This window comes from Dickeya sp. MK7, from assembly GCF_000406305.1.
Classification (GTDB): Bacteria; Pseudomonadota; Gammaproteobacteria; order Enterobacterales; family Enterobacteriaceae; genus Dickeya; species Dickeya fangzhongdai.
The window spans coordinates 4,329,321-4,385,692 of record NZ_CM001984.1 but is presented as its reverse complement, the minus strand read 5'-3'; the positions used below and the strand labels follow the sequence as shown (position 1 = coordinate 4,385,692).

The window sequence follows — 56,372 nt, the reverse complement described above, 5'->3', positions numbered from 1 at the left end:
ACATAAGGAACCCCCGGTTATGCCGGGGGTTTTTTGCTTTGGGGGGTGCGGTGGCAGAACCGAGTGCCAGGGCGGAGATGGCCGGCGGCCCGATGTTTTTTACTACCCTACCGCCTTGTCCTTTTACTGATCTTTTGAACGCTGTCCGATATTTTTTTCACTTTTCTGCAATACCTTCTCTCCTATCTCTCCTTTACCGTGGTTCCCATTACTTTGCATCAGCAGAGGAACTGTCTCGCTTTGCGCCATACTGTGTAATTCTTATGCTAAAAATGGATATATAAATCTGATTTCTGATGAAAGATTTTCAACCAGACGGTTATGTACTCGACATTGCTCTGGAAAGTCGTTATCTTCGGCAGCCTAGAAGGCTAAACGTATAAACGTATAAACGTATGCAGTGAGGTGTAAGGTTATGCCAATCCGGGTTCCTGATGAGTTGCCAGCTGTCAGCTTCTTGCGCAATGAAAACGTCTTTGTAATGCCGTCTTCCCGAGCCAGAACGCAGGAAATTCGTCCGTTGAAGGTGTTGGTGCTTAACCTGATGCCAAAGAAAATCGAAACGGAGAATCAGTTCCTGCGGCTCTTGTCGAATTCGCCACTGCAGGTGGATATTCAGTTGTTGCGCATTGATAGCCGGGAATCGAAGAACACGCCTACGGAGCACCTCAATAACTTCTACTGCGACTTTGAAGATATCGAGCACGAGAACTTTGACGGTTTGATCGTGACCGGCGCGCCGCTGGGGCTGGTGGATTTTTGCGATGTGGTGTACTGGCCGCAGATCGAGCGGGTGGTGAACTGGGCCAAAGAGCATGTCACTTCTACACTGTTTGTGTGTTGGGCGGTTCAGGCGGCGTTGAATGTGCTGTACGGCATCCCCAAGCTGACCCGCGACGTGAAATTATCCGGCGTGTATTCACACCATACGTTGCAACCGCATGCCCTGTTGACGCGCGGTTTTGACGAAACCTTTCTGGCACCACATTCCCGCTATGCGGATTTTCCTTCCGACGTGATTCGTGAGCACACCGATCTGGATATTCTGGTGGAGTCTGAGGAAGCCGGTGCCTACCTGTTTGCCAGTAAGGATAAGCGGCTGGCGTTTGTGACCGGGCACCCGGAGTACGATGCGCTGACATTATCGAGCGAGTATTTCCGTGACTACGATGCCGGCCTTAATCCAGTAATCCCGGTGAACTATTTTCCGGGGGATAACCCCCAGAAAACGCCGCGGGCGACCTGGCGTAGCCACGGCCATCTGCTGTTTTCCAACTGGCTGAATTACTACGTTTACCAGATCACGCCGTTCGATTTGCGTCATATGAATCCTACGCTGGATTGACGCTTTCCTCTCATTCTCTCCCGTCAGGCGCCTCATGGCGCCTTTTCTTTTTCCTGCTCAAGCGATCTCAGATTTCCTCCACTTACTATTCATGGAATGCATTTCTCTATTACGTATAACTTTAATTTTAAATTAATCATATGCTTGAATTGAATTTAAATTAAAAATGGAAATTGTTTTTGATTTTTAATTTTATTGAATTAGGCTTAGTTCTGTTGGCTGAAAAATGTTCGGAATGAGTTCGCAGATTGAACAGCCGATAAGGCGAGGACAACGGAATAGGAACGACGACATGACACAACAGACGATAAGCAGGGAACTGGTGTTCACCACCGCATTTGGTGAGGCAGAACGACAGATTCTGACGGCTGAGGCGGTGGATTTCCTCACCGCGTTGGTCAGCCGGTTCACTCCGCAGCGCAACCGTTTACTGGCTGAGCGCCAGGCGGTGCAGGCAAGAATTGATAACGGTGAATTACCCGGTTTCATTTCGGAAATGGATTCCATAAGGGAATCCGACTGGAAGATTCGTGGTATTCCTGCTGACCTGCTGGATCGCCGGGTAGAGATTACCGGCCCGGTGGAACGAAAAATGGTGATTAACGCCCTGAATGCCAACGTGAAAGTCTTTATGGCGGACTTTGAAGATTCGCTGGCGCCCAGTTGGCCGAAAGTGATTGAAGGGCAAATCAACTTGCGGGATGCGGTGCGCGGCGCCATCACCTACACCAGCGAGGCGGGAAAGATTTATCAGCTCAAGCCTGACCCGGCGGTGCTGATTTGTCGGGTGCGTGGCCTGCACCTGCCGGAAAAACACGTGTTGTGGAATGATGAACCCATCCCCGGCAGTCTGTTCGATTTTGCGCTCTATTTTTTCCATAACTACCGCCAGTTGCTGGCAAAAGGCAGCGGCCCCTATTTCTACCTGCCGAAAACCCAATCCTGGCAGGAGGCCGCCTGGTGGAGCGAGGTGTTCAGCTATACCGAAGAACGTTTTGGCCTGACGCGCGGCACTATCAAAGCCACCATCTTGATTGAAACCCTGCCTGCCGTGTTCCAGATGGACGAAATTCTCTATCACCTGCGCGACCACATTGTCGGGCTGAACTGCGGCCGTTGGGACTACATTTTCAGCTACATCAAGACGTTGAAAAATCACCCGGACCGGGTATTGCCGGACCGGCAATCAGTCACGATGGACAAACCGTTCCTGAACGCTTACTCGCGTTTGCTGATCAAAACCTGTCACCGGCGCGGCGCGTTTGCGATGGGCGGGATGGCCGCGTTCATTCCCAGCAAAGACGCGGAGCGCAACGCCTGGGTGCAGGAAAAAGTCAGGCAGGACAAGGAGCTGGAGGCTCGTAATGGTCATGACGGCACCTGGATCGCCCATCCCGGTCTTGCCGACACGGTGATGCCGGTATTCAATCGCCTGCTGGGCGATCGTCCCAATCAACTGGATGTGCTGCGTGAAGACGATGCGCCGGTGACCGCCGACGAACTGCTGGCGCCTTGTCCGGGGGAGCGTACCGAAGCCGGCATGCGCGCCAATATCCGCGTCGCGGTGCAATACATCGAAGCCTGGATTTCCGGCAACGGTTGTGTGCCGATTTACGGACTGATGGAGGATGCCGCCACCGCCGAGATCTCCCGTACCTCCATCTGGCAGTGGATTCACCACGGCAAAACCCTCAGTGACGGCAGGGTGGTGACCAAGTCGTTGTTTCGCCAGATGCTGGCGGAAGAGATGCAGGTTATCCGCGGCGAGCTGGGCGACGCCCGTTTCGACGACGGCCGTTTCGATGACGCCGGCCGTTTGATGGAACGCATCACCACGCAGGACGCATTAATCGATTTTCTCACCTTACCCGGTTACGACTTACTTGATTAATCCTGTTTAAAAAAGGAATCGCTATGAGCACCTCTCGTACCCAACAAATCGAGCAACTGGAACAAGAGTGGAACACGCCGCGCTGGAAAGGCATTACCCGCCCGTACCGCGCCGAGGATGTGGTGAATCTGCGCGGGTCGGTGAACCCCGCCTGTACGCTGGCGCAACTGGGCGCGGAAAAGCTGTGGAAGCTGTTGAACGGTAAGTCGCGTAAAGGCTACGTCAACTGCCTCGGCGCGTTGACCGGCGGGCAGGCGTTGCAGCAGGCGAAAGCCGGGCTGGAGGCGATATATCTGTCCGGCTGGCAGGTGGCGGCGGATGCCAACCTGGCCGCCAGCATGTACCCGGACCAGTCGCTCTACCCGTCCAACTCGGTGCCGTCGGTGGTGCAGCGTATCAACAACACCTTCCGGCGCGCGGATCAAATCCAGTGGGCCAACGGCATCGGGCAGGATGACCCGCGTTATACCGACTACTTTTTGCCGATCGTCGCCGATGCGGAAGCCGGTTTCGGCGGGGTGCTGAATGCGTTTGAACTGATGAAATCGATGATTGAAGCGGGCGCCGCCGCGGTCCATTTTGAAGACCAACTGGCGTCGGTGAAGAAGTGCGGCCATATGGGCGGCAAGGTGCTGGTGCCGACGCAGGAAGCGGTGCAGAAACTGGTGGCGGCCCGGCTGGCGGCGGATGTGCTGGGCGTGCCGACATTGCTGGTGGCGCGTACCGACGCCGACGCGGCCGATTTGCTGACCTCGGATTGTGATGATTACGACCGGGACTTCGTCACCGGCGAACGCACGGTGGAAGGGTTTTACCGCACCCGCGCCGGGGTGGAACAGGCGATCAGCCGCGGGCTGGCGTATGCCCCTTACGCCGACCTGGTGTGGTGTGAAACCTCAACGCCCGACCTGGCGCTGGCGCGGCGTTTCGCCGAGGCGATTCACACCCGTTTCCCCGGCAAACTGCTGGCCTACAACTGTTCGCCGTCGTTCAACTGGAAGAAGAATCTGGACGATCGCACCATCGCCCGTTTTCAGGATGAACTGTCGGAGATGGGGTACAAATACCAGTTCATCACGCTGGCGGGTATCCATAGCATGTGGTTCAACATGTTCGACCTGGCGCATGCCTATGCGCAGGGCGAAGGCATGAAGCACTACGTGGAGAAAGTACAGCAGCCGGAATTTGCGGCCATTAAACAAGGGTACACCTTCTCGTCTCACCAGCAGGAAGTGGGCACCGGTTATTTCGACAAAGTGACCACCCTGATTCAGGGCGGCGCGTCGTCCGTCACCGCGCTGACCGGTTCGACGGAAGAACAGCAGTTCTGAACCGGAAGATCGCACCATCGCGGCCAGCCTGATGCTGGCCGCGTGTCGTTACATCGATGGCGTCAGAGGAGAGGTGGATGAGTCGAGATCGGGAACAACTGGTGGCGCAGACCATTCTGCAAGGGTTCGATGCGCAGTATGGCCGGTTTCTGGAAGTGACTGCCGGCGCACAGCAGCGCTTCGAGCAGGCGGACTGGCATGCGGTGCAGCAGGCGATGAAGCAGCGTATCCAGCTCTATGACCATCATGTCGGGCTGGTGGTGGAGCAACTGGGCTGCATCACCGACCGGCAGTGTTACGACGCGGCGTTCGTCGCGCGGGTCAAACAGATTTATACCGCGCTGTTGCCGGACTATCCGCGCTTCGAAATCGCGGAGAGCTTTTTCAACTCAGTGTATTGCCGGCTGTTTCATCACCGTGAACTGACGCCGGACAAACTGTTCGTGTTCAGTTCGCAGCCGGCACGGCGTTTTCAGGAAATCCCGCGTCCGTTGGCTCGTACTTACCAGCCCGACAACGGCTGGCCCGCGATGCTGGAAGCGGTGCTGACCGCTTTGCCGCTGCGGTTGCAGTGGGAAGACCTGACGCGAGACATCGGCTATGTGGTGCGGTCGCTGAGGGAAGCGTTCCCGGCGGCGTCGCTGGCAAACGCTTCGCTACAGGTGGCGAACGAGCTGTTTTACCGCAACAAAGCGGCCTGGCTGGTGGGGAAACTGCGTTTGCCGGGCGGCGTGTTCCCGTTTTTGCTGCCGATTCACCACGACGAGCGCGGCGCGTTGTTCATCGATACCTGCCTGACCCGCCATGCGGACGCCAGTATTGTGTTTGGTTTCGCCCGTTCCTACTTTATGGTTTACGCACCGCTGCCGTCGGCGCTGGTGGCCTGGCTGCGGGAGATTTTGCCGGGTAAAACCACCGCGGAGTTGTATCTGGCGATCGGCTGTCAGAAACACAGCAAGACCGAATATTACCGCGAGTACCTCGATTTCATCGCCAGTACGCAGGAGCCGTTCATTACCGCGCCGGGGGTAAAAGGAATGGTGATGCTGGTGTTCACGCTGCCGACTTTCGACCGGGTGTTCAAGGTGATCAAAGATCGGTTTGCGCCGCAAAAAGAGGTCAGCGAAGCGCGGGTGCGGGAGTGTTACCGGCTGGTGAAGGAACACGACCGCGTCGGACGTATGGCGGACACTCAGGAGTATGAAAATTTCGTGCTGGAGAAAGCGCGCATCAGCCCGGAACTGCTGGCGGAATTATGGCGGGAAGTGCCGGACAAACTGGAAGACCTGGGCGACCGGCTGGTGATTCGCCATCTGTACATGGAGCGTCGCATGACGCCGCTGAATCTCTACCTGGAACAGGTCAACGGTCAGGCGCTGCGCGATGTGATTGAGGAGTACGGCAACGCCATCCGGCAACTGGCGGCGGCCAATATCTTTCCCGGCGATATGCTGTTCAAGAACTTCGGCGTCACCCGCCACGGCCGGGTAGTGTTTTATGACTACGACGAAATCTGCTACATGACCGAGGTAAATTTCCGCGACATTCCGCCGCCTCGCGATCCGGCGGACGAACTGGCGGCCGAACCCTGGTACAGCGTCGGGCCGAATGATGTGTTTCCGGAAGAGTTTCGCCAGTTTCTGTGCAGCGACCGCCGCTTGCTGCCGCTGTTTGAAGAGCTGCACGGCGATCTGTTTCGGGCTGAATACTGGCGGGCGTTGCAGCAGCGGATTCGCGACGGTCACATCGAAGATGTCTACGCTTACCGGCGCAGAAAACGCTTCAGCTTACGTTATGCCGACCCGGTAACGTCAGCGGACGCGCTGACGTTATAACGCCGGTCAGCGCGCGCCGCCGTACTGATAGGTGATCTCTTTCGCCGCCTTGATCACCAGCGCGCCCAGTTCGGTGATGCGATCATCGGTGATGCGGGATACCGGCCCGGAAATGGAGATAGCGGCAAACGCTTCGTGGTGTTCGTCGAGAATGCAGGCGGCGACACAGCGCAAGCCCAGCGCGTGTTCCTCATCGTCCAGCGCGTAGCCCTGCCGGCGAATGCTGGTCAGGTTCTCCTTCAGCGTCTGGGCGCTGAGGGTGTGCGGGGTATAGCTGTGCAGCCCTTTGCGGTGCAGCAACTGGGTGATTTTGTCGTCCGGCAGCATGGCGAGGAACGCTTTGCCGGCGCCGGACGCGTGCATCGGCAGTTTACCGCCGATCGGCGCGGACATGCGCATCAGCGCGGTACACTGCACCTGATCGATGATAATGGCCTGATAATCACTCTGATCCAGCACCGCCAGATTCACCGTTTCACCAGAACTCTCCATCAACTGACGCAACATCGGGTGCACCAGACTGAGCAGATTACGGCTTTGCAGAAAGCTGCTGCCGACGATAAACGCATGGGTACCGATGGTCCACAATCCCAAATCGCCGACCTGGCGCACAAATCCCTGCTGCTGCATGGTGGTCAACAACCGATGGGTCGTGGAGTTGGGCAGGCCCGCCTGCTGGGCCAGGTCGGTCAGCGCGATGCTGCCGTTGGCTTTGGCGATGTATTCCAGCAGCGTCAGACCACGGGTCAACGACTGCACCTGTCCGGCAGGTTGAGCGGGGCTGGCGGCGGCAGCGCGGGGTTTTTTGCCGCGTTTGGCGGGTTCGGGTGGCGTCATCGTCGATTTCCTTTTTCATATCATGGAATCGATTTTCGTTTTTTTAGCGCAGAATGCAACCGTCTTGTCAGGCGGTTTTATCAACCGCGTACTGCGCTGGTGCGACGGGCTGTTATGCTAGGATAAAGGTTCGCACAGACGAGGGTGATAACGAGAATAAAATGATGGCAAATCGGTTACAGGCATTACAGCAGCAGCTGGCGCAACGCATTATGATTCTGGACGGCGGCATGGGCACCATGATCCAGAGCTACCGCCTGCAGGAAGAAGATTACCGCGGCGAACGTTTTGCCGACTGGCAGTGCGACCTGAAAGGCAATAACGACTTGCTGGTGCTGAGTAAACCGGAGGTGATCACCGCCATTCATAACGATTATCTGGCGGCGGGCGCGGATATTCTGGAAACTAACACCTTCAACGCCACCCGCATCGCTATGGCCGACTACGAGATGGAAGCGCTGTCGGCGGAAATCAATACCGTCGCCGCCCGGCTGGCGCGGGCCTGTGCCGACGAGTGGACGGCGCGTACGCCGGAGCGCCCACGCTATGTCGCCGGGGTGCTGGGGCCGACCAACCGCACCGCGTCGATCTCGCCGGACGTCAATGACCCGGCGTACCGTAATGTTAGCTTCGACCAACTGGTGGAAGCATACCGCGAATCGACCCGCGCGCTGGTTGAAGGCGGCGTTGATATCATCCTGATCGAAACCATTTTCGACACCCTGAACGCCAAAGCCGCCATTTTTGCGGTAGAAACCGAATTCGAAGCGCTGGGCGTCACGCTGCCGGTGATGATCTCCGGCACCATTACCGATGCCTCCGGCCGTACTCTGTCCGGCCAGACTACCGAAGCGTTTTATAACTCGCTACGTCACGCCCGGCCGCTGTCGTTCGGTCTTAACTGTGCGCTGGGACCGGACGAACTGCGTCAGTACGTGGCGGAACTGTCGCGCATCGCCGAGTGCTATGTGACCGCACACCCCAACGCCGGCTTGCCGAATGCCTTCGGCGAATACGATCTGGATGCGGACGAGATGGCGCGCCAGATTGGCGAGTGGGCGCAGTCCGGCTTCCTGAACATTATCGGCGGATGCTGCGGCACCACGCCTGAGCATATCGCCGCGATGGTTAAGGCCGTCGACGGCGTGGCGCCGCGCGCGTTGCCGACGCTGCCGGTGGCCTGCCGCCTGTCCGGGCTGGAGCCGCTGAACATCGGCGACGACACGCTGTTCGTTAACGTCGGCGAACGCACCAACGTCACCGGTTCCGCTAAATTCAAGCGCCTGATTAAAGAAGAAAAGTACAACGAGGCGCTGGACGTAGCGCGTCAGCAGGTGGAAAGCGGCGCGCAGATCATCGACATCAACATGGACGAGGGCATGCTCAACGCCGAAGCGGCGATGGTGCGTTTCCTTAACCTGATCGCCGGCGAACCGGATATCGCCCGGGTGCCGATCATGATCGACTCCTCCAAGTGGGACGTGGTGGAAGCCGGGCTGAAGTGCATTCAGGGCAAAGGTATCGTCAACTCGATTTCGATGAAAGAAGGCGTGGAGGCCTTTGTGCATCACGCCCGGCTGGTGCGCCGTTACGGCGCCGCCGTGGTGGTGATGGCGTTTGATGAAGTGGGGCAGGCGGATACCCGCGCGCGCAAGATTGAGATTTGCCGCCGCGCCTACCAGATCCTGACCGAAGAAGTCGGTTTCCCGTCGGAAGACATCATTTTCGACCCGAACATTTTTGCCGTCGCTACCGGCATTGATGAGCACAACAATTATGCGGTGGACTTTATCGAGGCCTGCGCCGACATCAAAGCCCAACTGCCGCACGCGCTGATTTCCGGCGGCGTGTCCAACGTGTCGTTCTCGTTTCGCGGCAACGAGCCGGTGCGCGAGGCGATTCACGCCGTGTTCCTGTATTACGCCATCCGCAACGGCATGGACATGGGCATCGTCAACGCCGGTCAGTTGGCGATCTACGATGATTTACCCGCCGAGCTGCGCGATGCGGTGGAAGACGTGATTCTCAACCGGCGCGACGACGGCACCGAACGGCTGCTGGCGATTGCCGAGAAATATCGCGGTAGTAAGTCCGACGACGACAGCAACAAAGGCGAGGCCGAATGGCGCGGCTGGCCGGTGAGAAAACGGCTGGAATACGCGCTGGTCAAAGGCATCACCGAGTTTATCGAGCAGGACACCGAAGAGGCGCGGGCGCAGTCGACTCGCCCTATCGAAGTGATCGAGGGGCCGCTGATGGACGGCATGAACGTGGTCGGCGACCTGTTCGGCGCCGGCAAAATGTTCCTGCCGCAGGTGGTGAAGTCGGCGCGAGTGATGAAACAGGCGGTGGCGTATCTGGAACCGTTCATTCAGGCCAGCAAAGAGCAGGGCTCCAGCGCCGGCAAGATCCTGCTGGCGACGGTGAAGGGCGACGTACACGACATCGGCAAGAACATCGTCGGCGTGGTATTGCAGTGCAACAACTATGAAATTATCGATCTGGGCGTGATGGTGCCGACCGACAAGATCCTCAAGACCGCGCGCGAGGAGAACGTCGATATCATCGGCCTGTCGGGGCTGATTACGCCGTCGCTGGATGAAATGGTCAACGTCGCCAAAGAGATGGAGCGCCAGGGCTTTACGCTGCCGTTGCTGATCGGCGGCGCCACCACTTCCAAGGCGCACACCGCGGTGAAGATCGAACAGAACTACAGCGGCCCGACGGTATACGTGCAGAATGCGTCGCGCTCGGTGGGCGTGGTGTCGGCGCTGCTGTCGGACAGCCAGCGCGACGACTTTGTGGCGCGCATTCGTAAGGAATACGAAACGGTGCGCATTCAGCATGGTCGCAAAAAACCGCGCACGCCGCCGGTGGCGTTGGGCGTGGCGCGCGACAACGCCATGCCGATCGACTGGGAAAGCTATACGCCGCCGGTGGCGCATCGCCTCGGCGTACAGCCGGTTTCCGCCGGCATCGAGACATTGCGTAACTACATCGACTGGACGCCATTCTTTATGACCTGGTCGCTGGCGGGCAAATACCCCAACATTCTTGAAGACGAAGTGGTGGGTGAGGAGGCCAAACGCCTGTTTGCCGATGCCAACGCCATGCTGGATACCCTGTCGGCCAGCGGCACCTTGAACCCGCGCGGGGTGGTGGGGCTGTTCCCGGCCAACCGGGTGGGCGATGACATCGAAATCTATACCGACGAGCGTCGTACCGAGGTGCTGACCGTCAGCCATCATCTGCGCCAGCAAACCGAAAAGACCGATTTTCCCAACTACTGTCTGGCGGATTTTGTCGCGCCGAAAACCAGCGGCAAACCGGATTATTTCGGCGCGTTCGCGGTGACCGGCGGGTTGGAAGAAGACGAGCTGGCGGCGCAGTGGGAAGCGCAGCACGACGACTACAACAAGATCATGCTCAAAGCGCTGGCGGACCGGCTGGCGGAAGCGTTCGCCGAATACCTGCACGAGCGGGTGCGCAAGGTCCACTGGGGCTATGCGCCGAACGAGAACCTCGGCAATGACGAGCTGATCCGCGAGAACTATCAGGGCATCCGACCGGCGCCGGGTTACCCGGCCTGTCCGGACCACACCGAAAAAGCGACCATCTGGCAACTGCTGGACGTGGACAATACCGTCGGCATGAAACTCACCGAGTCCTACGCCATGTGGCCGGGCGCGTCGGTGTCCGGCTGGTACTTCAGCCACCCGGACAGCAAGTATTTCGCCGTGGCGCAAATTCAGCGCGACCAGGTGGAAGACTACGCCGCTCGTAAATCGTTGCCGATCGACGAGGTGGAGCGCTGGCTGGCGCCGAATCTGGGGTATGATGCGGATTGATATAAAAGTTATTCATGAAACGGAATAAGGTGGTGAGATGATCCATGAACTTAGCCTTGCCAATGTTGGGCCCGCCAGCACCATGCATCTCACATTTGGCAATCGGCTCAACCTGTTAACCGGCGATAATGGTCTGGGAAAGAGTTTTTTACTGGATATTATTTGGTGGGCGCTGACTCGCCGATGGCCCGCAGAGGTGAATCCTAAACTGGCCGCTGGCAAAAAAGCGCTCCCTGCGTTCGGCCTGGCAGGTGAAGAGGCAAGTATTGCTTTTTCATTTGCCGGTAAGGTCAAGACTGAACGTTATGAAAGCCATTACGAGAGTACCTATGCCCGACGTGAGCAGAGCTGGACTGGCCGTGCCGGTCGGCCGACCAACCCTGGACTGGTGCTGTATGCGATGGCGGATGGCAGCTTTGCGGTGTGGGATCCGCACCGTAATTACTGGCGCACGCAGGATGGCATTGATGTGCAGGAGCGGATTCCGGCCTATGTGTTAAACCCGACTGAAGTGTGGGATGGTTTGCCGGGTGACGAACGCTCCTGGCTCTGTAACGGGTTGATCCGTGATATTGCCAGTTGGCAAAAAGAGAAAGGCGCGGCGTTCAAACATCTTAATGCCGTGCTGAAGGTGCTTTCCCCCTCGATAACCGAAGTGCTCTCGCTGGGGGAACTGACTCGCATCAGTCTGGATGACGTACGTGAAATACCGACCCTCAGGATGCCTTACCAAAAAGATGTGCCTGTGCTCCATGCGTCCTCGGGAATGCGGCGTATTCTGGCGCTGGCTTATTTTTTGGTATGGGCCTGGGAGGAACACCAGCGAGCCGCCAGTATTGTGGGGGAAGACGTCAGCCCTCAGATTACGTTCCTGATTGATGAAGTTGAGTCTCATCTTCATCCCAGTTGGCAGCGCAGTATTGTTCCCGCTTTGCTGAAAGTGATGGGAAAGCTGAACGCCAAAGCACAGGTGCAGTTGATCACTACCACGCATTCTCCGCTGGTGATGACCTCGGTAGAGCCATTATTTGATGGCTCACGAGATGCATGGTTTGATCTGGATTTTCTAAACGGTGCGGTGGTGCTGGAGCGGCGTGAATTTGAAAAACACGGTGATGTGACCAACTGGCTGACGAGCGAGGCGTTCGATTTAAAAAGTGGCAGACCGCTGGAGTATGAGCGACTGGTTGAGGACGCGGCAAAGCTGCTGAATAAGTCTGATGCATCGGAAAAGGAGCTGGACGCGATGTATCAGCAGTTGCTGGCGGCTCTCGATGTTAAAGATGAGTTCCTGTTTCGCTGGCGGTTTATCCGTGGGAAAAAAGCAAACCCGGAGCAAAATAATAAGAAGATAAAAAAAGGACGCAAAGATGATTCCGGTGGTGTTACAGGCGGAGCCTGATGATTTTGATGTCGAGGTGCGTCAGAGAGGGCATAACTGGTTGAGTAAAAAGGGTATTGCTCTTAATGCACCACCGCCGAAGGCTTCGGATTTACCGAACTATTGGACGCACAGCAATTATTCGCTTTGGGAATCTTATTGCGGTGTCTGCGCCTATCTGGCGATTTATTTTGAGTGGGTGACAGGGGCATCTTCTACCGACCATTTCGTCGCTAAATCCCATAATGCCGGTGACGCCTATGAATGGAACAATTATCGCCTAAGCTCATTGGGGCCAAATCGCAACAAGAATGACTTCGATGACGTCTTGGATCCAATCAGTTTGCAGCCGGATACCTTTGTAATTAATTTCCTGTCGGGTGAGATTAGCCCTAATTATGCGTTATATCCTAACGGTTCGCCGTATGCCACGCAGGCAGAATCGACAATATCCCGGCTTAGGCTCGATAGTCAGGAGCATCGACGGATGCGTACACGCCATTTTGAGAAATATATCAACGGGGATTGGTCGCTTAATAGCCTGAAAGATGACTCCCCTTTCGTGTATGCCGAGATTGTGCGCCAGGGGCTGACTCGTTAATCATCGCCAGCCTGTCATATTCGTTTCGAGTCATCAGAGGCTAAAAAAAACCAGGCCGGGTTACCCCGGCCTGTGTTTTTTGATGCCTGCTTGGCTTAGTAAAGCCCGATCACCTTCCACCACAATAGACCGGCGGACATGAAGATCGCCTGATTGATCAGGCTGATGACAAAGCCGGTACGCCACCAGACGGCGGTGGGCACGTAGCCGGCGCCGAACAGAATCGGGCCGCGGGCGTGGGTGTACTGGGTCAGCGAGCAGTACAGGCTGCTGGTGAACGCCAGCATCAGCGCCATCGGCGCCGCCGGGATGTGCAGGTTAATGCCCACGCCGAGGAACACCGCGTACAACGCCGCGATTTGGGCGTTGCCGCTGGCGAAGAAGTAATGGGTGTAGAAGTAGGCGGCGTTGAGCAACAGCAACACCAGTACCCAACTGGTGTCCTGCATCAGGTGACCGATGCTGCTGCCGATCAGGTCGCCAAACCAGGTAGTGAAACCCAGTTTCTTCAACTGGTTAGCCATCATCAGCAGCGCGGCGAACCAGATCAGCGTATCCCATGCGCCTTTCTCGCTCTTGATGTCTTCCCAGCTTAATACGCCGGTCAACAGCAGGAAGGAGAGGCCGACAAAAGAGGCGGTGGTGGCGTCGACGCCCAGCAGATCGCCGAAAATCCACAGCACCAGCAGAATTACCACGGTGGCCGCCATCAGCCATTCGCCGCGCGACATGCGCCCCATTTTTTCCAGTTCGGTAATTGCCAGTTTCGGCGCGTCCGGCGTATGACGGATTTCCGGTTTCGCCAGCACATAAACGCACAGCGGCACCAGCAGCAGAGAAATCACGCAAGGTACGACCGCTGCGACAAACCAACTGCCCCAGGTGATGGTGACGCCGGCGTTGGCCGCCAGTTTCACCGCCAGCAGGTTACCGGTGTAGCCGGTCATGAACAGCGCGGCGGTGACGTCGTTGACGTTGCCGATACAGGTCACCAGAAAGGTGCCGATCTTGCTGCGGGAGGCATCTTCCGGCTTGGAGTCGAAACTGCGCGCCAGCGAGTCGGCAATCGGGTAAATCACCCCGCCGCAGCGGGCGGTGTTGCTGGGCATGGCGGGCGACAGCACCAGGTCGGCGAACGCCAGACCGTAAGCCAGCCCTAGCGTGCGTTTACCCAACAGGCGGATCATTTGTAAGGCGATGCGACGGCCCAACCCGGTTTTGATAAAACCGCGGGCAATCATGAATGCTACGACGATCAACCAGATCAGCGAACTGTTGAGGTCGCTCAACGCGGTCTGGATGGAGGCGCTGGCGCTGGTGTCGCCGGCGGCGTAGGTGAGGGCAAACAGCGTAATGCTGATGATACCGATGGCGCCGATCGGCAGCACGTTCGCCACGATGCTGATGATGGTGGCGACGAACAGTACGGCGGAGTGCCAGGCGGCGGGTTTCAGCCCGGCTGGGGGCGTCAGTTGCCAGAAAAAGGCGGCCACAATCATGATGATAAGCAGCGCCAGCCAGTTCAGGCCATATGCGGTTTTTGTCTTCATCCGTATATCCTTAGCTCAGGTCTGAAGAGGATGCCGTCGCCGGTGTCGGGCGAAGCGGCTGATGGAAGAAGCATAACGCCAGAAACGTGCCGCGTGGGGGGAAATACGCCCTGTTATTGATTTAGGCCGTGATTTTAAAAAAATTACGCTTATTTACACCCGTTGACCCACTCAAGAACGGATAAGATGTCAGTAAGATGTCAGAATTAAGACCGGGCGCAAGTGGGGAGTACACCGGGCTTGTGGGCGGGAATGCCATTTTTTTCCATAACTATTTTGACTAAGGGAGGCCCAGTTCCGTGTTGACGCTGCTGCATTTATTGTCCGCCATCGCGCTGCTGGTCTGGGGGACGCATATTGTTCGTACCGGGATTATGCGGGTGTACGGCGCCCGTCTGCGGCGAACGATCAGCGATAGCGTAAGCCGTAAGCCGCTGGCCTTTCTCGCCGGCATCGGTGTGACCGCGCTGGTGCAGAGCAGCAATGCCACCGCGCTGCTCACGATCTCTTTTGTCTCGCAAGGGTTGATTGCGCTGGCGCCGGCGCTGGTGATTATTCTGGGTGCGGATGTCGGCACCGCGCTGATGGTGCGAGTCCTGACGTTTGATCTCTCCTGGCTGTCGCCGTTACTGATTTTCCTCGGGGTTATCTTTTTCCTCAGTTGCAAGCAGACCCGAGTCGGACAGTTGGGGCGGATTGCCATCGGTCTGGGGCTGATTCTGCTGGCGCTGGAATTGATTGTGGAATCGGCGACGCCGATCACCCAGACCGCCGGGGTTAAGGTGCTGTTTTCCTCGCTGACTGGCGATGTGATGCTGGATGCGCTGGTTGGGGCGGTGTTCGCCATTGTGAGTTATTCCAGCCTGGCGGCGGTGCTGCTGACCGCCACCCTGACCGCCAGCCATGTGATTTCCCTGGATGTGGCGTTGTGTCTGGTGATCGGCGCCAATCTGGGCAGCGGCATTCTGGCGCTGGCGAACGCCAGCGCACAAGGCCCGGCGGCGCGGCAGGTGGCGCTGGGGAGCATGTTCTTCAAACTGATTGGCTGTATGCCGGCGCTGCCGGCGATCGGTTATCTGGCGGATTGGATGGAGGCGGTGCCGTTGCCGGATGAGGAACGGGTGATTTATTTCCACCTGTTTTACAACCTGGCGCGCTGTCTGCTGTTGTTGCCATTTGCCGGACGAATGGCGGAGCTGTGCGGCAATCTGGTGCGGGTTGAACCGGATCTCGATCCGCGGTTGCGACCCCGCCATCTGGATGTCAGCGCGTTGGATACACCGACGCTGGCGCTGGCTAACGCGGCGCGGGAGACGCTGCGCATCGGCGATGTGATCGAGCAGATGCTGAAAATGTTTCAGGGCGCGCTGCGGGGCGACCGCCAGCAGGTGCGAGAGATCCGTAGACTGGATGACGACGTGGACGTGCTCTACAACGCCATCAAGCTCTATCTGGCGCAGATTGAAAAGGCCGGGTTGCATGAACGTGATTCCCGGCGCTGGGCGGAGGTGATTGAGATGGCGCTCAATCTGGAACAGGCCGGCGATATCATCGAGCGGGTGGTTTGCGATCTTGACGCGCATGCGCCAGATGGGCTGCGCGGTTTTTCGACCGCCGGGCGCGACGAGCTTAATGCGTTGTACGAACAATTGTTGAACAACCTGCGACTGGGGATGTCGGTGTTCCTGTCGTCGGATGTGACCAGCGCCAGACGGCTGCGCCGCGCCAAACACCGTTTTCGTATTCTGAACCGGCGCTACTCCCACGCGCATGTCGACAGGTTACATCATCAGAATGTGCAGAGTCTGGAAACCAGTTCGCTGCATCTCGGGTTGCTGGGCGATATGAACCGACTGAATTCGTTGTTTTGCGCGGTCGCCTACAACGTGCTGATGGTGACGGAAGAAGAGGACGAAGGGCGGGAAGAGTCCTCGGTTTCCATGTAAGCCATGCTAAGAGCCGGGCGGCGGCGATGTGTTTCGCTGCTGCCCGGCGGTCCATGCCTACATGTCCGTTCGCTGTTCGATCACGCCGTACCAGCCCAGGCCCTGATAGCTTTCGTAACCCGGCGTCAGCGCGAAAGACAGGGTTCGGCCGTCGGTTTTATAGTACCCGGCCGCCTTTCCTTCAGTCCGTAACGGAAAGTGTTCTCCCAGCGGGGTCGCGTCATCGGAACTGGCGATGACGCGCGACGCGGAATCCACAATCAGACAGCGCGTATGCCGCCACTCCTGAGCCGTCAGGCGCACATTTCGAACCACCGTCGTGGCCTGCGGCGCCCAGTCGAAGAAAATCAGCAATACGCCAACCGGGCGGCCATGCTCGTCGCCGTTCTCACGAATCGCCGTGGCGTAGGTCGCTACCGCCGCATTACGTAGCAGCGCGATTTTCTGGATATCCGCCGCCACATAGTCCGTGCCGTTTTTCGTCGCTTTCGCCTGCCGGAAAATAGGCAGGTCGGAGACGTTGCGGCCGGTGACGTCGTAATCCTGCCCGCGTCCGTTCGCCAGCACCGTACCGTTCAGGTCGGTAATCCACAGGTCCAGATAAACGGTATAGCTCGACAGAATGACCGATAGCCGATGCGAAGCGTACTGCTTTTCGGCCTGCCCCGGATGAGCGGCGCAGGCGACCACCGCGGTGTCCGTCGCCCACCAGCGCACGTCGCAGGAGCGCTCGTACAGGTTGCGATCGATAATGTCGATCATGTTCAGCGCCTGATCGACGTGGCGCCCGCTTTCATGCTCGTGCAGCCGGGAAATCATGTTGTCGCCCAGTTCTGTCAGCTTTGACAGCGGTCCCGCCAGTTCCTGATTGAGGTCGGTGGTGATTTGGTTAATCAGCGACGCTACGTGTTTAACCTGGCTGGCGACCACCGCAAATCCTCTTCCCGCCTCTCCGGCGCGTGCCGCCTCAATCAAGGCATTCAGGGCAAGAAATGTGGTTTCTCGGTTGATGTGGTCGATATCGGCAATCTTGTTATTGGCGATTTTTCGTATGTGATGACTGAGCTCTACAATTTCACGAGGATTTGCCATGCGTTCACCGCGCTCCCTTTTCCATCCCGCCTTGATGTTTAAACATCGTGTTTTCCGCTGCGGCAGGCTCTGTCGTTTATCCTTTTTTATTGGCTGGGATCATGGAGGCGGCGGCGCTGGTGGACCGCAGGCATAAAAAAATCCGAAACCCGTCTGGGGTTTCGGATTTGCCTGCCGTGATGGCTTGCGGCCATTTATCTCGCGTTATTCGAACAGATTGCGGTGCAGCGTCTGGACCACCTGTTCGGCATCGCTGGACGGCACCAGGAAGCACAGGTTATGGCTGCTGGCGCCGTAACAGATGAGGCGGATGTTGAATGGTTCCAGCACCCCGAACACCTCTTTACCGACGCCGCAGGCTTGCGACAGCTTGTTGCCGATCAGCGCCACCAGCGACATGTTCTCTTCCACTTCCACCCGGCACAGCGAGGACAGTTCGGTCAGCAGCGCGCTGGACAGCAGGCTGTCGCCGGTCGAGGTAGAGCCGGTGGTGTCCAGCGTCAGCGCCACGTTGACTTCAGAGGTGGTGATCAGGTCCACCGAAATATTGTGGCGGGCCAGAATGCTGAACACTTCCGCCAGAAAACCGCGCGCGTGCAGCATGTTGAGGCTGTGCAGGGTCAGCAGCGTCTGCTTACGGCGCAGCGCCAGCGCGCGGAACAGCGGCGGATTGTCGGTCTTGTTGCACACCAACGTGCCGCCGGCCGCCGGGTCTTTGCTGGAGCCGACGAACACCGGAATGTCGCTGCGCACGGCGGGCAGCAGCGTGGCCGGGTGCAGCACCTTGGCGCCGAAAGTCGCCATTTCGGCCGCTTCTTCAAAGGTAATCTGGTCGATGCGGTGTGCGGACGGCACCACGCGCGGGTCGGTGGTGTAGATGCCGGGAACGTCGGTCCAGATGTCGATGCGGCCGGCGTTCAGCGCTTCGCCCAGCAGGGCGGCGGTGTAATCGCTACCGCCGCGGCCCAGCGTGGTGGTGCGGCCTTTGGCTTCGCTGCCGATGAAGCCCTGGGTGATGACTAGCCCCTGCGCCAGACGCGGCGCAAGCTGGCTGCGGGTCAGTTCGCCCAGCGCGTCGCAGTCTGGTTCGGCGCGGCCGAAGCGGTCGTTGGTGCGCATGATTTTACGCACGTCGAACCATTCGGCGGCGACGTTGCGCTCGCGCAAAATTTCCACAAACAGCAGGGTGGACATCAGTTCGCCGTGGCTGACCAGCTCATCGGTCAGGGCGTTGGACGTCGCCAGCGCCGCCGCCTCCGACAGGCGGGCCACGTTGTCCAGCATGCGGTCGATCTCTTCACGGATGACGGCCGGCTGGCCCAGCCGGTTGAGAATGGCGTGTTGGATCTGGCGGATTTTTTCCAGATGTTCGGCGCGTTCGACCGGCGGCAAACCTTCCGCCAGCGCCACCAGCAGGTTGGTCACGCCGGCGGAGGCGGACAGCACCACCACCCGGACCTGCGAGTCGGACAGCACGATGTCGGCGCTGCGGTTCATGGCGTCGAAATCAGCGACGCTGGTGCCGCCGAATTTGGCGATAATCAGTGAGTTCTCAGTGTTAGCGGACATTCAAAAACCTCGTGTCAGGGGCGTCATTGTCATCGTCGACAACAGCATTCCATCGTTAAGCCTTGGCACAAGGGAAGAGCGGTAAGCAGGGGGCAAGCGTAGGAACTGGCTACGGCACACCCAGAAGCGCTCCACCTTGCTGATCGTTCCGCCTTGCGGAGCGATGCGGGTGACAACCCAGGGGATTCAGCCCCTGCGGTCGACAGCGTAAACACCGTACGTTACGTCTGCCTCGGCGCTGCTCCCCCTCAGGTATCTTCGTCGGATACGGTTCCTCCGATACCTTGCCTGGGCGGCGCTCCTCTTCTGGCTTGCGCAACGGGTGCGCAAGTAGGCTTTTACAAATAGCGGGTAACGCGGCGGCTGTCAATCAACATTGGACCGGGGCGCGGCATTTCGCAAGAAAAGGGCTTCCCCGCACGGCGTTAAGGGATACAATCGGGAAAAAGCGGGCAGGATTTCCCGCCCGGCGACCGACTTGTTTTCAAACCTATTTGTTCTCAAACCGACTTGTTCTCAAACCGAAGAGTAGTGTGATGAAAAATATCAACCCGACGCAGACTGCCGCCTGGCAGGCATTGCAGCAGCATTTTGCCGCGATGAAAGAGGTGCAGATCAGCGATCTGTTCGCGCAGGATCCCGAGCGTTTCTCTCACTTTTCCGCCACGTTCGGCGACCTGATGCTGGTGGATTATTCCAAGAACCGCATCACCGCCGACACGCTGGAAAAACTGCAGGCGCTGGCGCGTGAAACCGATCTGTCCGCTGCCATCAAGTCGATGTTTTCCGGCGAGAAGATCAACCGCACCGAAGCGCGCGCCGTACTGCATGTCGCGTTGCGCAACCGTAGCAACACGCCGATCGTGGTCGACGGCAAGGATGTGATGCCGGAAGTGAACGCCGTGCTGCAAAAGATGAAGCAGTTCAGCGAACGCGTGATCGGCGGCGAGTGGAAAGGCTATACCGGCAAGGCGATCACCGACGTGGTGAACATTGGTATCGGCGGGTCCGACCTGGGGCCGTTCATGGTGACCGAGGCGCTGCGCCCGTATAAAAATCACCTTAATATGCACTTCGTTTCCAACGTTGACGGCACCCACATCGCCGAAACCCTCAAACGCGTCAACCCGGAAACCACGCTGTTCCTGGTGGCCTCCAAGACGTTCACCACGCAGGAAACCATGACCAACGCCCACAGCGCGCGCGACTGGTTCCTGAAGGCTGCCGGCGATGAAAAACATGTCGCCAAGCACTTCGCGGCGCTGTCCACCAACGCCAAAGCCGTCGGCGAATTCGGTATCGACACCGACAACATGTTCGAATTCTGGGACTGGGTCGGCGGCCGTTATTCGCTGTGGTCCGCCATCGGCCTGTCGATCGTGCTGTCCATCGGCTTCGACAACTTCGAACAGCTGCTGAGCGGCGCGCACGCCATGGACCAGCATTTCGCCACCACCCCGGCCGAGAAAAACCTGCCGGTGCTGTTGGCGCTGATCGGCATCTGGTACAACAACTTTTTTGGCGCGGAAACTGAAGCGATTCTGCCGTACGATCAGTACATGCATCGCTTTGCGGCCTACTTCCAGCAGGGCAACATGGAGTCCAACGGTAAGTACGTCGATCGCAACGGCAACCCGGTGGATTACCAGACCGGACCGATCATCTGGGGCGAACCGGGCACCAACGGTCAGCACGCGTTTTACCAGTTGATCCATCAGGGCACCAAGCTGGTGCCGTGCGACTTCATCGCGCCGGCGCTCACCCATAACGCACTGAGCGACCACCACAACAAGCTGCTGTCGAACTTCTTCGCTCAGACCGAGGCGCTGGCGTTCGGTAAATCCCGCGAGGTGGTGGAAGCGGAGTTTGCGGCGGCCGGCAAATCCGCCAAAGACGTCGAGCACGTGGCGCCGTTCAAAGTGTTTGAAGGCAACCGTCCGACCAACTCCATCCTGCTGCGGGAAATCACCCCGTACAGCCTGGGGGCGCTGATCGCGCTTTACGAGCACAAGATCTTCACCCAGGGCGCGATCCTGAACATCTTCACTTTCGACCAGTGGGGCGTGGAGCTGGGCAAACAGCTGGCTAACCGTATCCTGCCGGAACTGCAGGATGACAGCGCCGTCAGCAGCCACGACAGTTCTACCAACGGGCTGATCAACCGCTTCAAACAGTGGCGTGCGTAATGACGGCGCAGGCGCTCAATAAAAACAGGCCCCGATTTCGGGGCCTGTTTTTTATGGCATTGGTTTTTTATAGCATCAGTTGGCTTCAACGATCGGCGTCAACTGGCTGCCGTTCCAGATGCCGCCCCGGTTGACGACGCTACTGTCGTTGTAGGCGGCGGAGGCATTCAGATTTTTCACCGGACTCCAGACGTTATTCCAGGGCAGGAAGTAGACGGTTTTAGGGAAATTGCTTTTGATGATGCTGACCAGACGGGCGTAATCAAACTGCTGGTTGGTGGTGGACGGGCCGACCTCGGTTAAGGCGAACGGCTTGTTCAACCGCAACATCTCGTCGTAACCGCTGAGATTGGCCGGGTTGTCCAGATACATATCCAGCCCGGCGATATCCACGTAAGCGTCGCCGGGGTAGAACCCGGTCTTGTCCTGGCGGTTGGCGTCCGGCGCGTACACCCACAGCAGGTTGTTCAGCCCTTTGGTCCGGGTGAAATAGGTGTAGATGTCGCGGTACAGACGGATATACAGGTTCATACGCGTGGTGTCATGGGTGTTGTAGCCGGTGGCGCCCCACCAGAACCACTCGCCGTTCATTTCATGCAGCGGGCGGTACAGCACTACCACGCCTTGCTGTTGCAACTGCATGAGCCCGGCCGCCACCTTGTCCAGAATAGCCAACCAACGGGTGCGCTCCGGCGTTCCTGATTGCAGCACAGCGGCCAGTTGCTCGTTGCTGACCGCTTTTTTCAGCCCGCCTTCGCCGGTGCCGGGATCGTTGCCGGCAAATACCGGGTTGGGCAGATGATGGCTGATTTGCACCAGACCGCCTTTTTTCCAGTAATCGATCAGTGTGCTGTTGCAGCTGTAATCCACCAGATCCGCCTCGTTACCCGCGGAGGTTCGGTCCCAGCCGCGCGCGTAGTCGCAGGCGTAGATGGCCGGATACTGACCGGTACGGGCGGCGATGTTCTCCGCTTCGGCTAGCGAGAAGGCGTCATCGCCGCCGATATTGGCGTAGCCGCCAAATGCGCCGGAGAGCAGGCGGGAATCGCTGCGATTCGGCAGGTGCGCCATCCAGTTGTAGATGGCGCGGGTCGTCGCCATCGCGTTGGGAGTGACTGGTGACACGGTATGGGCGCCGACCTGGCTGATTGTGGCGGTCATCAGACAGGCGGCAAGTGATATCTGGCGAAATAGCTGATACGTCCTTTTCATGCGATATATCCTGTTGGTGAAGGGAAAAGCCTCGGTTGCAACGAATGCCCCGAGGCAGAGCGCGACAATGCTGTGCCCGCCGATGTGAAGCCGGGCGTGATCACAGTCATGGCAACAGAAATTGTTGTCGTTTATCCGGTAATTGCCACCCCGATGGTGGTAACATGAGCCTGTTTTGGCATAAGTTTTCGATTGTCGGGTCGGGGTAGCCCGGCTTCGACCAGTGTATCGACTATCACGGAGAGAAGCATGCGGACTCGTATTCTGATGGGATTGGCTGCTGTCGCCTTGCTGGCGGGATGCAGCACCACCAACGAACTCAGTGCTGCCGGTCAGGCGGTGCGTTTTACCGACAGTAAACCAGCGGCGCAATGCCAGTTGTTGGGCAATATTACTGGCACGCAATCCAACTGGTTGTCGGGCGGCGGTGATGAAGGCAGCTCAATGCGCGGCGCGGCGAATGACCTGCGCAACAGGGCGGCGGAGATGGGCGGCAACGTGATTTACGGCGCGACTACGCCGAGCCAGACGTTCCTGTCCAGCTTCGCGCCGCTGGACAGCAAGATGCAGGGTCAGGTTTATAAGTGCCCCTGATGTCGAAGGCCGCCAGCGTCGCGTGACGCTGGCGGTGTCTCAGTTCTGATTTTCCTGTTGTTGCGGCATACCGATATCCAGCAGCGTCTTGCTGGCTTCGCCGCCGATTTCCCGCGTCAGGCTCGGCACCAGATAGCCTGATACCCGCGTCATCAATTCCCTGATCAAGGTTCGCGCTTCGTCGTCCGGCACCAAAAAGTGCGCCGCGCCCTGTACTTTATCCAGCACATGCAGGTAATAGGGCAAAATACCGGCGTCGAACAACGCGTTGCTGAGTGCCGCCAGCGTGTCGGCGTTATCGTTGACGCTGCGCAGCAGTACGCTTTGATTGAGCAGCGTCACGCCCGCCCGGCGCAAACGTGCCATACTGTCGGTGAATTCCGCGTCGATTTCGTTGGCGTGGTTGATGTGGGTCACCAGCACCACGCGCAGCGACGAGCGCGCCAGCCGCTGGCAGAGTTCGTGGGTGATGCGCGCCGGAATCACCACCGGCAGGCGGGTGTGGATGCGTAACCGTTTCAGGTGGGGAATCTGTTCCAGTTCGGTCAGCAGCCAGTCCAGTTCGTGATCCTTGGCCATCAGCGGATCGCCGCCGGAAAAGATGATTTCGTCCAGTTGCGGGTGCCGGCGGATATACTCCAGCGCCTGGCGCCAGTTGGCTTTGTTGCCCTGATTATCCTGGTAGGGAAAATGGCGGCGGAAGCAGTAACGGCAGTTGACCGCACACCCGCCTTTCACCAGCAGCAGCGCGCGATTGCGGTATTTGTGCAGCAGTCCGGGCACCACGCTGTGCTGTTCGTCCAGCGGGTCGTGGCTGAAGCCGGGGGTGGTGATGAACTCGTCCTGCGCGGTCAGCACCTGCAACAACAGCGGATCGCGCGCGTCGCCGGGCCGCATGCGCGCGGCAAACGCGCGCGGCACCCGCAGTGGGAAAAGTTTGCGGGCATCGCGCCCGGCGGTCAGTTGCGGATGGTTATCCAGCGCCAGAAGTCGCAGCAATTCATCAGGATCGGTAATAACGTCGGTGAGTTGCTGCAACCAATCTTCTCGGGAAGGTATATTTAGGGTTACAATGTGTGCCATTTTTTTGGCTAAGTACCAGTATTAATGTAGAGGGCCATTATGGCGACTTATTTTAGCAACGATTTCCGCTCCGGTCTTAAAATCATGTTCGAAGGCGAGCCGTATGCCATCGAATCCAGTGAATTTGTGAAACCGGGTAAAGGCCAGGCTTTTGCTCGCGTCAAAATGCGTCGTCTGTTGACGGGGTCCCGCGTTGAGAAAACCTTCAAGTCTACCGACTCGGCTGAAGGCGCTGACGTGATGGATACCAACATGAACTACCTGTATAACGACGGTGAGTTCTTCCATTTCATGCATCCTGAAACCTTTGAACAGCATCAGGTTGAAGCGAAAACCGTGGGTGATTCTGCTAAGTGGTTGCAGGATAACGCCGAATGTATCGTTACCCTGTGGGACGGTCGGCCGATCGCCGTTCAGCCGCCGAACTTTATCGAAGCTGAAATCACCGAAACCGATCCAGGCCTGAAAGGCGATACCGCCGGTACTGGCGGCAAGCCGGCTACCCTGTCCACCGGCGCCGTGGTAAAAGTGCCGTTGTTCGTGCAGATCGGCGAAGTGATCAAGGTTGACACCCGCTCCGGCGAATACGTCTCCCGCGTGAAGTAATCTTCCCGGCGCGTAAACTGCCCGTCGGGCGGTTTACGCGTTGCTTTGCCTTTGATATCCCGCCTGAAAAATTCTCTCACACACGCCGAGCGTTGCCTGATGGTATTTTGCGCCGCCTGACGTAATAATGCCGCGTCTTGGTTAAGGAGAGTGCTATGTCCCCACTAATTATCACGGTTTTCATGCTGACCCTCAGTAATGTATTCATGACCTTTGCCTGGTATGGGCATCTTCGCTATTTCAGCGGCCGTACCTGGATGGTGGCGGCGTTGGTCAGTTGGGGGATCGCACTGTTTGAATACCTGTTGCAGGTGCCGGCCAACCGTATCGGTTATCAGGTGGCGTCTGCCGGGCAACTGAAAATTCTGCAGGAAGTGATCAGCCTGTCAGTCTTTATTCCCTTTTCGATAATTATTCTCAAAGAGCCATTCCGTACCGACTATATTTGGGCCGGGCTGTGTCTGCTGGGCGCGGTATTCTTTATGTTCCGCGATAAAATTATGGGTTGACCCATCGCGTAACGATATTTCGTAAAAACAGTCGGCGCGATCGCCGGCTGAAAATAAGCCGGACGAATTGGCCTGTTATTGCAGGAAATAACAATATCAAAACGCTGTTTTATTTATTTCCTGTGTTGTTTCGGTCAGCCTGATTATTTCCCTGAACCGGCGAGTGGATTAACCCAGAGAATGGTTTAACCCAGATTAAGCTGTCCGTCTGGAATCCATTGCGTTGAGCGGTCGCCAGCAGCGCCTGCCTGACGAGCGGAGGGATTTCAGGCGTGCGGGACAGAATCCACAAATAATCGCGGTTTGGGCCGCATACCAGCGCGTAGCGATAGTCGCTGTCCAGCGCAATCACGTTGTAGCCGCCGTAAAACGGGCCGAAGAACGACACTTTCAGCGCGGCGCGTTGCGGCGAGCCGGTGAAGTAGCCCTTACCGATACTTTCGCGCCAGACCCGCTTAACCGGGTCGAAACCGCGGTTAACCACGGTGATGCCGCCGTCCTCGCGCGGGCTGTAAGTGGCGGTGACCTGCTCCAGACCACGCTCGAAACGGTGGTCCAGTCGGGCGATTTCATACCAGGTTCCCATATAGCGGGAAGGCTCGAAGTTGTCCACGATCTGAACGCCCTGTGGCGTTGTGGTACTGCATGCGGTCGTAAACAGTGCGATAAACGATGTCAGCAATAAGCGCCAGTGCTTCATGCGCGGCTTCCTGTGCCTTTTGGTTTGAACATGGTTTAACAGTAGGAAGCGGGAAGCGAAGATGCAATAAAAAACGGCCCGCATAGTGCGAGCCGTGAGACATGGCGAGGCGGCGGTTTTACAGCGTAACCACACCAATGATAGTGACGACCGACAGGATCGCCGCCAGACCGTAGAACACCCATTTGCCGGCCGGCACGTGGATTTTCAGGTCATGCATGGCGTGATGGATACGGTGCAGGCCGCACCACAGCGGCAGCACGATCATCAGCAGCAGGAACGCGCGGCCGATCAGGCTATGGCTGAACGCGGCGATGCGATCGTAGGTCAGCGCCTGCGGGAACAGACCAAGCGGCAGCAGAACGCCCACCAGCAGGATGATAACCGGCGCGAACATGGCGCTCCACATGCCGCCGGCGCCGAACAGGCCCCAGAACGGCGGTTCGTCGGAACGTTTGGGTTGTTGATTAATCACGAGATTCCTCCTGTTCAGAACAGCAAGGCGATGGCCAGCACCGCCAGCGTGATGACCACAGTGGCCGCCCACAGCCCTTTAACCACCGGCTCCGGCCCCATTTTTTCATCTTTTACGATGATAATGCTGGCCTTCGGCGCCAGATCGAACCAGGTCTTAGTGTGCAACACCGCCGCCAGCAAGGCGATGATGTTGAGCAACAGTACCAGCGGGTTTTGCAGGAAGCTGACAAACTGGCTCCAGCCTTCCGGACCGGCTTTGAGCGAAAACACGCCATGCAGCAGCACGATGCTGAACCAGACGGCGGGTACCGCGGTGCCTTCGCGCAGCATATAGAAACGGTAGAAACCGAGCTTCTGCCACCAGGTGGGCGTCATGCCACGGACATACGCTTTACGTTTGGTGATCATTTGTTGCCTCCCTTATTGTGGTCTCAGCATGGCGATCATGAAGTCTTTGGCGCTTTCCACCTTACCCTGCTGGATAGCCGCCGCCGGATCGACGTGCTTCGGACACACTTCGGAGCAGTAACCCACGAAAGTACAGGACCAGACGCCGTTGTCGCTGTTCAGTTGCGCCATACGCTCTTTCTTGCCGTGGTCGCGGTTGTCCAGGTTGTAACGGTGCGCCAGCGTGATGGCGGCGGGACCGATGAACTCCGGATTCAGGCCGAACTGCGGACAGGCGGCGTAGCACAGCCCGCAGTTGATGCAACCGGAGAACTGGTGGTATTTCGCCATCTGGGCCGGCGTCTGCTTGTTCGGTCCCTGGTCCGGCGTGCGGTTGTTGCCGATGATGTACGGCTTAATCGCTTCCAGACTTTCGATGAAGTGGGTCATGTCCACCACCAGATCGCGTTCGATCGGGAAGTTGCCCAGCGCTTCGACCTTCATGCCGCCGGTGTACTCACGCAGGAAGGTTTTACAGGCCAGCTTCGGCACGTTGTTGACCATCATGCCGCAGGAGCCGCAAATCGCCATGCGGCAGGACCAGCGGTAGGACAGGTCCGGCGCCAGGTTGTCCTTGATGTAGCCCAGCGCGTCCAGCAGCGAGGTTTCGCGGGTATACGGCACCTCGTAGGTTTCGAAGTGCGGGGCGTTGTCCTGCTCCGGGTTATAGCGCATGACTTCCATTTTCAGGGTTTGCATATCAGCCATTCGCTTGCTCCTTCTTGTTTTTCTCCTGAGCTTCCGCTTCGGCGCCGTAAACGCGTTTCGCCGGCGGCAGCTTGGTGATCTTCACATCACTGTATTCCAGGCGGGGCGCGCCTTCCGGGTTATAAAACGCCAGCGTGTGCTTCAGGAAATTGACGTCGTCGCGTTCGGTGCAGCCTTCATCCAGACGCTGGTGCGCGCCGCGGGACTCTTTGCGGTTGATGGCGGAATGCGCCATACACTCGGCAACGTCCAGGCTGTGGCCCAGTTCGATGGTGTAGAGCAGATCGGTGTTGAACACGCTGGAATGGTCGGTGATCTTCACGCGCTTGAAGCGTTCTTTCAGTTCCGCCAGTTTGTCGACGGTTTTCTGCATCAGGTCGGTGGTGCGGTAGATGCCGCAGCCTTCTTCCATCGACAGCCCCATTTCGTCGCGGATTTTGGCCCAGCTTTCGGTGCCTTCCTGCTTCATCAACGCGTGCAGGCGCTGTTCCACGTCTTTGGCCTGCGCATCCAGCGCGCTGGCGTTGGCCGGCGCTGCCGCCTGCGAGCGTTCCACCGCTTTTTCACCGGCGACGCGGCCGAAGACCACCAGTTCCGCCAGTGAGTTGGAACCGAGACGGTTGGCGCCGTGCAGACCGACGGACGAACATTCGCCGACGGCGAACAGGCCCTGAATACGGGTTTCACACTGCTGGTCGGTTTCGATGCCGCCCATGGTGTAGTGCGCGGTGGGGCGAATCGGAATCGGCTCTTTCACCGGGTCGACGCCGACGTAGGCTTTTGCCAGTTCGCAAATGAACGGCAGGCGTTCTTTCAGTTTCTTCTCGCCCAGATGACGCAGGTCGAGGTAGACCACGTCGCCCAGCGGGGTGGACACGGTGCGTCCGGCGCGCCATTCGTGCCAGAAGGCCTGCGAAACTTTGTCGCGCGGACCCAGCTCCATGTATTTGTTTTTCGGCTCGCCCAGCGGCGTTTCCGGCCCGAGGCCGTAGTCCTGCAGGTAACGGTAGCCGTCTTTGTTGACCATGATGCCGCCTTCGCCGCGGCAGCCTTCGGTCATCAGGATACCGGAGCCCGGCAGGCCGGTGGGGTGGTACTGTACGAATTCCATGTCGCGCAGCGGTACGCCGTGACGGAAGGCCATGCCCATACCGTCGCCGGTAACGATGCCGCCGTTGGTGTTGTAGCGATAGACGCGGCCGGCGCCGCCGGTAGCCATCACGATGGCGTTGGCGCGAATCTGAATCAGCGACCCTTCCATCATGTTGATGGCGACGACCCCACGGGCCTGCCCGTCATCCACCAGGATATCCAGCACGAAGTGCTCGTCGAAGCGCTGAATCTGCGGGTATTTCAGCGATGTCTGGAACAGGGTGTGCAGCATGTGGAAGCCGGTTTTATCCGCGGCGAACCAGGTGCGTTCGATCTTCATCCCGCCGAAGCGGCGCACGTTGACCGATCCGTCCGGTTTGCGGCTCCACGGGCAGCCCCATTGTTCAAGCTGGGTCATTTCACGCGGGCAATGCTGCACGAAGTGATCCACCACGTCCTGTTCACACAACCAGTCTCCCCCGGCCACGGTGTCGTGGAAGTGGAAGTCGAAGCTATCGTGATCTTGTGTGACTGCCGCCGATCCCCCTTCGGCAGCCACGGTGTGGCTGCGCATCGGGTAGACTTTGGAAATCAGCGCAATCTTGAGTTGGGGATTTGCTTCTGCTGCGGCGATCGCCGCCCGTAAACCTGCTCCCCCGGCCCCGATAATGGCCAAATCGGCATTAAAGGTTTGCACTGCATGCCTCCAGTTACTTAAGTTAAATAAATTAAATTAAGAAAATAATATGAAATTAAGTTTAGCCACTTATTTTCCGTTTTAATTTCCAAGACATTAAATCGAGTGAAAAAATATCCGGTCAAACAGTACTGAGAGATTAAATCACCCTTTTTTTGTATGGAAATGATTATAGCGATTTGTAGATGACTGAAATTTGATGTGATCCAGCATTTTGCTGTTTTTTAATATCTATACGGACATATTCCGGAAAATGTGATTTATCCGCAAATAGCACTTTCATACCCCAAATAATTTGAGTTGCAGCAAGAGGGCCGCCGGGTGAATCTCCGGGAGTCTGGATTAGGCGGCGCCTGGTAATTATGAATATAGGTAAGCCAAATAGAGAAAAACCCTTCGCGGGATAAATTTGTCTGGCTGTGGTGATGCGGGTAGACTGCACCTCCAGTTTTAGTGTGGAGTGGAAATCATGAGCGAAACGGCAAGTTGGCAGCCCAGCGCCCCTGTCGCCAATCTGTTGAAGCGGGCGTCGATAATGAAAGAAATCCGGCGTTTCTTCTCAGACCGCGGCGTGCTGGAAGTGGAAACGCCGGCCATGAGCCAGGCGACGGTGACGGATGTGCATCTGTTCCCGTTCCAGACCCACTTTGTCGGCCCCGGCGCCGCCGATGGCATGGCGCTGTATCTGATGACCAGCCCGGAATACCACATGAAACGCCTGCTGGCGGCGGGCAGCGGGCCGATTTACCAACTGTGCCGCAGTTTCCGCAACGAAGAATCCGGCCGTTATCACAACCCTGAGTTCACCATGCTGGAGTGGTATCGCCCGCACTATGACATGTACCGGCTGATGAACGAAATGGATGACCTGCTGCAACAGGTGCTGGAGTGCGACAGCGCGGAGATGCTTTCCTATCAGCAGGCGTTCCAGCGTCATCTGGAAGTGGATCCGTTGTCGGCGGACAAGGCGCAGCTGCGTGAAGCGGCGGAGAAAATCGGCGTGGGGGATGTCGCCAACCGGGAAGAGGATCGCGACACCCTGCTGCAACTGCTGTTCGCGTTTGGCGTGGAGCCGCAAATCGGCCGCGACAAACCGGCGTTTGTCTACCATTTCCCGGCAACGCAGGCGGCGCTGGCGGAAATCAGCACCGAGGATCACCGGGTGGCGGAGCGTTTCGAGGTCTATTACAAAGGCATCGAACTGGCTAACGGTTTTTGCGAACTGACCGACAGCAAAGAGCAGCGTCAGCGTTTCGAGCAGGATAACCGTAAACGCGCGGCGCGCGGCCTGCCGATGCAGCCGATCGACGAAAACCTGCTGGCGGCGCTGGAAGCCGGCATCCCGCCGTGTTCCGGCGTGGCGCTGGGCGTTGATCGTCTTGTGATGATGGCGCTGAATGCCGAGTCTATCGGCGAGGTGATGGCGTTTACGGTGGATCGCGCCTGACGCCGCTTTTCCTTTATTATTCAGTCTGACTGAAAACCACGGAAGCCATCGCTTACCGTGGTTTTCTTTTTGCAGAGGGGTTACAGCCCGCCAGCAGTGCGGGTTGACGTGGCGGCGTTACGCCCGACGATCTGCACCGAATCCATCTGTACCTGGAACGGCGGGAACGGCATCACCAGATGGTGTTCGCGGTAGCTTTCCAGAATCAGCTGGTGCAGTTCGTGGCGCAGCGGCATGCGGTGGCCCATTTCCGCGGCGAAGATACGCAGTTCGAAAATCTGGATGCCCTGACGCAGGTCCACCAGAAATACTTCCGGCGGCGGGTTATCCAGCACCAGCGAGCAGCGTTTCACCGCGTCCAGCAGCAGCGTGGTGACCTCCTGCGTACTGGCGTCGGCGGGCGCCGGGATGGTCAGCACTACGCGGGTGACCGAATCGGACAGCGACCAGTTGATGAACTGCTCGGTGATGAACGCCTTGTTGGGTACGATGATCTCTTTGCGGTCCCAGTCGGAAATCGTGGTGGCGCGGGTATTGATGCGCATCACGCTGCCGGTCAGATCGCGGATGGTCACGGTATCGCCGATGCGGATCGGTTTTTCGAACAGAATGATCAGGCCGGAGATGAAGTTGGCGAAGATCTCCTGTAAGCCGAACCCCAGCCCCACGCCAAGTGCCGCCACCAGCCACTGTAATTTTGACCATTCGATGCCGATCAGCGAGAACCCCATCAGCCCGCCCACCAGCATCAGCAGGTATTTGCTGACGGTGATAATGGCGTAGCCGGTGCCGGGCGACAGCTCGATATGCTGCAGCACCGCCAGCTCCAGCAGCGCGGGCAGGTTGCGTACCAGCTGCGCGGTGATGACAAACACCAGCAGCGCGATCAACACCGAGCCGAGGGTAATCGGCTGTATGCTCTCTACGCCTTTCACCGTGCTGGTGACGTCCCACAGGCTGATATTTTCCATAAACGCGAAAGCGGAATGGATTTCCGACCACAGCGCAATCACCGACACCAGCGCAATCAGCGTCAGGATGGAGCGCACCAGTTTCAGCGAGCGGGCGCTGATGGCGTCCAGATCCACCACCGGTTCTTCCACCACGTCGACGCCGGCTTCGTGCGACGACGGGTTGGTGTCTTCCTCGCCGCGGGCGCGTTGCGCCAGCATGTCCGCCCGGCGCTGTCTGGCGCGGTCAAAGGCGATGCGGCGGCGTTGAATCCACATCCAGCGGCGAATGATGTGATAAATCACCAGCAGGAAGAACCAGATGGCGACCGAGGTTTCCAGCCGCGCCAGCAGCGCCTGCGAGGTGGTCAGGTAGCCCAGACAGGATGCCAGCGCGGCAATCAGCGGGATGCAGATCATCAGATTCCACATCGCGCGGTTCACCGGGTTTTCGCCGGATCCTTCCTTATCCAGATACAACGGAATACCGGCGCGTTTCAGGCTGGTGGTTACCAGACTGAGCGCCATACACAGCAGAATAAAGCACAACCGCCCCAGCGTGCTGGAAAACTCCCGGTCGTTGAGGTTATCAAAGGTGATCAGCGCCATTACCAGCGGCACGATAAAGCCGATGGACAGGCGGTAGTAACGCATGGCGCGCGCCACCTGTTTCGGCGACCAGCCGAAATGCACGATGAACAGCCCCTGACGGTGGGAAAACGCGGCGCAGACCATCACCACCCACATCAGCGGCACCGTGGCGGTAACGCTATCGCCGATCGCCACCGCCACCGGGTAGGGCCAGGCGTTTTGCAGGCCATAACCGAGCGCGGCCCACAGCACCGGCAGCGGCATCGCCACCATCACCGACCAGAACACGGTACGCAGCGTCAGCATGAAATAGTCGAGGGTGACTTTGCCCACCCGGCTGCTGGCGCGCTCCAGAAAAGCATGATAATGACGACGCGAGCTGATGCTGAGTCCGACCAGCAGCAACGCGCCCAGCAGCGGCAACAGCGTGCTCTGGCTGGTCGCCATCATCAGCATCGCGCCGCTAAGTTGGGTAAAGGTATCCAGCGACAGCAGGCGCGACAGGTCGCGCAGCAGGTTGAGCGGGTAGGCGAAACCGATCGGGTCGACATCCGCCACCCAGAACAGATAGCGATGCGCCGCATCGCGGATCTCGGTCAGCGCGTCCTCCAGCTGGCTGCTGGCGACTTTCAGCTTGGTCAGTTCCAGAATCTGGGTGTCGCAACCGGAAATCAGCGACGTGAGCAGATCGCGCTGGGTGCGTTGCTGATCGTTGACGATCTTTTGCTGGGCGGCGGTTAACGGGGTGCCGTCGTCCTGCCGGGCGGGTTCGCCGGCCGCCGACAGTTTGTTGAGCAGGTCTTCGTAATGCAGACGCTGGGCGCGCAGTTGCGCCATGTCGCCGTCCAGTTGTTGAGGCTTGGGCATTTCCGGCAGTCGCGCCACCTGCGCGCGCAGGGTTTCCCCCAGCGCCGGCGACGAGCCGAGCCACTGCGCCTGTTCGCGCAGCGTGCTCAGCGCCTGACGTACCTGTAGCGTTTGGGCGGCGGTCTGGCGCTGACGGGCGGCGATCTGATCCATGCGCTGCGCCTGCTGGTTGAGCGCCACGGAGAGTTCGCGGTTGGTTTGCAGCAGGCCGGCGACCGCCGCAGGCAGTTGGCCTTCCTGTTCCGCCAGTTGCTCGGTACGCTCCAGCGCCTGCTCCGCCTCGCGCTGGCGCAAGGTGTTCAGCGTGCTGCGCAACAGCTGCAGTTGATTGTCCAGCCGGTCGCGCCGCTTTTTGTAGACATCCGCCTGCAGGCGCGACAGTTCCTGACGGTTGCTGGCGGAAAGCTGCGCCAGCTCCAGCTCTTCCACCCGGCTTTTACGCAGCGCCGCTTCGGCCTGCAATGCGGCCAACTGAGCCTGTCCGAGCGCGGTGGTCGGGTTGCCCAGCGCCTGCAGACGCCGTTCGACTTCGCTCAGCGCACGGTTGGCTTCGGTTTGCTGTTGCGGCAGTTGGGCCAGCGAATCGCTGATTTCCCGCTGGCGGTCCTGTTCCTGCTGCAACTGGCGGCCTTGCTCCAGCAACTGGCTGCTGAACTGGACAATCTGTTGTTCCAGCTCGTTGACCGATGTCGTTTTCGGCGGCGCGGCCGGTTTGGCGTTTTCGGCATCCAACTGCTGGCGCAGTTCGCGGGTCAATTTGGGAAAGTCGTCAATCGCGCGCTGGTACTGGTCGGCACGCTGGCGGGTGTCCCGGCGTTCGTCCAGCAGCCGCAGCGCCGACTGTAACTCTTTGACGATATCGGCCTGCGCCGGGGTGTTCTTGTTGGCTTCGGCCTGTTGCAGCTCCTGCTTCAGTTGCGTTTCGTCAGGCAACTGGGCGGCCAGCGACGTGGTTGATAACAGGCATCCCAACAGGAAAATCAGAATCAGACGCACGGCTGGCCTCCTCAGGCGGGTTGATGGGGTCAGGGGGTATCGCTGTCGTTGGCGGCATTCATGCGCGCCAAAACGTCCTCATCCAGCGCTTCGGCCATGGCTTCACCCATGCGAGTGGCGCTTTGGCTGGCCAGTCCGGGCATCAATTGCACCCGGTCTTTCGCAAACAGGTTAATCACCGTGGAGCCGAGTTTGAAGCGGCCCATCTCGTCGCCTTTCTCCAGAATTACCGCGCCTTCGCCTTCCATCGGATAGGCCCAGCGTTTGATGATGCCTTCGCGCGGAGGGGTTACCACCCCCGCCCAGACGGTTTCGATGCTGCCGACGATGGTGGCGCCGACCAGAATCTGCACCATCGGACCGAACGGCGTATCGAACAGGCAGATCACGCGTTCGTTGCGGGCAAACAGGTTCGGTACGTTGGCAGCGGTCAGTGGATTGACCGAAAACAGGTCGCCCGGCACGTAAATCATATCGCGCAAAATGCCGTCGCACGGCATGTGGACGCGGTGGTAATCGCGCGGGGAGAGATAGGTGGTGACAAACAGACCGTCACGGAACAGGTCGGCGATAATGTAATTGCCGGCCAGCAGCGCTTCGAGCGTGTAGTCGTGCTGTTTGGCCTGCAGGATCCGGTCGTCGTCAATGGTGCCCAGTTGAGAGATGGCGCCGTCGGCAGGGAACACCAGCCGGTTCGGCAGCGGGTCTACCGGGCGGATGCCAGGCTTCAGCGGGCGCACAAAGAAGTCGTTGAACGAGCGGTAGGATGCGGTATCCGGTTGCTGCGCTTCCTGCATGTTGACTTTGTAGATGCGGGCAAACAGGTCAATCACCAGTTTGGTGAGCATGCCGGCCTGACGGTCGGCTCCCCAGCCAGCCAGTTGCGTCAGCCAGACCTTCGGGAGCAGATGTTGTAGAGCAATCTTGATTCTGTCCAGCACAGTGAGCCTCGTCGTTTTTTTAAGGGTACGCCGTAAAAAGGGGCGCATTGTAGCGGTGGATACGATAAATGTCAGTTATCCGGAGCAGAAAAGGATTTACGCGTTTTTACCTGCGCCATGCTCTCAAGGATACGGTGATAATTGTCGAAACGCTCTGGTGCTATCTCTCCGCGTTCCAGCGCGGCGCGAATGGCGCAGCCGGGGTCGGTGTCGTGTTTGCAGTCGCGGAATTTGCAACTGCCCAGGTATTCGCGGAACTCGATAAAACCGCGCGTCACCTGTTCCGGATCCAGATGCCACAGCCCGAATTCGCGCACGCCCGGCGAGTCGATGACATCGCCGCCGTGCGGGAAATGGTACAGACGAGCGGCGGTGGTGGTGTGCTGGCCCAGTCCGGAAGCGTCGGATACGTCGTTGACCAGAATTTGGGCGTCGCCAGGGTAGAGCAGTGCGTTGAGCAGGCTCGATTTACCGACGCCGGACTGCCCGGCAAAGATGCTGACGCGGCCGGTTAGCGCGGCTTCCAGCTCGGCGACGCCCTGCTGGGTGTGGCTGGACATCATCAACACCCGGTAGTGCAGCGCGCGATAGATATCCATCACCTCTTCCACAAACGCCCGGCCTTCGTCATCCAGCAGATCGGTTTTGTTGAGCACGATCAGCGGCTCGATTTCCAGCGTTTCGCAGGCCACCAGATAACGATCGATAATATTGAGCGACAGCTCCGGCAGAATGGCGGAGACAATCACAATCTGATCGATGTTGGCGGCAATGGGTTTGAGACCGTCATAGTAGTCCGGGCGGGTCAACACCGACTGACGCGGATGCACCGCCTCGACGATGCCGCTGATGCCGGCCAGCGTTTCGTTGCCGGCGCGCCAGACCACCCGATCGCCGGTGACCAGCGAGTGGATGGTTCGGCGAATGTTGCAGCGGTGCAGCTCGCCGTTCGGCGCTTCCACATCGGCGTGCATGCCGAAACGACTGATGATGACGCCTTCCTGCGGTTCGCTCAGTTGGCTGTCATCCCACTCGACCTTGCTGTCGGCATGTTTCAGGCGGCGCTGATGGTTGGCGCTGACCCGCCGTTGCTGACCTTTTGACAGTTTCTTTTTACTCACGCAGTCTCTCTTGGTTCGGCGCTTATCGCCGGTGGCGATGGAAGCGACTATAATACACGCTATTTTATTTTAATTAACCGCCGCCAGCGGGCCTGTCAGCCTGCCGCCGGCGAAATTTTCAGCAACGGCGACACGGGAAAGGCGACGATGGTAAATGAAAACAACCTGATCTGGATCGATTTGGAAATGACGGGGCTGGATCCCGAGCGGGACCGGATCATCGAGATCGCAACACTGGTGACCGATGCCAACCTGAACGTACTGGCGGAAGGCCCGACGCTGGCGGTGCATCAGCCGGACAGCCAACTGGCGCTGATGGATGACTGGAACGTGCGCACCCACACCGCCAGCGGGCTGGTGGATCGGGTCAAAGCCAGCGCCTTTGACGAAAGCGCCGCGGAACGGGAAACCATCGCATTCCTGCAGCAGTGGGTGCCGGCGGGCAAATCGCCGATTTGCGGCAACAGCATCGGGCAGGATCGCCGCTTTCTGTTCCGTTACATGCCGGAACTGGAAGCTTACTTCCACTATCGTTATCTGGACGTCAGCACGCTCAAAGAACTGGCGCGCCGCTGGAAGCCGGAGATGCTGGCCGGATTCAAAAAGCGCAACACCCATCAGGCGCTGGACGATATCCGCGAATCGGTAGCGGAACTGGCTTACTACCGCGAGCACTTTATCCAGCTGTAACGGCATCCTCCACCAGGAAACCAGGAAAATCGCCCGGTTCTGCGGGCATTTTCAGCGTATTGATGATTTTGTCAGCACTTGAACGACATTTTTCGTCAGGGGGGTTGCGGGAAAAAACGTTTCTCGTATAATGCGCTCCCCGTAACGACAGAAAGTAGTGCGACGTTACGCCACACCCTGCGGGAATAGCTCAGTTGGTAGAGCACGACCTTGCCAAGGTCGGGGTCGCGAGTTCGAGTCTCGTTTCCCGCTCCAAATTCAGTTGTGCAGATGAATGTCTGCATGATGCAGAAAACCACCGAAAGGTGGTTTTTTTGTTTCTGCCGTTCGTTATAGCAAACCCGCCGACTGATTCTTACCAACACGATTTTCCCACCGCTTTTTCCCACGAGCGGGTCTTCCCTGATTCCTGTCCTCGCCCTTCCTGCAATCGGCGTGTCCGCAGCGTGCCTGACGGGGAAACCCCGACATCCGCGTTCTCCCCTTATTCGCTTTACACCGCTTTGATAAGAAAACCATTGCGAACTGACAAGGTGCGGTGTGGCATGCCTGACGTCGGGCGGTTCGATTAACAGCGTATAAAAATGACTTCTTAATAAAAAAATCAGCATATAAAAAACGCTTGTTCGCTTTAGTGGTATTGTATAGTCTTTAAAAAAACAAATGTGATGCCAATGTGAACGAAAAGGAGGATGGTGTGAACGCTAAGCCCTCATCCACGCAGCCGAGAAGGACACTCTTGGGGTGCTTTCTGGCAGCGGCGGAAAAGTATCCCGACCGCATCGCCGTCAAAGATCGCGAAACAAGTCTCACCTACCAGGCCATGAAGGGCTTGATCCTCAATATCGCCAGCGCGTTGCGTGAATTGCAGGTGGTGCCGGGTAACCGCGTCGCCGTCGAACTTACCCCTTCCAAAGAGCTGATCGCGGCATTGCTCGCCGTGCAATATGTCGGGGCTGCTTATGTTCCTCTGGATAAGAAGGCGCCGCTGGAAAGAAACCAACTGATCGTGAATGACGCCAGGCCCGCTTTGATTATTTCCGATAGCGACATGACTCCTCATCGGGATGTCAAAAATGTGCACATACAGGCTTTGACGTCTGCTTCTGCTTCATCCGACATATACGATCAGTCACGGCTCGAAAACACGGCTTATATCATCTACACCTCAGGTACCACAGGAAAACCCAAAGGTGTGCCGATTACCCACGGCAATCTTGAAGCATTATTTTCCGCTACCGCCGCTATTTATAATTTCAACCAACAAGACGCAACGCTGTTGTATCACTCCTATGCATTTGACTTTTCAGTATGGGAAATATGGTCGGTTCTGGGTTATGGCGGAAAATTGGTTATACCTGACGATGAAACCAGAATTGTTCCGGATGCTCTGGCCAGACTAATTAAAGAAGAAAATATTACATTATTAAATCAAACACCCACCGCATTTTCTGTGAATGCCGATAAACTCTGCCAATTTAAACCAGACGAACTCTCGCTACGTTGCATTATTTTTGGTGGGGAGCGATTGAATTTCCAAACGCTGAAACGTTGGCATAATCATTTTGGATTACATTCCCCCATACTGGTGAATATGTACGGCATCACCGAAACGACGGTGCATACCAGTTGGCACATTGTCAGCGACGCCGATTTAATCAACCCCGACTCCAATATTGGGCGAGTGCTGCCAGATTTTCATTACATTATTAGACCTATCGGAAACGAGCCTTCCGCAGAGGAAGGTGGTGAGCTTCTGTTATCCGGTCCACAGGTTACTCATGGATACCTGAATATAAACAACGACGAAAGCCGAAAATTTATCTGGCTGGAAACAGAGGGTGTATCGCGAAGATATTATTGTTCCGGTGACGTGGTAAAGCATAACCATGACGGTGAACTGCTCTATCTTGGTCGATGCGACGACCAGGTGAAAATCAATGGATTCAGGATTGAAACTGGCGAAATCGAATCTGTCCTGGCACAGATAGACGACATTGACGACATTTCAGTGCTGGCGGCAAAGACCGAAATGCATGGTCATCACTTGATCTGTTTCTTTACCACTTCATCGAAGATTGCAGAAGGTGATGTAAAGGAGAAGTTGAAGTCTCTGGCCCGACTCGCTTTGCCTGTATATATGCGTCCGATGCTTTACAGGCGAGTCGACGTGATGCCAAAAACGGTAAACGGAAAGGTTGATAAAAAATTAATTTTGCATTCAATGGAGTAAATCATGACTGTCACTGATGCTTTAAATTCCCAAGACCATATCCAGAATAAAACAGCCCAGAAGGAAAAAGCACTAGAGCAATATTTACTGTGGCTGAGCGATATCCTGGAGCAGTCGGTTAAACCCGGCGATAACTTTCTCGACGCAGGCGGTCACTCGATGATTGCTATTTCGTTAAATGAAAGGGTTAAAAAAGAATTCGGACTTACGCTATCAATGGAGCGTTTATATAACACGACATTAAAAGACGTTTTCTTTGCAGCCAAATAGTTCCCTAACAGAGGATATGTAAAATGAGTAAGACATTACACCTGACAGAAGAACAATTGGATGGCTTTCATCGCAACGGTTATATCGGCCCGTTAACTATTTATACTCCGGATGAAATGAATGAAATCTGGAATAAAGTGCGTCGCCAATTACCTGACCGGAGTAATGCCGCCTATCCATCCGACTCCTACAGCGCGGCGACAAACATCTCCAATTATGATCGTCATCTGGATGTTGAACTCCTTAGCCGGCATATTACCAATCCACGTATCGTCGCCCCTGTTTCCGATATTCTGGGCAAGGATGTGCTGTGCTGGCGGACCGAGTTTTTCCCAAAATATCCGGGGGATGAGGGGACTGACTGGCATCAGGCCGACACCTTCGCCAACGCCAGCGGCAAGCCGCAGATTCTATGGCCCGGCGAAACGGAAGATCGCTTCGGCAAGGGAACGCTTACCGTCTGGACGGCCTTTACCGACGCCACGATTGAAAATGGCTGTCTTGAAATCATGCCCGGCACGCACCACAAGATGAATTACGACGAAACCAAGTCGATGGCATATCAGACAGATATTATCAATAACCGCGCGAAAGAGGGTAAAAGCCGGGGGTTCTTTGGCTATGACTACCGTGAACTGCAAATCGAGCCGGACTGGAAACCAGACGAAAGCAAAGCGGTTCCATTGGTAATGAAGGCGGGCCAATGCGTGATCTTCTGGTCCACGCTGATGCACGCTTCCTATCCCAACTCGTCCAAAAAAGACTTCCGTATGGGGTTTGCCACGCGCTATGCGCCAAGCGTTGTCGATATCTATCCCGATACCGACGTCGTGCAGGAGTACGGCGGCAGTATTCCGCTCGATAAGTTTGGGTGCGTTATTGTTTCAGGCCGGAGCCTCAACGGAAGAAACCGTATCGCTTCAAATAACCTGCTCGGGCAACCCTTCACTCCCCTGACTGAAACCCTATAAAAAGGAGCCCCCAAATGATTCAAATTCAACGCTATCTGGATGATACCTACTGCTTTTCTGCAACAAGCGAGGTCATTGCCGCCGGCACTGATGAGTTTGGAACATGGCTAGCCCTGAAGGAGAACATTTTTCACCCGCAGGGCGGGGGGCAGCCCGCAGATACGGGGTGGGTCAATGACATCCCCGTTAGCGTCCGCAAAGATGCGTCCGGTCTGGTGGTCGTTTATCCGCAATCTCCACTCAAGTCCGCTGAGTCGGACCTGTTGGAGTCCAGGTTATCCGCGTCCGAACGTATGCGAAATGCTGCGTTGCATACCGCCGGGCATTTGCTGAACTGGGAAATGCGTCGGTATGGATGGATGGCGACTGCCGGGCACCATTTCCCCGGGGAGTCTCGCGTCGTTTTTTCCCCTATGGGTTCCAGCGCGGTACTGGTTGATCGCTTGCCGCTTGAGGATATCGAAGCCGGCATCTGCTCACGTCTGAGGGATGGCGGCGAGGTCAAGATATGGCTGGAGGGGGATACCCGCTACTCTCTGATTCACGATACCGAAGCGATGCCTTGTGGCGGAACGCACGTGGATAACCTCAGTAAGATCGCCGATTTCTCAATCAAATCGGCTAAATTCAAGAAAAACCAGCTGCGTATCAGTTATGACGCCAGCCATACCGCCCCGAGGAATGACAATGTCTAATGAGACGACCCTGCAACTTTCACGCTCACGACTGTATCTGGTGGATTTGGGATTACTGGCGGTCGCCCTGTCATGGGGCGCAAGTTACTCATTGATGCAGATGATCATTCATGCGGGGGTGGCTGTTCCTTTGTTCCTGATGCTGCGCTTTGCCCTGGCTGTTCCTTTTATGTTCATTGGCACTCGCATCCGCTTGCGCGATTTTACACGTGGCGAAGTCGTTAATGGTGTGATTTTCGGTGCCTTGCTCTACGCCATTTTGACGCTCGAAACGCTTGGCGTGAAGCATACTACCGCTGCCAATGCGGGTTTTCTGATTGCACTGTCGGTGGTTCTGGTTCCTTTTTATGAACGGGTGCTGGGCAAGCGCAGACAGAGCAAGCTCATCTATTTTACCTGTTTCCTGTCATTGGCTGGCGGCGGGTTGATAAGCTTTTCCAATGGTGGGCAAGTCGGCTTCAACCTCGGTGACTGGCTTGTGCTGCTGGCGGCATTAATTCGCGGACTCCAGATATTCATGTTTGGCAGGCAGACGACCGGCAAACCCTATTCGCTGATCAATATCACGCTGGTCGAACTGCTGACCGTCGCCGTGCTTGGCTTGTCGTTTGTCTATGTTTCCGATCCGGAGTCTATGCGTACTATCCCCAGCATTTCCCTTGATATCTGGGGCTATATTCTCTTTCTGAGCCTGCTGGCGACGGCATTTGCATTCCTGATGCAACTCTATGCGGCGAAGCTCACCAGTCCGACTCGGGTTGGGCTCATTTTGTCGCTGGAGCCCGCTTTTGCCGCATTTTTTGCTGTCTCCATTATGGGCGAGGTGATTGGGGTCTGGCAGGGCATCGGTGGAGCCGTCATCGTTTTTGCTGCGTTGGTAGGGCGTGTGCTTGAGGGTAAACGCTATGAATGAGCCCCAGCATCACATGGTTCTGTTTCATCATGCCGGCGGTAACGCCTCGGCTATGAACGCGATTGCCCGGCGTTTTTCGCCACAGTTCGACACCATGCTGATGGAAATGCCGGGGCGCGGCCGGCGCCGTCAGGAAGAACTGATGCGTGACGCCGGGCGTATCGTGGATGACTTTGCCTCGCGCATTCCCCCTCAGGGCCGGCTCATCCTGGTTGGACACAGCCTGGGCGCCTATATGGCCTATTTGCTGGCCGGCTACTGCCGGAGCAGAACGCCGGATCGGGATATCGTACTGGTGGCGATGTCTAACGACCCTATCCATTGCCGCAGGCGCTTTCCGTGGCAGGAGCTTAACCCGGAGTCGCAGCAAGCGATATGGCATTTTGCGACCCAACTCGGGGAACTTCCTGACTGGTTGACGCAAGACGACGTGTTACGTCAGCAGTTTATTCAGGTGCTGGCTGCCGATTTGGACGTTGCCAATTCTATTCAGCCCGAAAGCACTTGTCCGCTGGAGGATGTGCCGTTGTTAGTGATCTATGGAGAGGACGACCCGTATCTTCCCTTTGCTCCTTCTCGCTGGTGTGAATGTACCAGCGGTATTTATCGTATGGAGAGTGTGCCGGGAGGGCATTTTATTCAATCGGAGCAGGAGCAAGACATTTACGACATCATTCTTCGTTTTATTGCAGACGTCGATATGAAAGGAAAGGATAGCTGAAGGATATATGTCAATTGGGGGCGGCGGCGCCCCGTTTGACTAAACCTGAATAGCGTTAGACATGACCACGGTCGCACTGACCGCACTATCTGTGCATATATAAGAGTGAGTGATATTTCCGGAAAAACAGTAAAAATCGCCCGCTTTAAGCACGATGCTTTCGTCATCGGCAAGCTTGAGCATTAATGAGCCTGAATGCACCAGAATATGCTCGTGTGTTCCAGATGCATGTGGCGGGCTATTGATAATGACGCCGGGGTTCATTTGCAAATGCCATATTTCAGCGATATTGCCCAGCCCAATACGGAATTTCATCTTTTGGGCGTATTCCCCTTGCATTGGAATACCTTTTTCCATGTAAGGATAAGCGCTGGTATTAACAGCGAGCAGATCGCTTAGAGGAACTCGCAGGGCGCTGGCAATCGCATCCAACGTATCGACTCGTGGGTTCGAGTGACCAGACTCTAGCTTGGACAACGCGGCTTTTGACACGCCTGATAACCTGGAAAGATCATTAAGAGAAATATTTCTGGTCATTCTTAATTGTTTGATTTTGTTTCCAATATTAATGGATGTTGTTTCTGCTTTATCGTGATGTTGGGACGTGTTCATCAACAAACCAAATGAGTTATCAGACAAGGCGCCCAGTCTAGCAGATCCAGATAGAAAGGTGATTGTTTTGTTTAGGAGCGGACTATATCGGTATACCGAACCCGGAACGATACCCAGACCAAACACTGTTGGCTTAATTGAGGTAATATCAACATGATTCATGAAAATGAATACATAAAAGTTATATTCTATATCGCATTATTTCTGAGCATTCCGGGGCCGACCAACACTTTGCTTCTTTGTTCTGGTTATACCCACGGTTTTATTAAAAGCATAAAACTGATTTTATCAGAATGGCTCGGATATCTATTGGCAGTCTCTGCATGGGGGCTGTTGTTTACTTATTTGGCACAACATGGAAATCTGGTGCTGAGCGTCATTAAATTGTTCTCGGCCTGTTATGTCGTCTATTTGGCGATAAAAGTGTGGCGGTTTTCGCTTCATCAAATTAGCGGCGATATCACTTTCGGCACGGTCTTTATCACGACCTTACTCAACCCCAAGGCCTTTTTATTCGCCGATTCCATCATTCCTCCGTCGGCTTTCATATATCAAGACAGTTATATTCAAGCGATGTTCGCTCTGCTGTTGGCATTGCTTCCCATTTCTTTTATATGGACCTACGCCGGCACGCTGATTAGTCTCAACGACGCTTCAAGTCAGCGCAGGCTAAAGCCAACGCTGTTTTATCGCGGCGCTTCGCTCGTCATCTCTCTTTTCGCTGCATCGATGTTTTATAAATCGGCGTCAACGATGTTTTAGTGCAAGGATCGCAGCAGCCCATTATTGCGCTGTTGTCGATCGCCACGACAAATTCATAATCGGGTCTTTGCCTCTCATCGGGTTTAACAAAAGCATTAATCAACAATGCAGCACCGACAACCCCATGGCGGCCATAGCGGTAATATCGGCCTGCAAATCAGCGGACTGTTCCGGATACGTGATGCCGATAGCGGGCGGCAATCGGTGATTCAAGCCCAAAACACGCTCGACCTGATTGACGGCACTGATGGCGGTCATATGGGTCTGACCCAGCGTGTCTTTAACCAGAATTCTTTGTGTACCGGTATTTTCCTCTATTTCCACGATGAATTCGTGCGAGGCGCCCGGCCCCGGTTTATTCCCACGTTGCTGCTGTTTAAGCATGGGAAGCTGGCCTCGCGGCAAATGGGCGCCCTGACGCTATCGGAGCTTAAGCAATGGCTACAGTCTGAGGGCATCGTTCTGGAAAACCTGCCGGCCGCATCGCTTCGAACCGACGCGCCCTGGCCTGCGTTTTACGGTGACCCGCCATTACACGCCTTTCTGGCGCAGCGGCTGAGACAGCATGCCGCCGCAGGGGCGGTGGTGCGCGCTTCCACTCCGTATTGGGTGGACGATCGCGGGACGATTTCCGCCACGCTGGCGCACCATGAATCCATGACGGTGTTTGAGCGTGTGACCGGACTGCCGACCGCTTTCGCCGTGATTCTGGAGTCGGCGCCGTTCCTGACGCCGGAACAGGCCGAGGCACTGTTTGAGGTGTTGACGCCGGACAAGGACATCTGGGCGGTGCCGCTGCAATGGGTGCGCTTTTTGTTGAGCGATGCCTGCCAGCCCTGGTCTGACTGGCTGCGGGCGCCGCAGTTGGATGCCTTGCGTAAACAGTGGCTGGCGCTGACCGACCGCTATTTATCGGGACAGGCGGTGTCGGAACGCGACTGGGAGCCTTTCCGGCAATATACCTCCGCCTGGAAAGCCGAACAGGACGTGACGCAAGAGCTTGAGAATGCGCTGGTCGATATCCTCGCCGCGTTGTCGCCTGCCCCTGTCGCGGCTTCGGAAACATGGCAAACGCTACGGGATCCCATCAATGTCATTTTGTGGCAAATCGCGCAAATTGACGCGGGCTGGACGCCGGCGGAACGGGCCATGCCGGCAAAACGCGACCTCTGGTTCAAAGCGCAGGAAGACTTGATGTCTGATCAGGCGCCGACTAACGAGAAGTTCAACGCATGGCAGACGAAATGGCAGGAGGAAAACGCTGATTTCGACGCCAAAGAGGAGGCGTTTTATCAAACGGTTGATGCCCGGCTTGCCGTGCTGGAACAACCGCTGCAAGCACACTTGTTGACGCTGTTACGCCAGTCGCCGCGTTTTTTGCCGCCAGAAGATCTCGACTGATTTTTCTCATCTCACGCGTTTTACTCTTGGGGAATGCGGCCTCTCATTGCTGAGAGGACCGCATAAAAGAGGAGGCGGCCTGATTGCTTTATCACTAATTTTTTTACACGCTAACGTGTGTGAGCGCCGTGGAGCGATACCTTCATTAGTCGGTGACTGGGGTGAGCGAGGGCAGCCAACGCAGCGGTAACTTGAAGTATGATGGATATATGCCGTGATACCCGCGTCATAAACGTGTGACGGAAATAATCGACAGAACCGCGACCGATGGCGTTCAATGTGCCCTCGGTCGTTTTGTTTGCCCTGATGACTGATTTGATTCGCGTCTGATGGACGGACGGCGGATATATTTCTGTGGCTCAGCGATTCAGAGCCGATAACCTGTTAATAATTAAATTTATGCTACAACGAGATTAAGGCAGGCTGGTGTGAATAATTTCAGCAAATTCATGTTTTGTGATGCGTTGAAGGTGTTGGTTTTCTGTACTGCGGGATTCAGTGGAGCGAGCCAGGCCAGCGCTCCCGAACTTTCCCCGCTTCCCACTAGCGCGGGTCAGCCGCTTGCTACGGCAGACAATCAGGCGCGTGGGATGCTGGTGGCGGTGGATCAGGCGACGATTTCCAGCGATCTGGCCGGGCGCATTGTGGAAATGCCGTTCAGGGAAGGGGAGTCATTCAAAAAAGGCGACCTGCTGGCGCGTTTTGACTGTGCCATCTATCAGGCGCAGTTGGCGGCGTCTCAGGCGGCGATGCGCGCGGCGGAAGCGGAACTGAGCCAGAACCAGCAACTGGCGCAACTGAAGTCGGTGGGAAAGCATGCGGTATCCTTGTCCGCCGCGCGTCTGGCGCAATCGCAGGCGGAAAGCCAGGTTTACCAGATTCAGGTTAATCGTTGCCGTATTCTGGCGCCGTTCGACGGTCAGGTGGTTAAGCGGCGCGCTCAGGCTTATGAAAGCGTCGCGCCGGGCGCGCCGGTGCTGGATATCGTCAACAACCGCCATCTGGAGATTAATCTGCTGGTGCCGTCCCGCTGGTTGTCGATGTTGAAACCCGGGCTGACCTTTACGTTTACGCCCGATGAAACCGGCACGCCGCTGCAGGCCAGCGTATCCAGACTGGGGGCGCGTATTGATGAAAGCAGCCAGACTCTCAGCCTGACCGGCGTCATCGAAACCAAAGACACTGCGTTGATGGCAGGAATGAGTGGTACCGCACATTTTCCGGAGAAACCGTGAGCAATACGCCCCCTGTTTCCGGCGAACGTATCTTCGCCCGCTTTCTGGACATCGAACGTCAGGCGCGCTCGGCGAACACGACCGAAGCGCTGGCTTATTGCATCGTTAACGACAGCCAGACGCTGTTTGGGTTTCGCCACGCCGCGCTGGTGATCAACGGCACGGTGCGGGCGGTGACTGGCGTGACTCAGCCGGCGCCGCATGCGCCCTTTGTCGCGTTTATCGAGCGAGCCGGCGCGCAGTTGCAGAACGCTCAGCAGCATGAGCAGTGTGCGGTGGTAACCGCAGCGTCGCTGGATCAACAAAGCCGTAATGACTGGCTGGCGTTGTCGGCGCCCGAAGTGCTGTGGGCGCCGCTGCAAGACCGTCAGGGACGCACATTTGGCGGCATCTGGTATGCCCGCGAGCAGCCCTGGCAGAGCGCCGAGCAATTGCTGGCGGAACAACTGGCTCATGCGTTTAGTCATGCCTGGCTGGCGCTGGAGCCGCAACCGGTCTGGCGGCGCACCCGCTGGCGGTGGAAACTGGCTATTCCCTGCCTGCTGCTCGTCGGGTGCCTGTTCATCCCGGTGCGTCAGTCAGTGCTTGCTCCGGCTGAGGTGATTCCGTTCAACGGGCGAGTAGTCGCCGCGCCGCTGGATGGCGTGATTCAGGCGTTTGCCGTTCAACCAAACCAGAGCGTGCGCAAGGGCGACCTGCTGGTGCGCTTTGACGATACCACCCTGAAAGCGCAGGCGGATGTTGCCGAACGGGCGTTGAATGTGGCGGAAGCGGAGTACCGCGCCAATTCGCAACGCGCTTTTCAGGACGCCGATTCCAAGGCGAAGCTGGATTTTCTGGCCGCACAGGTGGCGCAAAAGCGCGCCGAGCGTGATTACGCCAATGCCTTGTTGAGTCGCGCTGAAATTCGAGCAGAACGCGACGGCATCGCGGTGTTTGCCGAGGCCGAACGCTGGACCGGTAAACCGGTCCGTACCGGTGAACGATTGATGGAATTAGCCGATCCGGCATCGGTATCGCTGCGCATCGAACTGGATGTCGGCGATGCCATTCGACTGGAGCCGGATGCGCCGATCACCCTGTTTCTCGATAGCGATCCGGTGACGCCGCATGGCGCCCTGCTGGATCGCGTCGCTTACGAGTCGGAACAGACCCCGGCGGGCAACCTGGCTTACCGGCTGGATGCGCGTTTCACCGGCGAGCCGCCGCGCATCGGGCTACGCGGCACCGCTAAAGTTTCCGGCGAATATGTGCCGCTGGCGGTGTATCTGTTCCGGCGGCCGCTCGCCGTGTTGCGTCAATCGGTCGGTCTATGAGTGGTTTTCTGCCCGAACTGAGAACCGACCTGCAACTGGTGGAGTCCGCCACCGGTCTGGACGGCGCGCCGCAGTGGGTGCTGGCCGACCCGGTCACCGGGCGCTACTTTAAACTGGCGCCGTCGGCGATCCGTCTGTTGCGGCACTGGTCGCTGCGCCATCCCAAATGGGTGCTGGACGCCGCCAACCGCGAGCCCGGTTTGCCCTTGCAGGATAAAGAACTGGAACAACTGCTGCGGTTTCTGCGTAACCACGATCTGATTGCCGCCAGCGACCCGCTGCAACGGCAAGGCTATGCCATCAAGGCTGCGGCATTGCGGATCAGTCTGTGGAAAACCCTGCTGCATCAGTATCTGTTTTTCCGGATTCCATTATGGCGTCCGGACCCGGTGCTCAGCCGTTGCTGGCCCTGGCTGCAACGTTACGGCCGGCCGTTTCTGCGGATCGCGTTACCGCTAATACTGCTGCTGGGGGGATTTTTAGTCAGCCGGGACTGGGTCCGTTATATCCACTCTTTTCCCCATCTGTTCAGCCTGCAAGGGGCGGCCGCCTTCGGTGTGGCGCTGGTCGGCGCCAAATTCATCCATGAGCTGGGGCATGCTTTTATGGCTAAACGCGCCGGTTGCCGGGTGCAAAACATGGGGGTGGCTTTTATCGTGCTGTTCCCGTTGTTTTATACCGATGTCAGCGACGCCTGGAAGCTCCGGGACCGCCACGCCCGGCTACTGATCAGCGCGGGCGGTATTCTGGCGGAGCTGATGCTGGCATGCGTCGCCCTGCTGGCGTGGTCGCTGCTGCCTGACGGACCGATACGCACCGCTGCTTTCATGCTTTCCAGCGTAACCTGGATAACCACGCTGGCGGTTAACCTCAACCCGTTGATGCGTTTTGACGGGTACTTTCTGCTGAGCGACTTTTGGCGGGTGGAAAACCTGCAGGAGCGCGCGTATGCCCTGTGTCGCTGGCGGCTGCGCGAAGCGCTGTTTGGCTACGGCCGCCCGGCGCCGCAAACCTGGTCGCCCGCGATGCAACGCAAACTGCTGATCTGGGGATACGCCTCGTGGATATGGCGTTTCTTTCTGTTTTTCGGCATTGCGCTGGTGGTGTATCACTTTTTTATCAAGGTGGTCGGCATCGTCCTGATGCTGGTGGAAATTGGTTGGTTTATCGCGCTTCCAGTGGTTAAGGAAGCGCATATCTGGTGGTCCATGCGTAAAACTGCTCATCCTGTCAGCCTGTGGCGTTCGGGGTTGATTTTGGCGGCTGTGCTGCTGTTTCTGCTGTTCCCCTGGCGCGGCAGCGTCCGTATTCCGGCGGTATTGGAGGCTGAAAGCGTCAGCGTGCTTTACGCGCCCATTGCCGCACAGGTTAAAGCCTTGCATGTAACGGACGGCCAGCAGGTGAAAGCCGGCGAGGTGTTGCTGGAACTGACGTCGTCCGATCTGGATTATCGCATCAACATTGAACGCCAACAGATTGCGGTGTTGCAGCAAAAACGGCAGCGGGGCGCCGGGCGTCAGGAAACCGCCAGCGAAACCCAGGTGCTTGACAGGCAACTGGCCGAATCGTTGGCTCGTTATCGGGGACTGGATGCGCAGCGTCAGCGGTTGTCGATCACGGCGCCGCAGGCAGGGAAAATCAGAGATGTGGCGCGGGATATGACCGCAGGCCGCTGGCTGACCACCGACATGCCTTTGTTACGCGTCGTCGAGCAAGGGAGCGGAAAAGTACAAGGGTATTTGCCCGAAGACACGCTGAAACGGGCTCAGGTGGGCATGACCGGTGATTTTATCGCGGATGACCCGGCTTATCCCCGCATTGCGGTGCAGTTGAAAGACATCGCGCCAACTGGCGTGGCCTGGCTACAGCAAGAGATGCTGGCGTCCGATCGCCACGGCCCTATCGCCGTGCGCCGGGATCGGGACCATAACCCCCAACCGGTGCAGGCGCAGTATGGCGTCCGTTTTACGGTGCAGGACGGGCGGTTTTCGCCGCCGCAACAGCCGCTACGGGGCAGCGTCATTCTTGAAGGAGAAAAAGAATCCATCCTCGGTGCGGTATGGCGTCGGGTGGCGGCGCTGGGGATCCGGGAAAGCGGTTTCTGATGCGAATACGCCGGGAGGCTTCAGGGGATGTTCGTCATATTGGCTGTGGCCGTAAGGCGTTTGTCATCGTTGTAAGGTGAGGATTCGCTGTGATATGGCTCCGAACGGGTGCGGCCACACTATCTTATTCTAATTAAAACAAAAAAAATTGTTTTTTCTATTTATTTCATTTGAATGAAAAATGTAAAGTAGTGTTGTTTTTTTGTAGGGGATTTTTCTCTGGCTGAGCTATATTCCAGAGTAGTCATACAGATTTTACAGCGTCACCGTAGTCTTGTTATTTGATTTTCAATCCAAATTATAATGCTGGCTATTAATAACGTTAATTTATTAAACCAACTATTCCTCCAGGAGGGATGTGTATGAGGCATATTCAGCGTTTATTTGTAAAATCAGCCATCACTACTGCTATTGCCGTGAGCGCTTTGCTGCCCCAAAGTGCGGCAGCTTGTAATGACGAAGCCTACACCGGCACCGTGTGTTCTTTTGCCATGTCTTTTTGCCCGCGCGGCTGGCTTCCGGCCAACGGTCAGACTGTCCCTATCAATAGCTATCAGGCGTTGTACTCCCTGCTGGGATTCCAGTTCGGCGGCAACGGCTCAACCACCTTCGGGATACCTGATTTGCGTGGACGCTCGGCAGTCGGAACGGGTACCGGGCTCGGGTTACAGACCGTCACCCTCGGGCAGAAAATCGGTAATCCGGCGGTGAATGTTACCGTGCCTTTACCCGCGCATAACCACATCGCGGCCTTTACCGCAACCACCTCTACGACCACGGTAACGGTGCCGGAAAAAACCGGTACCGGGCTAACGGTAAGCGGCCAGACCATCACCAATACGCACAGCCTGACGGCAGCGACTTCCGGCCTGCTGAAGATTGCCGGGGGGGCGACTGTCGCCGGTAGCGCGCCGCTACCCACCAATGGCGCGATACTGGCCAAACCCGCATTGGGGGCGCCTAATATTTATAATCCTACGGCGGCTGCCGATACTACTATCGGGCCTAGCCAGACGCTTACCGGCCCGGTGAGCGGCACCATTACCTCGTCTATTAGCGGCGGTACGGTAACGGGTACGCCAACGATTCCGTCGTTCCCGATAACGATACCGACAGTTACTGGCGGAACAGTGGCGGTAAGCGTAACAGGGGTAGCGCAGCCGGTGGTTAACGTGGCGACCCAGTCGCCTTCGCAAGGGCTGACTGTTTGCATTATGGCCAATGGACTGTATCCACCGCGTCCTGATTGATGACTAACAGGATGGTTCGCGGGGCAATTATCTGAAAAAACAGACCAGTTCGGCATAACGCGGGCTGGTCTGTGTTGTAAATAAATCACATCCTGAAAGGTATCCTTATGTTGTGGCGTCATTGGCTGGGTAAAAAAAGTCGTCAGGTTTCACAGGGCGCTGAGTTCAACGCGGAATCGCCTCTGGGGGTCATGCTGGAAGCGCGAATGCTGTTTGATGGCGCGGTGGCTGCCACTGTTGAACAGACTGCCGCCACTCAAAATACGGCTACGCAAACCGCGACAACCGATACCGCGTCGCATGCCGACAGCAGTCAATCTGACCAAAAAGCGACTGAGGCGACCAGCCACAATACCGATACCCAGGATTCGACGACTTCGGCAGACAGCAGCGTTGCGGTTGCTGGCAGCGCCACGCATAAAGAAGTGGTGTTTATTGACACCTCGGTGGCGGATTACCAGCAGTTGGCCAGCGGTGTGAAAGACGGGGTTGAGGTGGTGCTGCTGGATGCCGGCAAGGATGGATTAAGCCAGATAGCGCAATGGGCGCAAACGCATACCGGTTATGAAGCCATCCATATCATCAGCAATGGTGGCGAAGGCAGCCTGACGCTGGGGAGCGTCACGTTGACCGACAGTATGCTTGCCAGCAGACGCGCCGACCTGACGACCATCGGCCAGGCGTTGAGCGACTCCGGCGATATTCTGCTTTATGGCTGTAATGTGGCGGAAGGAACCAATGGGCAGGCTTTCATCAGCGATCTGGCCGCACTAACCGGGGCCGATGTGGCGGCGTCTACCGATCTGACCGGGTCGGCGACGTTGAACGGCGACTGGGTGTTGGAAGCGCAAGTAGGCGAGATAAACACCGACATCGCGCTAACGGCGGCTACGCAGAGCGAATATACCCGCGTGCTGGATACCTTTACTTTTGAAGCCGGTTCCAGCGGCGGTAGCGGTAATAACCAGACCTGGCAGGAAGGGACGCACACCCTGCATTTCGATTTTGTCGGTAACGTGCTGGCTGGGTTAAACAGCGATGGCAATACCATGATATACGACGTGCAAACGGATGGTTCCAGCTCGTCAAATTCGCTGACTTTCACCATCAGCATTCCCGGCTATATTTTTGACTTGTCTTCACTGGATATGTTGAATGCCGATGGCGTCGGGAACATGAACTACACGGTTTCATCCAGTAAATCGACCAGTGGGGACAATAAGAGCGGGGTACTGACATTTCCCGGGGCGGTGTCTTATACCACGGTCAGCGGCTTTAACAGCAATTTTGTCGGCGTGTCCTCAATTACCATTACTACCTCGGGTACCAACGAGTACTACCTGGATAACCTGGTGTTAAACAATATTCGGGCCGCGTCTTCGGTAGATGCGACATCGACCGTGACTGCCGGGCCGGCCAGCGAAGCGACGACATTCTCCACCACCGCCACCTCTGCGGCCAGCGCCGCCTCGCTGCTGGACTTCACCATTACCGACCCCGGTACGTCGGATGGTTCGGCCACTACCGTCAGCGCTTTTTACGCCAATGTCAGCGGGACGGCGACGTCATCGGAGCTGAGCCAGATGCGGTTTCTGCTCAGCGGCCCGGATGCCACCAACGTAGTTGGTACGTACGACAGCAGCACCGGCAGAATCACGTTTTCCGGGCTCAGCCTGTCGATTGCCAATAGCAGCAGCGAAACTTACACCATCAAGGCGTATTACAACGACAACACCGGCAGTAACGACATTACGGATCACCACACGGTGGTGCTGTCGGTGAATGCCAGCAGCTTCACTACCGGGTCAGGCAGTTCCACCTTTGCCAGCAGCCAGGCCAATGTGACCAACGGCAGCGGCGCCAGCATTGATGTGGCGGCAACCAAACTGATTTACAGCCAGTCGCCGTCCACCGCGGTGGTCAGCGGCATTAACTTTACCACCCAGCCTGTCGTGATCGCCGTTGACGATCGCGGCAATATCGATACTGATTTCAGCGGCACCGTCACGCTGAGCGAAAATGGCAGCGGCTCGCTGACCGGCACCACGTCGGTGGCGGCATCAAGCGGTATCGCTACCTTCAGCGGCGTGAAATACACCTCGGCCAGCGACGCCGACGCCAACTTTGTGCTTACCGCCGCATCTGGCAGCCTGGTCAGCGCCGCCTCGGCGTCAATTGATCCGGATGTGGTCGCAACAAGGCTGGTTTTTTCCACCCAGCCGGTGCCCGTCACCATTCAGAATGGGCAAAGCACCAGTTTCAGCACGGTGCCGGTCGTGCAGGCGGTAGATGCCAATGGCATGGTGGATCAGGATTACACCACCAATATCGTGCTCTCGGTGACCGATCCTAACGACGGCACCGTTGACGGCACCGTCAACAGCCTGTCGGTCACCTCCGGCGATCAGGACGCCAGCGGCACGACGGTGACGCTGACGCCCTCCGGTGGTATTGCCACCTACACCGGCCTCATTATCCAGTACACCAACAGCGGCAGCACCAATACGCTGGCGCTGCGGGCTACCTCGGGCGGCCTGACGGCGAGCAACAGCTCGTCGATAACCTCGACCTCCAATACCGCGCCGGTATTCAGCAACCTGAACGGCGGAGCCACCTATACCGAAAATGGCAGCGCGGTGGTGATAGACAGCGATGTCACGGTCGCTGACACCGAGCTGGATGCGCTTAACACCGGACTTGGCAACTATAACGGCGCGTCGATTACCATCGCCCGCAACGGCGGAGCCAGCAGTAATGATATCTTCGGCAACAGCGGCTTGCTGGGGGGGCTGACGCAAGGACAAAACTTCACGTACAACGGCACGACGGTGGGCAGCGTCACCACCAATTCGAACGGTACGCTGGCGCTGACGTTCAACATCAACGCGACCTCGGTCATCGTCGATGCCGTGCTGCAATCCCTGACCTATGCCAACAGTTCCGACAATCCGCCGACCAGCGTAACCCTGAACTGGACCTTCAATGACGGTTCGCTAAACAGCGCCGGCAGCAATCAGGCGGTGCTCACTATTACGCCGGTCAACGATGCGCCGACTTTATCCAGCGGCGCCACGGTGACGCTGACCACCACGACGGAAGACGTCACCTCGTCGTCCACGGCGGTGTCGTCGTTGTTGAGTGCTACAGGTTACGCGGATGTGGACAGCGGCGCCGTCAGCGGTATCGCGCTGACGGCGCTGACCGGCAACGGGACGTGGCAATACTCGACGGACAGCGGGAGCAACTGGTTCAGCGTCGGCACGGTATCCAGCTCATCGGCGCTGCTGCTCAGTTCGACGGCGCAGATCCGCTATATGCCGGACAGCGCCAATGGCGAAACCGCCACCTTCAGTTTCAGAGCCTGGGATCAAACCAGCGGTACGGCGACAGTAGGTGCCAGCAAGGGGCTGGCGGATACCTCGACTACCGGCGGCAGCAGCGCGTTTTCTAGCAACAGCGCGCAGGCGTCACTGGCCGTGAGCAACGTCAACGATGCGCCGACTTTATCCAGCGGCGCCACGGTTACGCTGACCACCACGACGGAAGACGCCGCTTCGTCGTCCACGACGGTATCGTCGCTGCTGAGCTCTGCAGGTTACGCGGATGTGGACAGCGGCGCCGTCAGCGGTATCGCGCTGACGGCGCTGACCGGCAACGGGGCGTGGCAATATTCGACGGACAGCGGGAGCAACTGGTTCAGCGTCGGCACGGTATCCAGCTCGTCGGCGCTGCTGCTCAGTTCGACGGCGCAGATCCGCTATATGCCGGACAGCGCCAATGGCGAAACCGCCACCTTCAGTTTCAGAGCCTGGGATCAAACCAGCGGCACGGCGACGGCGGGCGCGAGCAAGGGGCTGGCGAATACCTCGACTACCGGCGGCAGCAGCGCGTTCTCCGCCAACAGCGCGCAGGCGTCACTGGCAGTGAGCAACGTCAACGATGCGCCGACCTTATCCAGCGGCGTGACCGTTGCACTGACGCCGACGACCGAAGACGTGACATCTGCCGCGACCACTGTGTCGTCGTTGCTCGGCAATGCCGGCTATGGCGACGTAGACAGCGGAGCCTCCAGCGGTATCGCCATTACCTCGACGGTGGGGAATGGCGGCTGGCAATACTCCACCGACAGCGGAGCCAACTGGTTTAATGTCGGTACGGTATCGGGGTCATCGGCCCTGCTGCTTGGATCGACGGCGCAGATTCGCTATATGCCGGACCGCGCCAACGGCGAAACCGCAACGTTGGGTTTCAGAGCGTGGGATCAAACCAGCGGCACGGCGACGGCGGGTGCCAGCAAGGGCCTGGCGGATACCTCGACCTCCGGCGGCAGCAGCGCGTTCTCTACCAATAGTGCGCAGGCGTCGCTGGCGGTGACCAGCGTGAATGATGCGCCGACTGTCGGCAGCACTGTCAGTGGTCAAAGCGCGACGAAAGATACGGTGTTCAGTTTCACGGTGCCAGCCGGTACGTTTATTGACGTCGACAGCAGCGACACGCTGACGTTGAGCGCGACGCTGGCAGATGGTTCGCCGCTGCCGGTCTGGCTGGCTTTCAACCCGTCGACGCGCACCTTCTCGGGCACGCCGGGCAACAGCGATGTGGGCAACCTGACCATCCGGATAACCGCGACCGACAGCAGCAATGCCTCGGTCAGCACCACCTTCGGGTTAACGGTTAACAACAGTAATCTTCCGCCGGTCGTTTCCCTACCCGTGGCCGACCAGACCATCGCGCAAAACGGCAGCTTC

Annotated in this window: 43 protein-coding genes, 1 tRNA gene and 1 riboswitch; of the genes, 28 read left to right on the top strand and 16 right to left on the bottom strand. The window is 57.4% G+C overall.

What is annotated here, in order from left to right:
* Positions 1-415: 415 nt before the first annotated feature.
* The 4 genes from metA (at position 416) to aceK (ending at position 6,402) form a co-directional block, all read left to right on the top strand.
* Entirely contained in the window at positions 416-1,345 is a 930-nt protein-coding gene (gene metA, locus DXXMK7_RS18915; RefSeq protein ID WP_038665129.1) for a homoserine O-succinyltransferase, read from the top strand.
* A gap of 292 nt (positions 1,346-1,637) precedes the next feature.
* Positions 1,638-3,236 carry a malate synthase A gene (aceB, locus tag DXXMK7_RS18910; RefSeq protein WP_038920388.1) on the top strand — a complete coding sequence of 533 codons (1,599 nt, stop codon included), beginning with the start codon at positions 1,638-1,640 and terminating at the stop codon, positions 3,234-3,236.
* A gap of 23 nt (positions 3,237-3,259) precedes the next feature.
* A complete protein-coding gene (gene aceA, locus DXXMK7_RS18905) occupies positions 3,260-4,567 on the top strand; it encodes an isocitrate lyase (protein WP_038920387.1) in 1,308 nt (435 codons plus the stop codon).
* Between the two features lie 77 nt (positions 4,568-4,644).
* Positions 4,645-6,402 carry a bifunctional isocitrate dehydrogenase kinase/phosphatase gene (gene aceK / locus DXXMK7_RS18900; RefSeq protein ID WP_038920386.1) on the top strand — a complete coding sequence of 586 codons (1,758 nt, stop codon included), beginning with the start codon at positions 4,645-4,647 and terminating at the stop codon, positions 6,400-6,402.
* Positions 6,403-6,408: 6 nt separating this feature from the next.
* Here aceK and iclR read toward each other — a convergent pair whose 3' ends face one another.
* Positions 6,409-7,239 carry a glyoxylate bypass operon transcriptional repressor IclR gene (iclR, locus tag DXXMK7_RS18895; protein WP_038665141.1) on the bottom strand — a complete coding sequence of 277 codons (831 nt, stop codon included), beginning with the start codon at positions 7,237-7,239 and terminating at the stop codon, positions 6,409-6,411.
* A gap of 164 nt (positions 7,240-7,403) precedes the next feature.
* On the opposite strand from iclR, the gene metH reads away from it, so the two are divergent.
* The 3 genes from metH to DXXMK7_RS18880 are packed head-to-tail and all read left to right on the top strand — an operon-like array spanning position 7,404 to position 13,069.
* On the top strand, positions 7,404-11,087 hold the full coding sequence (gene metH, locus DXXMK7_RS18890) for a methionine synthase (RefSeq protein ID WP_038920385.1): 3,684 nt from the start codon (positions 7,404-7,406) through the stop codon (positions 11,085-11,087).
* A 37-nt stretch (positions 11,088-11,124) separates the two neighbouring features.
* Positions 11,125-12,489, top strand: coding sequence for an AAA family ATPase (locus DXXMK7_RS18885; protein ID WP_038920384.1), 1,365 nt, complete (start codon positions 11,125-11,127; stop codon positions 12,487-12,489).
* Entirely contained in the window at positions 12,458-13,069 is a 612-nt protein-coding gene (locus DXXMK7_RS18880; RefSeq protein ID WP_038920383.1) for a hypothetical protein, read from the top strand. Before DXXMK7_RS18885 ends, DXXMK7_RS18880 begins: the two co-directional genes overlap by 32 nt.
* 95 nt (positions 13,070-13,164) lie before the next feature.
* On the opposite strand, the gene DXXMK7_RS18875 is transcribed toward DXXMK7_RS18880, so the two are convergent.
* Positions 13,165-14,619 (bottom strand): DASS family sodium-coupled anion symporter, encoded by a 1,455-nt coding sequence (locus DXXMK7_RS18875; RefSeq protein ID WP_038920382.1) that lies wholly within the window; start codon positions 14,617-14,619, stop codon positions 13,165-13,167.
* Between the two features lie 299 nt (positions 14,620-14,918).
* Between DXXMK7_RS18875 and DXXMK7_RS18870 the strand changes: the two genes are divergently transcribed.
* Positions 14,919-16,565 (top strand): Na/Pi cotransporter family protein, encoded by a 1,647-nt coding sequence (locus DXXMK7_RS18870; protein WP_038920381.1) that lies wholly within the window; start codon positions 14,919-14,921, stop codon positions 16,563-16,565.
* Between the two features lie 57 nt (positions 16,566-16,622).
* Here the strand turns inward: DXXMK7_RS18870 and DXXMK7_RS23215 are convergent, their stop codons facing one another.
* Both DXXMK7_RS23215 and lysC read right to left on the bottom strand, forming a co-directional pair.
* Positions 16,623-17,657, bottom strand: a complete 1,035-nt coding sequence (locus DXXMK7_RS23215) for a methyl-accepting chemotaxis protein (protein ID WP_038920380.1) — start codon at positions 17,655-17,657, stop codon at positions 16,623-16,625.
* A gap of 204 nt (positions 17,658-17,861) precedes the next feature.
* Positions 17,862-19,226, bottom strand: a complete 1,365-nt coding sequence (lysC, locus tag DXXMK7_RS18860; RefSeq protein WP_038920379.1) for a lysine-sensitive aspartokinase 3 — start codon at positions 19,224-19,226, stop codon at positions 17,862-17,864.
* Between the two features lie 116 nt (positions 19,227-19,342).
* A riboswitch (Lysine riboswitch) is annotated at positions 19,343-19,540 on the bottom strand.
* Between the two features lie 222 nt (positions 19,541-19,762).
* On the opposite strand from lysC, the gene pgi reads away from it, so the two are divergent.
* A complete protein-coding gene (gene pgi / locus DXXMK7_RS18855; protein WP_038920377.1) occupies positions 19,763-21,412 on the top strand; it encodes a glucose-6-phosphate isomerase in 1,650 nt (549 codons plus the stop codon).
* A 75-nt stretch (positions 21,413-21,487) separates the two neighbouring features.
* Here pgi and DXXMK7_RS18850 read toward each other — a convergent pair whose 3' ends face one another.
* Positions 21,488-22,624 (bottom strand): glycosyl hydrolase, encoded by a 1,137-nt coding sequence (locus tag DXXMK7_RS18850; protein WP_038920376.1) that lies wholly within the window; start codon positions 22,622-22,624, stop codon positions 21,488-21,490.
* Positions 22,625-22,873: 249 nt separating this feature from the next.
* Here DXXMK7_RS18850 and DXXMK7_RS18845 point away from each other — a divergent pair, with 249 nt between their 5' ends.
* On the top strand, positions 22,874-23,218 hold the full coding sequence (locus tag DXXMK7_RS18845) for a DUF4156 domain-containing protein (RefSeq protein WP_038920375.1): 345 nt from the start codon (positions 22,874-22,876) through the stop codon (positions 23,216-23,218).
* A gap of 39 nt (positions 23,219-23,257) precedes the next feature.
* Here DXXMK7_RS18845 and epmB read toward each other — a convergent pair whose 3' ends face one another.
* Positions 23,258-24,301, bottom strand: coding sequence for an EF-P beta-lysylation protein EpmB (gene epmB, locus DXXMK7_RS18840; protein ID WP_038920373.1), 1,044 nt, complete (start codon positions 24,299-24,301; stop codon positions 23,258-23,260).
* Positions 24,302-24,340: 39 nt separating this feature from the next.
* On the opposite strand from epmB, the gene efp reads away from it, so the two are divergent.
* Entirely contained in the window at positions 24,341-24,907 is a 567-nt protein-coding gene (gene efp, locus DXXMK7_RS18835) for an elongation factor P (RefSeq protein ID WP_012768149.1), read from the top strand.
* 155 nt (positions 24,908-25,062) lie between these two features.
* Positions 25,063-25,416, top strand: coding sequence for a DMT family protein (locus DXXMK7_RS18830; RefSeq protein WP_022635071.1), 354 nt, complete (start codon positions 25,063-25,065; stop codon positions 25,414-25,416).
* Between the two features lie 109 nt (positions 25,417-25,525).
* On the opposite strand, the gene blc is transcribed toward DXXMK7_RS18830, so the two are convergent.
* The 5 genes from blc to frdA all read right to left on the bottom strand — a co-directional run bounded on the left by blc (position 25,526) and on the right by frdA (position 29,537).
* The gene (gene blc, locus DXXMK7_RS18825) at positions 25,526-26,116 is read right to left on the bottom strand and encodes an outer membrane lipoprotein Blc (RefSeq protein WP_038920372.1); all 591 of its coding nucleotides are present in this window, start codon (positions 26,114-26,116) and stop codon (positions 25,526-25,528) included.
* 118 nt (positions 26,117-26,234) lie between these two features.
* Positions 26,235-26,591 (bottom strand): fumarate reductase subunit FrdD, encoded by a 357-nt coding sequence (gene frdD / locus DXXMK7_RS18820; protein ID WP_038665177.1) that lies wholly within the window; start codon positions 26,589-26,591, stop codon positions 26,235-26,237.
* Positions 26,592-26,605: 14 nt separating this feature from the next.
* Entirely contained in the window at positions 26,606-27,001 is a 396-nt protein-coding gene (gene frdC, locus DXXMK7_RS18815; protein WP_038920371.1) for a fumarate reductase subunit FrdC, read from the bottom strand.
* A 12-nt stretch (positions 27,002-27,013) separates the two neighbouring features.
* Entirely contained in the window at positions 27,014-27,748 is a 735-nt protein-coding gene (locus DXXMK7_RS18810) for a succinate dehydrogenase/fumarate reductase iron-sulfur subunit (protein WP_038665183.1), read from the bottom strand.
* The gene (frdA, locus tag DXXMK7_RS18805) at positions 27,741-29,537 is read right to left on the bottom strand and encodes a fumarate reductase (quinol) flavoprotein subunit (protein ID WP_038665185.1); all 1,797 of its coding nucleotides are present in this window, start codon (positions 29,535-29,537) and stop codon (positions 27,741-27,743) included. Before frdA ends, DXXMK7_RS18810 begins: the two co-directional genes overlap by 8 nt.
* Positions 29,538-30,006: 469 nt before the next feature.
* On the opposite strand from frdA, the gene epmA reads away from it, so the two are divergent.
* Positions 30,007-30,984 (top strand): elongation factor P--(R)-beta-lysine ligase, encoded by a 978-nt coding sequence (gene epmA, locus DXXMK7_RS18800; protein ID WP_038665188.1) that lies wholly within the window; start codon positions 30,007-30,009, stop codon positions 30,982-30,984.
* An 80-nt stretch (positions 30,985-31,064) separates the two neighbouring features.
* On the opposite strand, the gene mscM is transcribed toward epmA, so the two are convergent.
* From mscM to rsgA, 3 genes are all read right to left on the bottom strand, one after another.
* A complete protein-coding gene (gene mscM, locus DXXMK7_RS18795) occupies positions 31,065-34,388 on the bottom strand; it encodes a miniconductance mechanosensitive channel MscM (RefSeq protein ID WP_038920370.1) in 3,324 nt (1,107 codons plus the stop codon).
* Positions 34,389-34,417: 29 nt separating this feature from the next.
* Positions 34,418-35,329 carry an archaetidylserine decarboxylase gene (asd, locus tag DXXMK7_RS18790; RefSeq protein WP_038920368.1) on the bottom strand — a complete coding sequence of 304 codons (912 nt, stop codon included), beginning with the start codon at positions 35,327-35,329 and terminating at the stop codon, positions 34,418-34,420.
* Between the two features lie 71 nt (positions 35,330-35,400).
* Positions 35,401-36,450, bottom strand: coding sequence for a small ribosomal subunit biogenesis GTPase RsgA (rsgA, locus tag DXXMK7_RS18785; protein WP_038920367.1), 1,050 nt, complete (start codon positions 36,448-36,450; stop codon positions 35,401-35,403).
* Between the two features lie 147 nt (positions 36,451-36,597).
* Here rsgA and orn point away from each other — a divergent pair, with 147 nt between their 5' ends.
* From orn to DXXMK7_RS18745, 8 genes are all read left to right on the top strand, one after another.
* Positions 36,598-37,140, top strand: coding sequence for an oligoribonuclease (gene orn, locus DXXMK7_RS18780; RefSeq protein ID WP_038920366.1), 543 nt, complete (start codon positions 36,598-36,600; stop codon positions 37,138-37,140).
* Positions 37,141-37,319: 179 nt separating this feature from the next.
* Positions 37,320-37,395 (top strand) — tRNA-Gly (locus tag DXXMK7_RS18775).
* Between the two features lie 442 nt (positions 37,396-37,837).
* On the top strand, positions 37,838-39,373 hold the full coding sequence (locus DXXMK7_RS18770; protein ID WP_049842644.1) for an amino acid adenylation domain-containing protein: 1,536 nt from the start codon (positions 37,838-37,840) through the stop codon (positions 39,371-39,373).
* Between the two features lie 3 nt (positions 39,374-39,376).
* Positions 39,377-39,643, top strand: a complete 267-nt coding sequence (locus DXXMK7_RS18765; RefSeq protein ID WP_049842643.1) for an acyl carrier protein — start codon at positions 39,377-39,379, stop codon at positions 39,641-39,643.
* 23 nt (positions 39,644-39,666) lie between these two features.
* Positions 39,667-40,614, top strand: a complete 948-nt coding sequence (locus DXXMK7_RS18760; RefSeq protein WP_038920365.1) for a chlorinating enzyme — start codon at positions 39,667-39,669, stop codon at positions 40,612-40,614.
* Positions 40,615-40,628: 14 nt separating this feature from the next.
* On the top strand, positions 40,629-41,309 hold the full coding sequence (locus tag DXXMK7_RS18755) for a serine-tRNA(Ala) deacylase AlaX (RefSeq protein WP_038920364.1): 681 nt from the start codon (positions 40,629-40,631) through the stop codon (positions 41,307-41,309).
* Positions 41,302-42,222, top strand: coding sequence for a DMT family transporter (locus DXXMK7_RS18750; protein ID WP_038920363.1), 921 nt, complete (start codon positions 41,302-41,304; stop codon positions 42,220-42,222). The genes DXXMK7_RS18755 and DXXMK7_RS18750 overlap by 8 nt, the downstream gene beginning before the upstream one ends.
* The gene (locus DXXMK7_RS18745) at positions 42,215-42,943 is read left to right on the top strand and encodes a thioesterase II family protein (protein ID WP_038920362.1); all 729 of its coding nucleotides are present in this window, start codon (positions 42,215-42,217) and stop codon (positions 42,941-42,943) included. Before DXXMK7_RS18750 ends, DXXMK7_RS18745 begins: the two co-directional genes overlap by 8 nt.
* Before the next feature lie 39 nt (positions 42,944-42,982).
* Here the strand turns inward: DXXMK7_RS18745 and DXXMK7_RS18740 are convergent, their stop codons facing one another.
* The gene (locus DXXMK7_RS18740; protein WP_038921140.1) at positions 42,983-43,555 is read right to left on the bottom strand and encodes a helix-turn-helix domain-containing protein; all 573 of its coding nucleotides are present in this window, start codon (positions 43,553-43,555) and stop codon (positions 42,983-42,985) included.
* A 153-nt stretch (positions 43,556-43,708) separates the two neighbouring features.
* On the opposite strand from DXXMK7_RS18740, the gene DXXMK7_RS18735 reads away from it, so the two are divergent.
* Entirely contained in the window at positions 43,709-44,317 is a 609-nt protein-coding gene (locus DXXMK7_RS18735) for a LysE family translocator (protein ID WP_038920361.1), read from the top strand.
* A 99-nt stretch (positions 44,318-44,416) separates the two neighbouring features.
* Here the strand turns inward: DXXMK7_RS18735 and DXXMK7_RS22860 are convergent, their stop codons facing one another.
* Positions 44,417-44,575: a hypothetical protein gene (locus DXXMK7_RS22860; RefSeq protein ID WP_157987361.1), complete on the bottom strand. Its 159-nt coding sequence runs from the start codon at positions 44,573-44,575 to the stop codon at positions 44,417-44,419.
* Here DXXMK7_RS22860 and DXXMK7_RS18730 point away from each other — a divergent pair, their 5' ends adjacent.
* From DXXMK7_RS18730 to DXXMK7_RS18705, 6 genes are all read left to right on the top strand, one after another.
* Positions 44,576-45,718, top strand: coding sequence for a thioredoxin family protein (locus DXXMK7_RS18730; RefSeq protein WP_049842642.1), 1,143 nt, complete (start codon positions 44,576-44,578; stop codon positions 45,716-45,718).
* Between the two features lie 428 nt (positions 45,719-46,146).
* Positions 46,147-46,953, top strand: coding sequence for an efflux RND transporter periplasmic adaptor subunit (locus DXXMK7_RS18725; protein WP_038920360.1), 807 nt, complete (start codon positions 46,147-46,149; stop codon positions 46,951-46,953).
* The gene (locus DXXMK7_RS18720) at positions 46,950-48,269 is read left to right on the top strand and encodes an efflux RND transporter periplasmic adaptor subunit (RefSeq protein ID WP_038920359.1); all 1,320 of its coding nucleotides are present in this window, start codon (positions 46,950-46,952) and stop codon (positions 48,267-48,269) included. Before DXXMK7_RS18725 ends, DXXMK7_RS18720 begins: the two co-directional genes overlap by 4 nt.
* Positions 48,266-50,374: a biotin/lipoyl-binding protein gene (locus DXXMK7_RS18715; RefSeq protein ID WP_038920358.1), complete on the top strand. Its 2,109-nt coding sequence runs from the start codon at positions 48,266-48,268 to the stop codon at positions 50,372-50,374. Before DXXMK7_RS18720 ends, DXXMK7_RS18715 begins: the two co-directional genes overlap by 4 nt.
* Positions 50,375-50,736: 362 nt before the next feature.
* A complete protein-coding gene (locus tag DXXMK7_RS21440) occupies positions 50,737-51,624 on the top strand; it encodes a phage tail protein (RefSeq protein ID WP_049842641.1) in 888 nt (295 codons plus the stop codon).
* A 107-nt stretch (positions 51,625-51,731) separates the two neighbouring features.
* Positions 51,732-56,372: DUF4347 domain-containing protein (locus DXXMK7_RS18705; RefSeq protein WP_038920357.1), on the top strand; the 4,641-nt coding region annotated here is incomplete at its 3' end.

Bases quoted from the DNA above. Each gene is read 5' to 3' on its own strand.
- metA (WP_038665129.1), top strand. From the start codon at position 416: ATGCCAATCCGGGTTCCTGATGAGTTGCCAGCTGTCAGCTTCTTGCGC.
- aceB (WP_038920388.1), top strand. From the start codon at position 1,638: ATGACACAACAGACGATAAGCAGGGAACTGGTGTTCACCACCGCATTT.
- aceA (WP_038920387.1), top strand. From the start codon at position 3,260: ATGAGCACCTCTCGTACCCAACAAATCGAGCAACTGGAACAAGAGTGG.
- aceK (WP_038920386.1), top strand. From the start codon at position 4,645: ATGAGTCGAGATCGGGAACAACTGGTGGCGCAGACCATTCTGCAAGGG.
- iclR (WP_038665141.1), bottom strand. From the start codon at position 7,239: ATGACGCCACCCGAACCCGCCAAACGCGGCAAAAAACCCCGCGCTGCC.
- metH (WP_038920385.1), top strand. From the start codon at position 7,404: ATGGCAAATCGGTTACAGGCATTACAGCAGCAGCTGGCGCAACGCATT.
- DXXMK7_RS18885 (WP_038920384.1), top strand. From the start codon at position 11,125: ATGATCCATGAACTTAGCCTTGCCAATGTTGGGCCCGCCAGCACCATG.
- DXXMK7_RS18880 (WP_038920383.1), top strand. From the start codon at position 12,458: ATGATTCCGGTGGTGTTACAGGCGGAGCCTGATGATTTTGATGTCGAG.
- DXXMK7_RS18875 (WP_038920382.1), bottom strand. From the start codon at position 14,619: ATGAAGACAAAAACCGCATATGGCCTGAACTGGCTGGCGCTGCTTATC.
- DXXMK7_RS23215 (WP_038920380.1), bottom strand. From the start codon at position 17,657: ATGGCAAATCCTCGTGAAATTGTAGAGCTCAGTCATCACATACGAAAA.
- lysC (WP_038920379.1), bottom strand. From the start codon at position 19,226: ATGTCCGCTAACACTGAGAACTCACTGATTATCGCCAAATTCGGCGGC.
- pgi (WP_038920377.1), top strand. From the start codon at position 19,763: ATGAAAAATATCAACCCGACGCAGACTGCCGCCTGGCAGGCATTGCAG.
- DXXMK7_RS18850 (WP_038920376.1), bottom strand. From the start codon at position 22,624: ATGAAAAGGACGTATCAGCTATTTCGCCAGATATCACTTGCCGCCTGT.
- DXXMK7_RS18845 (WP_038920375.1), top strand. From the start codon at position 22,874: ATGCGGACTCGTATTCTGATGGGATTGGCTGCTGTCGCCTTGCTGGCG.
- epmB (WP_038920373.1), bottom strand. From the start codon at position 24,301: ATGGCACACATTGTAACCCTAAATATACCTTCCCGAGAAGATTGGTTG.
- efp (WP_012768149.1), top strand. From the start codon at position 24,341: ATGGCGACTTATTTTAGCAACGATTTCCGCTCCGGTCTTAAAATCATG.
- DXXMK7_RS18830 (WP_022635071.1), top strand. From the start codon at position 25,063: ATGTCCCCACTAATTATCACGGTTTTCATGCTGACCCTCAGTAATGTA.
- blc (WP_038920372.1), bottom strand. From the start codon at position 26,116: ATGAAGCACTGGCGCTTATTGCTGACATCGTTTATCGCACTGTTTACG.
- frdC (WP_038920371.1), bottom strand. From the start codon at position 27,001: ATGATCACCAAACGTAAAGCGTATGTCCGTGGCATGACGCCCACCTGG.
- DXXMK7_RS18810 (WP_038665183.1), bottom strand. From the start codon at position 27,748: ATGGCTGATATGCAAACCCTGAAAATGGAAGTCATGCGCTATAACCCG.
- epmA (WP_038665188.1), top strand. From the start codon at position 30,007: ATGAGCGAAACGGCAAGTTGGCAGCCCAGCGCCCCTGTCGCCAATCTG.
- orn (WP_038920366.1), top strand. From the start codon at position 36,598: ATGGTAAATGAAAACAACCTGATCTGGATCGATTTGGAAATGACGGGG.
- DXXMK7_RS18765 (WP_049842643.1), top strand. From the start codon at position 39,377: ATGACTGTCACTGATGCTTTAAATTCCCAAGACCATATCCAGAATAAA.
- DXXMK7_RS18760 (WP_038920365.1), top strand. From the start codon at position 39,667: ATGAGTAAGACATTACACCTGACAGAAGAACAATTGGATGGCTTTCAT.
- DXXMK7_RS18755 (WP_038920364.1), top strand. From the start codon at position 40,629: ATGATTCAAATTCAACGCTATCTGGATGATACCTACTGCTTTTCTGCA.
- DXXMK7_RS18750 (WP_038920363.1), top strand. From the start codon at position 41,302: ATGTCTAATGAGACGACCCTGCAACTTTCACGCTCACGACTGTATCTG.
- DXXMK7_RS18745 (WP_038920362.1), top strand. From the start codon at position 42,215: ATGAATGAGCCCCAGCATCACATGGTTCTGTTTCATCATGCCGGCGGT.
- DXXMK7_RS18740 (WP_038921140.1), bottom strand. From the start codon at position 43,555: ATGAACACGTCCCAACATCACGATAAAGCAGAAACAACATCCATTAAT.
- DXXMK7_RS18735 (WP_038920361.1), top strand. From the start codon at position 43,709: ATGATTCATGAAAATGAATACATAAAAGTTATATTCTATATCGCATTA.
- DXXMK7_RS22860 (WP_157987361.1), bottom strand. From the start codon at position 44,575: ATGACCGCCATCAGTGCCGTCAATCAGGTCGAGCGTGTTTTGGGCTTG.
- DXXMK7_RS18730 (WP_049842642.1), top strand. From the start codon at position 44,576: ATGGGTCTGACCCAGCGTGTCTTTAACCAGAATTCTTTGTGTACCGGT.
- DXXMK7_RS18715 (WP_038920358.1), top strand. From the start codon at position 48,266: ATGAGTGGTTTTCTGCCCGAACTGAGAACCGACCTGCAACTGGTGGAG.
- DXXMK7_RS21440 (WP_049842641.1), top strand. From the start codon at position 50,737: ATGAGGCATATTCAGCGTTTATTTGTAAAATCAGCCATCACTACTGCT.